This is a genomic window from Pseudomonas sp. NBB, assembly GCF_032701105.1.
GTDB lineage: Bacteria > Pseudomonadota > Gammaproteobacteria > Pseudomonadales > Pseudomonadaceae > Aquipseudomonas > Aquipseudomonas asiatica.
This window is the reverse complement of record NZ_CP103994.1, coordinates 4661606-4717209: the sequence shown is the minus strand read 5'-3', so window position 1 is coordinate 4717209 and position 55604 is coordinate 4661606. Positions and strand designations below refer to the sequence as shown.

The following is a 55604-nucleotide window of genomic DNA, read 5'->3' as shown; positions in this document are numbered from 1 at the left end:
GGTCGGCGAACAGCACCAACGCCAGCCAGAAGCCGCCGCCGGCCAGCAGGCCTTGCAGCAAGGTAGCGAGCCATGTGCTTTCGTCGCTTGCCTGTTGCAGGGTCAAGCCCAGTACTACCGCGTCGCTCAACAGCAGCGCGGGCAGTTGCGTCACCGGCCAGCTCGGGCGCCATCTTGTCAGTAGCCATGGTACGCCCCAGGCAAGCACGGCCAGCCAGGGCAACAACAGGAACAGGGCAAGGTCCTGGGCTTGCAGTGGGGCAAGCACCCCGCGCACCAGTAGTTGTGCGCCGATCACGCCCAAGGCAATGCACAGTGCGCAGGCGAGACCGTGCACGTGGAGGTGCAGCCTTGGGAATGGCTGTTGTTGCAGGCACAGGTGATTGACCAGCGCAGCGCTGATCAGTACCAGGATGTAGTCGCTCATGAGATGACGATAGCCGGGAATCGGGGCGATTGTCCGGGTTTGGCATCGAGGTGCCGGAGTCATTGTGAGAGCGGGCGTGCCCGCGAACACCGGCAACGCCGGTGCCATGCACCGCGTAGTCAGTTTCGCGGGCACGCCCGCTCCCACAAGGTCCAGCAGGTTTTGTTACTTGATGCGCTGGCCTGGCTTGGCACCGCTGTCCGGGCTCAGCAGGTAGATCTCTTCACCGCCAGGCCCGGCCGCCATGACCATCCCTTCGGACACCCCAAAGCGCATCTTCCGTGGCTTGAGGTTGGCCACCATCATGGTCAGCCGGCCTTCCAGCTGGGACGGGTCGGGGTACGCCGACTTGATGCCGGAAAACACGTTGCGGCGCTCGTCACCGATGTCCAGGGTCAGTTGCAGCAGCTTGTCCGCGCCCGGTACGGCTTCGGCCTTGACGATCAGTGCCACGCGCAGATCGACGGCAGCGAAGGTGTCGAACTCGATTTCCGCCGACAGCGGGTCCTTGGCCAGCTCGCCATTGCCGGCCGGGGCCTTGGCTTCGGCGGCCAGCAGGTCTTCCTTGCTGGCGGCGACCATGGCTTCGACCTTGGCCGGTTCGATGCGGCTCATCAGCGCCTTGAACGGGTTCAATTGGTGGTTTTCCAGGCGCGACAGGTGGTCGTTCCAGGTCAGTGGTGTCACGTTGAGGAAGGCCTCGGCGTCGGCAGCCAGTACCGGCAGCACCGGCTTGAGGAAGATCACCAGCTGACGGAAAAGGTTGATGCCTTGGGCGCAGATGGCCTGAACTTCATCCTGCTTGCCTTCCTGTTTGGCCAGCGACCATGGGGCCTTGTCAGCGATCCAGGCGTTGGCGCGATCGGCCAGCGCCATGATTTCGCGCATGGCACGGCCGAAGTCGCGGCCTTCATAGGCGTCGGCGATCGACGGGGCGGCCGCCAGGAAGGCTTCGGTCAGCTCCGGTGCAGCATCGCCAGCTACCATCACGCCTTCATTGCCCTTGTGGATGAAACCGGCGCAGCGGCTGGCGATGTTGACCACCTTGCCGACCAGGTCGGAGTTGACCTTCTGCACGAAGTCTTCCAGGTTCAGGTCCAGGTCATCGACGCCACGGCCCAGCTTGGCAGCGTAGTAGTAACGCAGGTATTCCGGCTGCAGGTGGTCGAGGTAGGTGCGGGCCTTGATGAAGGTACCGCGCGACTTGGACATCTTGGCGCCGTTCACGGTCAGGTAGCCGTGCACGTTGACCGCGCTCGGCTTGCGGAAGCCCGCGCCTTCGAGCATGGCTGGCCAGAACAGGGCGTGGAAGTTGACGATGTCCTTGCCGATGAAGTGGTACAGCTCGGCCTTGGAGCCTTCGTTCCAGAACGCGTCGAAGTCCAGCTCCGGGCGGCGTGCACAAAGGTTCTTGAAGCTGGCCATGTAGCCGATCGGTGCATCCAGCCACACGTAGAAGTACTTGCCTGGCTCGCCCGGGATCTCGAAGCCGAAGTACGGTGCGTCGCGGGAGATGTCCCATTCCTGCAGGCCCGAGTCCAGCCATTCGGCCAGCTTGTTGGCTACCGCGTCCTGCAGCGTGCCGCTACGGGTCCACTGCTGCAGCATGGCCTGGAAGTCCGGCAGCTTGAAGAAGAAGTGCTGGGAATCACGCAATACCGGGGTGGCACCAGAGATGGCCGACTTGGGGTTCTTCAGCTCGGTGGGTGCGTAGGTGGCGCCGCATTTTTCGCAGTTGTCGCCGTACTGGTCTTCGGCCGCGCATTTGGGGCAGGTGCCCTTGATGAAGCGGTCGGCGAGGAACATGCCCTTTTCCGGGTCGAAATACTGGGTTACCGAACGGGTGGCGATGTGCCCGGCGTCTCGCAGGCGCGCGTAGATCAGGCCCGACAGCTCGCGGTTTTCTTCGCTGTGGGTGGAGTGGAAGTTGTCGAAGTCCACCAGGAAGTCGGCGAAGTCGCTGCTGTGTTCGGCCTGGACGTTGGCGATCAGCTGTTCCGGGGTGATGCCTTCTTTCTCGGCGCGCAGCATGATGGCCGAACCGTGGGCGTCGTCGGCGCAAACGTAGATGCACTGGTTGCCGCGCAGCTTCTGGAAGCGGACCCACATGTCTGTCTGAATGTACTCGAGCATATGGCCAAGGTGGATCGATCCGTTGGCATAGGGCAAGGCGCTGGTGACGAGAATCTGACGTGGCTCGGACATGGTGGCTCGGCTACTTATCTGGCGACGGGGTAAAAATGAGGTTGATCGGCCACTATAAAGGGCTGGCGAAGATATTTCACCCCGCATGCGCATCTGCTGACGATTGACGGGTTAGGATAGGCGTCTGTTTTACATTCAGTTTGCCATTGGGAGTCTCCATGAGTGCCGTCACCCGTGCCGCCGTCGAAGGCGTGCTTCGCCAGTACACCGACCCCTACCTGAACCAGGACCCGATCAGCGCCGGCTGTGTGCGCGCAATCGATATCCAGGGCGGCCAGGTCAGCGTGCAATTGCAACTGGGTTATGCCGCAGGGCTGTTCAAGAACGGCTGGGCCCAGGTGCTGCAGACCGCCATCGGCAACCTGGAGGGCGTCAGCAGTGCCCAGGTGTCGATCGACTGCGTGGTGGCTGCGCACAAGGCCCAGGCTCAGGTGCCGGCAATGGCCAACGTCAAGAACATCATCGCCGTGGCCTCGGGCAAGGGCGGTGTGGGCAAGTCGACCACCGCGGCCAACCTGGCCCTGGCGCTGGCTCGCGAGGGCGCGCGGGTGGGTATTCTCGATGCTGATATCTATGGCCCCAGCCAGGGCGTGATGTTCGGCATCGCCGAAGGCACCCGCCCGCAGATTCGCGAGCAGAAGTGGTTTGTGCCGATCAAGGCCCATGGCGTGGAAGTCATGTCCATGGCGTTCCTTACCGACGACAACACGCCGATGGTATGGCGTGGCCCTATGGTTTCCGGCGCGCTGCTGCAGCTGGTGACCCAGACTGCCTGGGACGACCTGGATTACCTGGTGATCGACATGCCGCCGGGCACCGGAGACATCCAGCTGACCCTGGCGCAGAAGGTACCGGTTGCCGGTTCGGTGATCGTCACCACCCCGCAGGACCTGGCCCTGCTGGATGCCAAGAAGGGCGTGGAGATGTTCCGCAAGGTCAACATCCCGGTGCTGGGCGTGGTGGAGAACATGGCCGTGCACATCTGCTCGAACTGCGGCCATGCCGAGCACCTGTTCGGCGAAGGCGGTGGCGAGAAGCTGGCGAGCCAGTATGGCGTCGACCTGTTGGCGTCGTTGCCGCTGTCGATGCTGATTCGCGAGCAGGCCGATAGTGGCAAGCCGACGGCGATCGCCGAGCCGGAAAGCCAGATTGCGATGATCTATCAGGAGCTGGCCCGTCAGGTGGGTGCGCGGATCGTGCTGCAGGAAGCTGCTGCGCCGGCGATGCCTAGCATTACCATCAGCGAAGATTGACTGGCAGACCGAGTCGCCTGCTTCGCGGGTAAACCCGCTCCCACAGGTACAGCGCAGACTTCAAGTACCGCGTTATCCCTGTGGGAGCGGGTTTACCCGCGAAGAGGCTGACTCGGTCTTTCGACCAGGCATAAAAAAACCCGCCGGAAGGCGGGTTTTTTGAAAGCTAGGAAGCTTCGATCGACTTAGGCGATCTGAACTTCTTCAGCCTGCATGCCTTTCTGGCCGCGGGTAGCGACGAAAGTAACAGCCTGGCCTTCTTTCAGGGTTTTGAAGCCGTCAGCTTGGATGGCTTTGAAGTGCACGAACAGGTCGTCGCCCGACTGAGGGGTGATGAAGCCGTAGCCTTTCTCATCGTTGAACCACTTAACAACACCGGATTGACGGTTGGACATTTTTCTGTCTCCTTGGACAATTTGATAACGGTCAGGAAAAACCCTGGCCGGGACTGAGCGCAAAGAGAGCAGAAAATTCAGCGATGGGCCGATCAGGATCGTGCATCAAACTAGAGATTCTCGGTGTCACGTGCAGCACAGTGGCGCCACCTTACCCCACTTTCCGCAACCTGCCAATGGTCAGAAGGCGCTTTACGCAAATTCGGATCGACGGCGGCTGAAGCCCCCGCCCGGCGCGGGATGAGGCATGGAACTTTAACCTGGGCGCCGGGACCGGTAAGATGCGCGTCTCGAATTTTCACCTCGCAACTCTTCAGGACACCCCGCCATGAGCATCAAATCGGACAAGTGGATTCGCCGCATGGCGCAGGAACACGGCATGATCGAACCGTTCGTCGAGCGCCAGGTGCGCGGCGAACAGGACAGCCGGGTGATCTCCTTCGGCGTCTCCAGCTACGGCTACGACGTGCGCTGCGCCGACGAATTCAAGGTGTTTACCAACATCAACTCGGCCACCGTCGACCCGAAGAACTTCGATGCAGGCAGTTTCGTCGACATCAAGAGCGACGTGTGCATCATCCCGCCGAACTCCTTCGCCCTGGCGCGTACCGTCGAGTATTTCCGCATTCCGCGTGATGTGTTGACCATCTGCCTGGGCAAGAGCACCTACGCCCGTTGCGGCATCATCGTCAATGTCACCCCGCTCGAGCCCGAGTGGGAAGGCCATGTGACACTGGAGTTCTCCAATACCACCACGCTGCCGGCGAAGATCTACGCCAACGAAGGTGTGGCCCAGATGCTGTTCCTGCAGTCCGACGAAGAATGCGAAGTGTCGTACAAGGACCGTGGCGGCAAGTACCAAGGCCAGCGCGGCGTCACCCTGCCGCGTACCTGAGCCGACAAGCGCGGGGAATTCCCCGCGCCTTTGGCACTCCAACTGGATAACGCCGGTACGCATGACGCGTAGCGGCCTTGCCAGGAGCAGCCAATGAAACTCCACCCCGCAATCAGTGCCAAGCTGGCAGGCCTGCAGCCCAACCACGTCGGGTTGCTACCATGGTCACTGCTGGCACACCCGCTGCCGATGCAGGCGGGGGGCGTGCCCCACCAGCCTGACCCGGATACCCCGCAACCGCCGGAGCCTGGTGAAACACCACCCATGGAGCCGGGCGAGCCGACCCTGCCGGACGAGCCTCCACCGGCACCTGTAGCTTGAGTGATCCGGGCTAGAGCGGCCAGACGCGGTCTGCACCGGTCAGGAACACCCGGCTGGCGCCCGTGGGGGCGATTTCCCAACCCCCGGTAAATTCACCGAACGCCGGCAGCAGGCTGACCTGTCCATCGATCAGGAAGCAGGGCAATCGCAGGCGTTGCCGAGCCTTGCCGCGCAGGACGAATACCGGGTGTACGTGCCCTGCCAACACCGGTTGGGTCGGGTGGGGGCGGGGTTCGTGTTGTAGCGCAAAGGGTTCCAACAGCCAGGGTTCGCTCACGACTTCGATACCGAGTGAGGCGGGCGGGTCACCGGCGCTTCGATCGTGATTGCCGCGGATCAGCACGATTTTCAGGGTTCTGTGGCGCTCTCGCCAGGCCTGCAGCGTTGCCAAGGTTGCCGGCGCCTGCGCTGCGCGCGCATGCAGAAAATCGCCAAGAATGATCAGTTGCTCGCAATCATGCCTTGCCAGCAATGCATCCAGGCGGGCGAGTGTCGCCTCGGTAGTGCCGCGCGGTACCGGTTGGTGCAAGGCGCGATAGCTTGCTGCCTTGCCGATGTGCAGGTCGGCCACCAGCAGGGCGTGACGGGCTGGCCAGTAAATGGCCTTGTCCGAAAGCAGCCAGAGCACTTGGCCATGGTGTTCGATGGGTAGAAGGTTGGTCATTCCGTAGCGTCCGCCGCACTGTTCAGCTCCGCGACCATCCTCGCAATCCGGTCCGCCAGTCTCTCGGTGCTCAACGTTTCGCGCATGCCTTCCACCAGCAAGGCAAATGCCAACGGTCCGGGCCGCTTGAGTGGTCGCAGTTCCAGCTGTAACTGCCCCATCTTCAGCAATTGCCGGTGCAACCGCTCGATCTCCAGCTCCTCATTCAGCACCTCGTCCCGTGCCTGGGCCAGCAGCAGGTTGCCGGTGTCATGCTTGCGAAATACCTCATAGAACAAGCCGCTGGAGGCCTGGATCTGCCTGAGGCTTTTCTGCGCCGCCGGATACCCGCCAAACACCAACCCGGCAATTTGTGCGATCTCGCGAAAACGACGCAACGCCATTTCTCCTGCGTTGAGGCTGGCCAGTACATCATCCAGCAGGTGTTCGGTACCAAGTGCCTGCGGAAGGTGTGTGGCCCAGTCCACGTTGCCCGGGCTGAGCAGTTCGAACCCGTAGTCATTGACCGCAATCGAAACCGAAAGCGGCTGCACGCGGCTAACCCGCCAGGCGATCAGGTTGGCCAGGCCAAGGTTGGCCATGCGCCCGGCGAACGGATACAGGAACAGGTGCCAACCCTGGCGCGACTTGAAGGTTTCTGCCAGCAGCGTTTCGGGGGTGGGCAGCGCCGACCATTGCGCCTGCAAGGCCAGCAGGGGGCGTACTGCTCGCATCTCCGGGCTTTGAAAGCGCCCTTGGGATGCTGCGCCGAGCTGCTCGACCAGTGCGTCGGCCAGTTCGCTGGAGAGCGGCATGCGGCCACCATTCCAGCGTGCAACCGCTGCCTTGCGCGCGGTACTGCGGCGTACGTAGGCCGTCATGTTTTCCACGCGCACCAGTTCCAGCACTCGCCCGGCGAACACCAAGGTGTCGCCAGGGCGCAAACGGGCAATGAACGCCTCTTCGACGCTGCCCAGCGCCTTGCCCCCACCACCCTTGCTCCAGTACTTGAGCTGCAGGCTGGCGTCGCTGACGATGGTACCGATACTCATGCGGTGGCGACGTGCCAAACGTTCGCTGGCAACCTTGTACGTGCCGTCGGGCTGGCGCTCGACGCGCTGGTAGTCTGGGTAGGCGCTGAGTGAGCTGCCGCCATGGCAGACGAAGTCCAGCGCCCATTGCCACTGGCTGTCACGCAATTCGCTGAAGGCCCAGGTACTGCGCACTTCGGCCAGCAACTGCTGCGGGTGAAAGCCGCTGCCCAAAGCCATGCTTACCAAGTGTTGCACCAGCACGTCCATGCACAAGCGCGGCGAATGCCGGGCTTCGATGTGCCCGGCTGCCAGGGCGTGCCTGGCGGCGGCTGCTTCCACCAGTTCCAGGCTGTGGGTGGGCACCAGAGTAACCCGGGAGCGCCGCCCCGGCGCATGGCCGGAGCGCCCGGCCCGTTGCACGAGACGGGCAATGCCCTTGGCGGAACCGATCTGCAGTACTCGCTCCACGGGCAGGAAGTCCACCCCCAGGTCCAGGCTGGAGGTGCAGATCACTGCCTTCAGGTTGCCTTGCTTGAGGCTGCGCTCGACCCAGTCACGGGTATCGCGGGCCAGTGAGGCATGGTGCAAGGCAATCAGCCCGGCCCACTCGGGGCGTACCTCGAGCAGGGCCTGGTACCAGAGTTCGGCCTGCGCCCGAGTGTTGGTGAAGACAAGGCAACTAGTGCTGGCATCTATCTCCCGGCTGACCTGATCGAGCATCTTCAAACCCATGTGCCCGGCCCAGGGGAAGCGCTCGATGGCCGTTGGCAGCAGGGTATCGACCTGCAACTGCTTGTCCTGTCGGCCTTGTACCAGCAGGCCGCCTTGTGGCAGCAATACGTCCAGCGCATGTTGGAGATTGCCGAGGGTCGCGGACAGGCCCCACGTCGGCAGGCTCGGGTGCCAGTGGCGCAGGCGGGCCAAAGCCAGTTGCAGTTGTACCCCACGCTTGTTGCCCAGTAGTTCGTGCCATTCGTCCACCACTACCAGGCGCAGTGTGGCGAAGTCTTCGCGAGCTTGTGCCCGGGTCAACAGCAGCGTAAGGCTTTCAGGGGTAGTGACCAGTACGCTGGGCAGGCGCCGTGCTTGCCGGGCACGTTCGGCACTGCCGGTGTCGCCGCTGCGAATGCCCACGCTCCAGGGCAGGCCCAGGTCGTCCAGCGGCATTTGCAGTGCGCGGGCGGTGTCGGCGGCCAAGGCTCGCATGGGGGTAACCCACACCACCTGCAAGGGTGCAGCATGACGCCCTTGGGCTTCGGCCTTGAAGGCCCTCAGTGCGGCGAGCCATACCGCGTAGGTCTTGCCGGCACCGGTACTGGCATGCAGCAAGCCGGATTCGCCCCGTTCCACGGCGGCCCAGACACGGCGCTGGAAAGCGAAAGGCTTCCAGCCACGCTTGGCGAACCAGGCCTTGGCGAGGTCGGTGGCGGCGGGCATGGGGCATAGGGTCCTTCGGTGGCTGTGTTTCTACAGACAACCAGCCAGGCGCAATGGTTTTACCGGATCAGTTTGCCAGCAGATAGCCGCTGCGGCACACCTGCTCGCCTGCGACGTGGGCGATGACCATGCCTGCGGTAGCCATGCGCCGTACGTTACGTGCATACAGCAGGCCGGGCTGGCTGTTGCGGATGGCCGTCACCCGGTCGCTGAGCGGGTCGATGACTTCAGCGATCAACTGGCCCGCCTCCAGGTGCTGGCCTGGCCGGGCGTGGTACACCAGCAACCCGCCCAGTGGCGTTATCACCGGTTCTACTGCGGCCAGCGGCGTGGCCGGGCAGCGCAAGGCGGGCAGGGCCGGGCTTGCGCCTTCGATGACCCCCGCATGGGTAAGGAAGTCGAGGATCGCCTGGCAGTCCTTGCTGGCCAGGTCGTGGCTGACATCGGCCTGGCCGCGCAGCTCGACGGTGACCGAGCAGCAGCCCAGCGGAATCGGGAACCGTTTGCCGAAGCGTTGCTGCAACTGCCACCAGACCAGGCTGAAGCATTCATCGAACGACTGCCCGCCAGAGTCGGTGGCAAGCAGGCTGGCTTGGGCACCCAGGTAGCGGGCCAGAGGTTCGATCTGCGGCCAGGCGTCTGGCGTGGTGTACAGGTGCTCGACCGCCTCGAAGTCGCAGTGCAGGTCCAGCACCATGTCGGCATCGCAGGCAAGGCGCTGCAATATCAGGCGTTGAGCCTGCAGCGGTGTGCGCGCCGGGTGTGCGTCCAGCCCCCGCCGCAGGTATTCGCGGATCAGCGCGAGGTTGTGTGCCGGGTCTTCGGTCAGGTGTTCTTCGATCTGGTCGCCGATGCTGTCGGAAAGATCGACGAAGTTACGGTTGAAGTTCTCGCCGCTTTGCAGTTCGAAACGCCCCAGCGGCGCGTCCAGCAGCACCTGTTCCAGGCCGACCGGGTTGGCCACCGGCACCAGGATGATCTCGCGCTGCAGGCGGCCTTGCTGTTCCAGTTCACCCAGGCGGCGCTTGAGGTGCCAGGCCACCAGCATGCCGGGCAGCTCGTCGGCATGCAGCGAGGCCTGGATATAGACTTTGCCGCCACCGCGAGGTCCGAAGTGGAAGCTGTGCAACTGGCGGGTGATGCCCGGAACGGGCGAGAGCAGGTCGTGAGTTGAATGGTGCATGGTGGTCCTGGGTGCGTGGCGAAAACGGTCTGCGACACGGGGCGGCACACAGATAGAAGCACAGTTTTTGGCCTTGCGCCTGCATCGGTGCCCTCCTGGCCACCGCGCTGGCTTCTTCGCGGGTAAACCCGCTCCCACAGGGATCGCACAAAACTCAGCTTTTGTGCATGACCTGTGGGAGCGGGTTTACCCGCGAAGAAGCCAGCACGGTCCAGAAATTGTTTCAGGCCAGCAGCGCCTGCAATGTAGCCAGGTCATCCGCTTCTTCCACTGGCTTGTCCAGCCGCCAGCGCAGCATCCGCGGAAAGCGCACGGCGATGCCGCTCTTGTGCCTCCTGGACAGGGCGATGCCCTCGAAGCCCAACTCGAACACCAGCGTCGGCGTCACGCTGCGCACCGGCCCGAAGGTTTCAACGGTGGTCTTGCGGATGATGGCGTCGACCTTGCGCATTTCTTCGTCACTGAGCCCTGAATAGGCCTTGGCAAAGGGGACCAGTGCCCGACCCGGCGTACCGGCTGGCGCGTCCCACACGGCGAAGGTGTAGTCGCTGTACAAGCTGGCCCGCCGGCCGTGGCCGCGCTGAGCATAGATCAGCACGGCATCGACGCTGAACGGGTCGATCTTCCACTTCCACCAGGTGCCCATGTCCTTGGTGCGCCCCACGCCATACAACGCCTCTCGCTGTTTCAGCATCAGCCCTTCCACCCCCAGGCTGCGGGACTGTTCGCGCTGGCGGGCAAGGTCGGTCCAGTCCTGGCCTTCGAGCAGAGGCGAGAGCAATACCGGGGCCAATGGGTGCTGCTCAAGTACCTGCTCCAGCTGCTGGCGGCGTGCATGCTGCGGCCGGCTGCGCCAGTCCTCGCCTTGCCATTCCAGAAGGTCGTAGGCCTGCAGCACGACCGGTGCGTCGCTCAGCAGCTTCTTGCCCAAGGTCTTGCGTCCCAGGCGCTGCTGCAACAGGGCAAATGGCTGCACAGCCAGCTCAGCCGCTGAGCCACCAGGTTTCCAAACCAGGATCTCGCCATCGAGCACGACACCGTCGGGTAGCGTCTGCGCCAGGCTGTGCAATTCGGGGAAGCGTTCGGTGACCAGTTCCTCACCGCGCGACCAGACCCACAGCTGGCCTTCGCGCTTGACCACCTGGTTACGAATGCCGTCCCATTTCCACTCGATTTGCCATTCGCTCGGCGGCCCGAGCAGTGTATCTAGCTGTTCGGTTGATACCTGCAGGGGGTGGGCCAGGAAAAACGGGTAGGGCTGGCCGCCACGCAAGCTATGTTCATCGTCTGATTCCGGGGCTATCAGCCGTTGATAGCTGGCTGCCGTCGGGCGGTGGCTGATGTCGGTGTAGCCAACCAGGCGCTGGGCCACGCGTTTGGCATCCAGCCCGGCCAGTTGCGCGAGGGCGCGAGTGACCAACAGCTTCGATACGCCCACGCGAAAGCTGCCAGTGATGAGTTTCAGGCAAAGCATCAGGCTGGGGCGGTCCAGCTGGGCCCAAAGAGGCGGCAGGCGTTGCTGGATCTCCTCGACTGGCAGGCCGCGCAATGGCAGCAGATGGGCTTCGACCCAGCGGGCGAGGCCGTCGCCGCCGGGGTGGTGGCTTTCCGGAACCAGCAGGGAAATGGTTTCGGCCAGGTCGCCAACGGCCTGGTAGCACTCCTCGAAAAGCCAGTCAGGCAGCCCCGCCAACCTGCCGGCCAGCTCCCGCAGCACGCGTGTAGGCACCAGTTGGCGAGGGCGGCCACCTGCCAGGAAGTACACCGCCCAGGCGGCATCCCCAGCCGGGGCGGTGCTGAAATATTCGCGTAGCGCCGTGAGCTTTGCAGTGCTGGAGGTAGTCGCATCCAGCCTCAGGTACAGCTCGGCGAATGCTTTCATGCGTCTGGCTCCGCGGCTACCACGTCATCTTCCTCGCCGTACTCGGTCACGAAGGCGCGGGCATCGAGGCCCTGTTCGATGAGGTAGCGCACCAGCACATTGACCGAGCCATGGGTGACCATCACGCGTTCTGCGCCAGTCTGGCCGATGGCCCAGAGCAACCCCGGCCAATCGGCATGGTCCGAGAGCACGAAGCCTCGGTCTACCCCGCGCCGGCGGCGGGTGCCGCGCAACAGCATCCAGCCACTGGCAAAGGCATCGCTGTAGTCACCGAAACGGCGCATCCAGCTGCTGCCACCCGCCGAAGGCGGTGCCAGGACCAGAGCCTGGCGCAGCAGCGGGTCGTTGCGAGGGATATCGCCGACATAGCGCGTTTGCGGAAGGTAGACGCCAGCGTCCCGGTAAACCCGGTTGAGCGGTTCGACAGCGCCATGCACGAGGACTGGGCCAATGTTGGCGTCCAGCCCATGGAGGATTCGCTGGGCCTTGCCGAAGGCATAGCAGAACAGCACGCTGGCTTTGCCCTGTTCGCAATTGGCGCGCCACCAGGTATTGATGCCGGTGAAGATCTCGCCCTGGCTGGGCCAACGGTAGATGGGCAGGCCGAAGGTCGATTCGGTGATGAACGTGTGGCAGCGCACCGGTTCGAACGGCGTGCAGGTGCCGTCGGGCTCCACTTTGTAGTCGCCGGAGGCGACCCAGATCTCGCCCTGGTACTCCAGGCGCACTTGCGCCGAGCCCAGTACATGCCCGGCTGGGTGCAGGCTCAGGGTTACGCCATGGTGCAGCAGGCGTTCGCCGTACGGCAGGGTTTGCAGGTCGATGTCCTGGCCCAGGCGGCTGCGCAGGATGCCGGCGCCTGGGGCGGCGGTGAGGTAATGGCGGTTGCCGACGCGGGCATGGTCGCCGTGGCCGTGGGTGATGACGGCACGCTCCACTGGTCGCCAGGGGTCGATGTAGAAATCACCGGGCGGACAGTACAGGCCTTCGGGGCGGGCGATGACGAGGTCCATGGCATGGGCGCTGGCTTGGAGTTACCAGTTAGGAACCATGGTAGATGCGGGAAGTTCGACTGGAGATGGTTGGGGCTCAAAGTGGCCCCAACAAAGGCGCCATTGTTTATTTCCCAGGCACCAACGTCAAACGCTGGTTGCCATAAGCTCGCCCGAAGTTCTGCTGCTGCAGTGGCAGGCTCATGAAGCGCCCTTGGAACCAGGCATCCAGCCCATCGCTGTAATGCGTGCTGGCCGGGTTGCCGGACTGCCCGCTGCTGGTCAGCACCTGCAACGGCTCGGCCTGGCCGAAGTCGACGATCATCCGTGCCGAGGCCGGCAGGCGGGTGTCGAATTCGCTGCCCCAGGCATATGGCGTCAGGGCCAGGGTAGTGAAGTCGCCACCGGCAGCCAGCGGCGGGCGACCGAGGGCATCGCCCAGGCCATGGTAGGCCGGTGCAGGCCAGCGGTACTGGTGCAGCTTGCCCCACTGCCAGGCGCGGCGGTCGGCGCCCAGTTGCGCGATGCCGGCATCCACCGCGCCCGCCAGGCTGCGGGCGAGAATGGCCGGCTTGTCTTCTTTCTGCGGGGTGCTGCGGTCATCCCAGAACGGGCTGTCGTCGCGGCCCAGCAGGTGGTCAGCCTGCGCCGAGAACGACAACCGCGCATTGCTGACGAAAGCCTGCCAGGCCGGGCCGGATTCCGGGCCCAGGTCGTCGAGGAAGGTTTGCCGGGCCACTTCCTGGAGGAACAGTTCGTACAGTGCGGCATCGGCCGACACCGGGCTCAGGCGGCCATCGAAGGCCTTGAGCCGGGCCAGCGCGTCGCGGGCATTGTCGCGCTGTGCGGCGGGCAGGGCGTCGATCGCCTGCTTGAGCGGCTGGGCCATGCCCGGGGCGTCGAACATCTGCTTGAGCTTGTCGGCCAGCAGGGTGGTCTGGTCGTTCTGCAGGGCCATCAGGCTGCGGCTGTCGTGGCGGCCATTGCCGGCCAGCTGTGCCAGGCGCTCGGCGCGCTCGGGGTAGTACCAGGTGCTGGACAGCTGCATGCCATAGCCACGCGGCAGGCTGCGCTGGTTGGCGTGGCCGATCCAGCCGGCGGGCGGGTCCTGATCGTAAGGGTGCAGCATCGGGTCGGCATAGCCGTCCCAGTCGTAGCGCCCGTCCCAGCCCGGCGAGGGCAGCAGGCCCTGGCCTTCGCGGCGGTTGGGGTAGCGGCCACTGACTTGCCAGCCGATGTGCTCGGGTTCGGCGAAGACGAAGTTGAGGGCGGCGGCGGTCACTTCACGGGTGCTGTCGAAGGCACGCTCCACGCTCTTGGCACGGGTCAGGTCGAACAGCGCATCCAGGCTGCGGTCGCCCTTGAACTGTGGCAGGTTCAGCGCCAGGCCCAGGCTGGCATTGCCTGGCTGGGCCAGCAGGGTGCCGTGGCGGGTGTCGTACAACACCTCGCGCAGCGGGCGCTGGCCGCGGACGAAGAAGGTTTCGCTACGGGCGCGGGCCGGCAGCCATTTGCCGTCGGCCAGGTAGCTCAGCTGGCTGCCCTGGTGGCGCAGTTGCTCCAGGTACAGGTCCTGGTTGTCGGCCATGACCGCGCTGCTGCTCCAGGCCAGCTTGCCGTTGTAGCCGGCCAGCACGATCGGCAGGCCGGGCAACGACAGGCCGGCGACCTGGTACTTGCCGGTGTGGATCTGCACCGGGCTCAGGGCCCAGGCAGCTCGGCTGTCGCTGGCCAGCAGGCTCTTGCCGCTGCGGCTGCGCTGCGGCGCCAGGGCCAGGTTGGCCGAGCCCGGGCTGCCCAGTAGGTCAAGGTCGGCCAGCTTCTGGCTGGCAGCTGCCAGGGCCGGCAGCCCCGGCAACTGGCTGGCCAGGTTCAGGCCCTTGAGCTTGTCCACTTCGGCTTCGGCCAACGGCTCGTCCGGGGCACCGGGCAGCAGCCAGGCAAGCTTGTCGCTGCCGGCTTTCTGCGCCAGGGTCAGGGCGCTCAGTTCTTCCTGCAGGTTCACTGACTGGCTGAAGGCATACAGGCTGAAGATCAGTGCCGAGTCTTCGGGCTTCCAGTATTCGGGGCGGTAGCCACTGCTGGCCAGGCCGGCGGGCAGCTTGTCGCGGTAGCGGAACAGGTAGGCGTTGACCCCGCGTGCATACACTTCGAAGAAGCGCTTGAGCCGTGGCGAGGCGTCGGCGTACTGCTGGGTGGCGCTCTGCTTGAGGTTGGCCGCGCGCATCAAACGGTCGATGTCCAGCGCGTCGCTGCCGGCCAGTTCTGCCAGGCGGCCCTGGGCCAGCAGGCGCATGGCGACCATCTGCTCGATGCGGTCGCCGGCATGCACATAGCCCAGGCTGAACAGGGCGTCATGGAAGCTGCCGCTTTCGATCAGTGGTGCGCCCATTGCGTTGCGCCGTACCGAGACGTTCTGCGCCAGGCCCTTGAGTGGCTGCACACCGCTGGTCGGCGGCACGCTGTCCTGGTAGCCGCCCGTCTGGCAGCCGGCCAGCACGAGCATGCCGAGCAGCGTGGCAGCGGTTGCGAACCGCGGGCGGAATGGAGGAAAGGCGGGGGCGGCCATGACAAGGGCTCCTGCAAGGCGTGGCGGGTTTCGAAAGGCGCTAAGGTAGTGAGCGCGCAGGCGCCGTGCAAGGTCCCAGGGCGCTTTATTTGCCAGTGCCGACTCAAACCTTGAAATGTTCGGCCACGGCGTCGGAAAAGTGCGTGCAATTGATGCGAGCAAGGCGTTGATAGTCACGGCTGACGGCGAAGGCAGAGCCTGGCATCAATAGCACCTTGTGCTGTTCCAGGCGACGCATGAAGGGCTTCAGGTCGGCCAGTTCGGGGTGGTAGACCCACAGGAACATGCCACCTTGGGGCGTTATGTCGAATTGCCAGCCACGCGCCCGCAACAACTGCTGGGTCTGCGCCTGCTGCCGGATCAGGCGCTGCTGCAGGTCTTGCATGTGCCGGGCATAGGTGCCATCGGACAAAATGGTGTTGACGAAGCGCTCGCAAAACGCCGGTACCGCCACGCAGGTCAGCAGCTTCAGGCGTGTCAGCGGCTCCATCAGCTCTGCCGAGCAGGCGATGTAGCCCACGCGCAATGAGGCGGACAGGCATTTCGAGAAGCTGCCGATGTAGATGACCCGCTCAAGGTCGTCCAGTTCGGCAAAGGTCTGGCGCACACCCGGGCTGAAGTCGCCGTAGACATCGTCCTCGACCACGAAGAAGTCGTGTTCCACCGCCAGGCGCAGGACGCTGAAGGCATTGCGCGGGCTGATGTTGCCGCCGGTCGGGTTGTGGAAGGTGCTGTTGCAGAAGAATGCCTTGACCTTGTGCCTGGCCAGGTGCTCCTTCATGTCATCCACGCTCGGTCCGTCCTGGGTTCGGCGCACCCCGACCACATGGCCGCCGGCCAACTGGATCAGTTTGATCAGGTTGCCATTGCCGGGCTCGTCGACGAACACGTGATCGCCTGGCTTGATCAACAACCGCGCCACCAGGTCCAGCGCTTGTGTGGCGCCCAGCGTAGTCAGCAACTGACTTGGCCGGGCATCCACACGGGTCAGGCGTTTCAGGTGCACGCACAACTGCTTGCGCATGGGCAGGTAGCCCTGGATGTCGCCATATTCTGCCAGCGAACTCTGCTCCAGGCGTGCCGTACGCCGAATTGCCCTGGCCAGCAGCTCGGTGTCTCGCCAGGCGGGTGGCAGCCAGCCGCTGCCCAGTTTGGTGTAGTGCTGGCCCCCCTGCAGCAACTTGAACAGCGGGTCGTCGGCCATGCCAGCGGGCGTATCCACTGTGCCGGTTTGCCGTGTGTGGCTGGCGACGAAGTAGCCGCGGCCAGGAATGGCGGTCAACACACCTTCGCTTACCAATCGGGCATAGCTGGAGACGACATCGTGGTAGCTGCAGCCAACCGCCGCCGTCAGCTTGCGGATGGACGGCATGCGCTGGCCAGGCAGCCATTCGCCGGCTTCGAGGCGCTGTTTCAACTGGTCATGAAGGCTGTGCGGGCGCATGGCGGGTCCAGCAGCTGTTAGAAAAATCAGCCTAACAGTTAACCGGAAAGCGCGTCGACTGTTCGAGCTTCAGGGCGCGGCAGGTGCCACCATACACCTGTCGGCATCTTTCCAATGCCGAATTCCACCCGTACACCAACCGTGAGCACACGCCATGTCGAGCCCCCTTCCACGGCGCACGTACCTGTATTTCACCGCGCAATCGATCAACCTGACGACTGCGGTCATGTCCGTGACCATGGCGGCCATTGTCGGGGCGGCGCTGGCGCCTGCCGCCACATGGTCCACTGTGCCCTATGGGTTCCAGTTCCTCTGCCTGATGCTGGCTACCTATCCGGTCTCCAGGCTGATGAGCCGCATTGGCCGCAAGCGCGCCTTCATGTTGGGCTCGGTCCCTTTGGCGGTGTCTGGCATCAGTGGTTACCTGGCGGTGCAGTACCAGCACTTCCCGACGCTGGTGATCAGCCATTCGGCATTGGGCATCTACATTGCGTTTGCCAACTTCAATCGCTTCGCGGCCACCGACAATCTGGCCCAGAACCTGAAGCCCAAGGCGCTTTCCCTGGTGGTGGCCGGTGGGGTGATCGCTGCCGTGGTCGGGCCGGCGCTCACCGAGTGGCTGAGGGACGTTGGTGGGTATCCGCTGTTTTCGCTGTGCTACGCCGCTTTTGTCGGCCTGGCGGTGATGTCGTTGCTGACAGCGGCCTGCCTGCCCGGCGATACCGGCACCGCCAGTAACGACCGTGCAGCGAAACCGGCTGGCACGACCGCCGAGCCGCTGAGCCCGGTGGTTGCCGTGGCCATGGCCGTGGCCGCGCTGGGTTACGGGATCATGAATTTGCTGATGATCCAGGCGTCCATGCACATGAAACACATGCATGAGGACTTTTCCGACGTTCGCCTGGCGATTCAATGGCATGTGATTGCCATGTTTGCGCCGTCGTTCTTCACCGGCGCCATCATCCAGAAGCTCGGCATCAGGGCCACCATCTGTCTCGGCCTGTGCCTGCTGATCGGTTGCACGGCCATGAACATGTGGTCGCACAGCTACGCGATGATGACCTTGTCACTAATAGCCTTGGGCCTGGGTTGGAACCTGACCTACGTGGGCGGTGGGGCGCTGTTGGCGCAGACGCTGCAAAACAGCCCGGCAGCGATGCAGATGCAGGGGAAGAACGATCTGGCCATTGCGGTGTTCGCGACCATTGGCGCATTCAGCCCGTCGCTGTTGCTGGGTACGGTCGGTTGGGATGGCACCAATGCCATTTGCATGGCCCTGTGCATCGTGCTGCTCATGGCCACCGCAGGGTTGCTGCAGCGCAAGGTTTCAGGGCCTGCCAGGGCCAGCTAGGCCCCGGCTACCCACTGCGCGGCCCGCGGCAGGGACGCGCAAGCGCTGTTCAGGTCAGGCGCCGTGGCACTTCTTGAACTTTTTCTGGCTACCGCACGGGCACGGGTCGTTACGGCCAACGTCCTTCAGGGCGTTGCGTACCGGCTCCTGGTGGCCGTGGTTGCAGTGCGGGCCGTGTACATGGCCATGATCGTGGTGGTGATCATGATCGTGGTTGCAGTCAGGGCCATGAACGTGGGGTTGCTGGGACATTGCAGGGTTACTCCGGTTTGTAATCACCGGGGATTATCTCACCACTGCGCGACAAGTGCAGGTCCCGATGGATGAGCAACCCGGTCGCCAGTTCGCCCTGCAGGCTGTAGTGCAGCGGTTGTTCGCTTTTCAGCAGCTTGGCCAGTGGTTTCAGGTGCTGCCACAGGTTGGTCCGCGCGGTGATCTTGAAAGTACGCTGGGCATGCCCGCCGACACTGCGCCACACGCTGGTTTCATCCTGCACCAGCAACAGGTCGTTGAGGCGTATGGCATACGACAGGTTGCGGATGAACAGGCGGCTGTCATTGGGGTTGTCGATTCGCAGATGCAGCACGAACTCCTGCTCCAGCAACCTGGCCTTGACCGTCTCCACCTCGACCAGGTGCACCTCGGGTTCGCGCCAGTCGTCACTGCCCCAACTGGCGCAGCCCGCCAGCAGTGCCAGCCATGCCATCAAGGTGGCGAGCAGCAGCGGGCGGGTGCGGGCGATCATGTTCAGCTACCCACGTAACTGGCGCAGCATTTCTTGAACTTCTGGCCGCTGGCGCAGGGGCAGGGGTCGTTGCGCCCGGCCTTGAGCCCGACCGTGGGGTCGATGAAGTACCAGCGCCCGGCGTGCTGGACGAATGCCGAGCGCTCGCGGTGCTGATGGTCACCCTCCTGGTCGTGCCAGCGTGCAGTGAAGGTGACAAAACCGTGCTCCGGCTGGCCGCCCAGCACCTCTGCGCTTTCCACCTCCAGGCCCAGCCAGGTGCTCTGGGCGCTCCAGGCGGCCATGGCGGCACGGTCCAGGCCGGCTTGCTGGGCCGGCAGGGTGGTGGCCACCAGGTAGTCGACCAGGCCCAGCACGTAGGCACTGTAGCGTGAGCGCATCAGCGCCTGGGCATCGGGCGCCGGGGTGCCGGCGTGGTAATGCCCGCAGCAGGCGTCGAGCAGGTTGCCACTGCCACAAGGGCAGACCGAGACACTCATCATCACCACCAGTACTTGCCGAAGTTTTCAGGGTTGGCCCAGAACTTGGCATTCAGCCAGTCCGGTACCTGCTTGTAGTCATGTAAATCATAGGTGAACAGGCTCAATACCTGCTGGTCACGGCGGAATTTCTCGCTGGCCGACAGGGCAAGGGCAAAGAAATCGGTGTCTTGCCAGCCACAGGCGACCAGGTCGGCCAGCACCGCGACCCGGCTGGCATTGAGGTTGCGAATGCCACCGAGCAATTCCAGGCCGGTGCGTTTGGGCAGGTGCTCCAGGCAGTCCACCAGTACCGCCAGGTCAAAGCGCTGGGCTGCCAGTTCTGCTGGCAGCGGGCCTGGGGCGGCCGTGGCGATGGTTACCTGTGGGTGCGCCTGGGCGAAGGCGTCCAGCGCCGGAAAGCGCGTGCCCACCAGCAGCAGGCGTTGCGGGGTGAAGCGCTCGAGCAGGGCCGCCAGGGCCTGCTGCGGGGTGCGCTGGGAAAAACCGTCGGTCATTGCCAATCCTCGTTGAAGTCGTCCAAGACTAGCGGGCCGCAGCGTGCGGGCAAAGAGGCATGTGACTGTGTCGTGGCTTATTGGTGGCAGGGATCAGATGCTCGGTCTTTACTCCCTGAAATCGGCCTTATGCCGATTCCCCCTAGGAGAAGCAATGAAATGAGCATAGTACGCACAGCGATACCCCTGGTTCTGCTCACCAGTGTGTTGACTGGTTGTGCAGGTTTGCAAAAGACCGACTGGCCGAAATGTGCCGCCGTCGGGGGTGTAAGCGGCGCTGCCCTGGGCGCCATCGAGAGCTCCAGCTGGGCTGGTTGGGGCGCGTTGCTGGGCGGTGGCCTGGCGGCGGGCTATTGCTGGGCCCATGGCGATGGCGACGAGGATGGCGACGGCGTGCCGGACAGCCGTGACAAGTGCCCAGGCACCCCGCGCGGTGTGCAGGTCGATGCCAACGGCTGCCCGCCGGAGCCGGCCGCGGTGGTCGAGGAAGTGGTGGTGCAGAAGGAAGAAGTCATCGTCATCCGCGATGTGCACTTCGAGTTCGACTCTGCGCGCCTGACCGCCAGCGACAAGGAGCGCCTCAACACCATCGCCACGCGCCTGAAACAGGAGGCGCCGTCCGCCCGCCTGAGCGTCAGCGGCCATACCGACAGCGTCGGCTCCGACAGCTACAACCAGAAACTGTCCGAGCGCCGTGCCCACTCGGTGACAGATTACCTGGTCGAGAGCGGTGTGCCGCGCAGCAGCTTCGTGTCGGTGGTCGGTGCTGGTGAAACCCAGCCGGTGGCAGACAACGCCACGGCCGAGGGGCGTGCCATGAACCGCCGTACCGAGATCAAGATCCAGCGGTAGACCGGCGTGCGCCCGTGCCTTGAGCAGTGGCACGGGCGCGTCTTCACGGCGGTGAGCCGCCCGTGGCCAATGACACAGGAGCATTCAGCATGAGTGTGACGTCGAAGGCGGCGCTGCCGTTGTTGGTGGCTGCCAGCCTGCTAGCGGGCTGCGCCACCCACAGCGATGGCAGCGCGCCGCTCAACCAGAGGACCTGGCCCATCTGCAGCCTGCTCGGCGGCCTGGTCGGTGGTGGCCTGGGCGCCATCGAAAGTTCGAGTTGGGCGGCTGGCGGCGGTGCCCTTGGCGCCATCGCCGGGGGCCTGATCTGTTACGCCCAGGATGGCGACGAAGATGGCGACGGCATTTTCGACCGCCGCGATCGTTGCCCCGATACCCCCGCCAACACTGCGGTCGACCACATGGGTTGCCCGTTGAAGGTGTACCCCGCATCGCCGCCTGCCACTGAACCTGAACCCTCGCCGGAGGTGATCATCCTGGATGACAACGGCGCGGTGATGTTCGCCTTCGATTCCGCCGAGCTGACCCCTGCGGCCCAGCAGCGCCTGCAAGGCCTGGTGGCAAAACTCGATTCACCGACGGTGGCCAAGGTAAGCGTGATCGGGCATACCGATAACGTCGGCTCCGACAGCTACAACCAGGCACTTTCCGAACGCCGCGCCAGCAGCGTGGCCGTTTACCTGATCGGCCAGGGGCTGGAGGCGGGCAAGGTCACCAGCCAGGGGCGCGGCGAGAGTGAGCCGCTCACCGACAACGAAAGCGAGGAGGGCCGTGCCCGCAACCGACGGGTGGAACTGCACCTCAACTGAGTGGTGCTGGCGCCTGTCCGGGCATTGCAGTTAATGTTGGTCGCACGGCCCGCTCGAACGGGCCGTCTCGACATAACAACAATCCATGGGGGCGGGATATGAAGTTCATCCTGGGCTTGGGCAAGGTCCTGACTGTCGCTTTCTGGGGGGTGGTGCTGTTCAATCAGTTCATGCCACAACCCTTGCCCTTCAACCTGCTGATCAACGCCGCCGGCATCACCTTGCTGGGCCTGCACCTGCTTGAAGTGCTGTTCTTCAATGGCAGCTTGCGCGGCCGCAGCCACCGCTGGTTCGATCGTTTGCAGATCCTGTTGACGGGTATCTTCCATGTCATGTCCATCCCCCGTGTGCAGGAGGCGCCGCGAAATGCGTAATCTGATGTTATTGGCCATGTTGGCCGCTCCCCTGGCCCAGGCCGAAAGCCTGGAGGTCGCTGCCAATTCCATGCTGCGCCTGCCCGACAAGTCTGCCAGCGTGCACCTGGCACAGTTGCGTGTCGCCGATGCCGCAACCCTGCTGCTGCCTGCCACGCTCGCGGAATTGAAGGTTGACCAGCTGGAGCTGGGGCGCGATGCGCGTATCGCCATTGCACCTTCCGATAGCCCGTTGCTGATCGAGGCGCGCAGTGCGCGGCTGGGTGAGGGTAGCGAATTCAGTGCGCCGGGAGCGGCGGGTACTTACCAGCGGGGAGCCCGGTCAGGCCGCAGCCTGGACCTGAAACTGGCTGAAGTGGATGCCGAGCGCCTGGCCATCGATGCCCGTGGCGGTGCCGGTGCGCCGGGGTACGTGGGGCTGGATGGCGCCAACGGTCAGGCCGGTGGCTGCACCTGGGGCCAGGCCAGCCGCGGTGCCAACGGCGATGACGGCGGCAACGGGCACGATGGCGCGCCGGGTGGGCGCATCCGCCTGAGCGTGCCGCAGGGCTTCCCGCAGGAACGTATCGTGGTGCGCCTGGACGGCGGCGCACCGGGCAAGGCCGGGGCTGCTGGCAAGGCCGGCAAGGGCGGGGCTAGCAAGGGTTGCCTGGTGTACCGCACAGACGCCGGCGCCAACGGCCGGCCGGGGCAGCCGGGCCAACCTGGGTTGGCCGGCGCTGCAGGTGAGCTGATTCTGCAGCGCTTGTGAAAACCTGTACTGGCCCTATCGCCGGCAAGCCAACTCCCACTGCGACCGCATCGGCTGCAAGCCATGTGCAGTACCTTTGGGAGCTGGCTTGCCGGCGATAGGGCCGGTGCAGGCAATATCAGAGCATCAACCGCGAACTGGCCACGGCTACCACCGCCAGACCGAGCAGCAGGTTGATCCCCACCATCCGCCGAATCCGTCCCAGCACTGCCGCACCTGCCGGCCAGTCCTCGGCCTGCACTGCCGCCCTCAACTCCGGCAGCAGCAGCGCCTGGATGCGCATGAACAGGGCAAACATGGCGATGCCCCCACCGATCATCACCTGCACATATTTCGGTGCAGTCTCGAAGCCGCTGAAGCGCATGTGCAACATGCCGATACCACTTATCGCCAAAATCGCCACGGCCAGCCAGACCCAACCGAAGAAGCGTCGGAAAACTTCCACCCACAAGCGCAGCCGGGCAGGCCCTTCAAGGGCTGCAACCGTTGCCGGGCGCAGCACCAGCCAGGCGAAGAACATGCCGCCGACCCACACCAGGGCGGCCAGGACATGCAGTGTGTAGGGCAGGGCAAAGGCAAGCATCCGGATCTCCATGCGGCATAAAGGGCAATAGCGGGGTATGATAGCCGCCCCATGCGAAACACTGAAAATATATCCAGCCCTCCGGGCGCCTGCAGACCATGATCAGCAACGAACTCAAAGCCACCATCCAGGGCGCCTATACGCGTTTTCTCGAAGCCAAGAGCCTCAAGCCGCGCTATGGCCAGCGCCTGATGATCGCCGAAGTGGCCAAGGTGCTCGGCGACATCGCCTGCGACGAAGAAGGCCGCCGTGCCGGCGAGCCTGCCGTGGTGGCAGTGGAGGCGGGCACCGGTACCGGCAAGACGGTGGCCTACAGCCTGGCTGCCATTCCGGCCGCCAAGGCCGCCGGCAAGCGTTTGGTGATCGCCACCGCCACCGTGGCGCTGCAGGAGCAGATCGTCTTCAAGGACCTGCCCGACCTGATGCGCAGCAGCGGGCTGAACTTCAGCTTCGCCCTGGCCAAGGGCCGTGGCCGCTACCTGTGCCTGTCCAAGCTCGACATCCTGCTGCAGGAGGGCCACGCCCAGTCGGCCACCGCCCAGCTGTTCGAGGAAGAAGGCTTCCACATCGAAGTCGACGAGCGCAGCCAGAAGCTGTTCAACAGCATGATCGAGAAGCTTGCCGGCAACCGCTGGGACGGTGACCGCGACAGCTGGCCCGAAGCCTTGGAAGACCAGGACTGGGCGCGCCTGACCACCGACCACAGCCAGTGTACCGGCCGTCATTGCCCGAACTTCCAGCAGTGCGTGTTCTACAAGGCCCGCGAAGGCATGGGCAAGGTCGACGTGATCGTCACCAACCACGATATGGTGCTGGCCGACCTGGCCCTGGGCGGCGGCGCGGTATTGCCCGACCCGCGCGACACCATGTACGTGTTCGACGAAGGCCACCACCTGCCGGACAAGGCCATCGGCCATTTCGCCCACTATTCGCGCCTGCGCTCCACTGCCGACTGGTTGGAGCAGACCGCCAAGAACCTGACCAAGCTGCTGGCCCAGCACCCGCTGCCCGGTGACCTGGGCAAGTACATCGAGCAGGTGCCGGAGCTTGCGCGGGAAGTGCGCACCCAGCAGCAGTTCATGTTCACCCTGTGCGAGCAGGTTGCCGACTTCCGCCCCAGCGAGGACAACGAAGGCCGTGAGCGCCCGCGCTACCGCTTCGAAGGCGGCGTGGTGCCGGAGCAGATTCGCGAAGTGGGCATCGAGCTGAAAAAAGGCTTTGCCCGCCTCAACGACCTGTTCACCCGCTTGGCCGACCTGCTCAAGGAAGGCATGGACGGTGAGGTCAACATCGGCATCGCCAGCCACCAGGCCGAGGAGTGGTATCCGCTGTTCGGTAGCCTGGTCACCCGTGCCCAGGGCAACTGGGAACTGTGGACGGCCTTTACCGCCGAAGATCCGGAAGACAGCCCACCCATGGCCCGTTGGCTGACCCTGGCCGAGAGCGGTGCGCTGTTCGACATCGAAGTCAATGCCAGCCCCATCCTGGCCGCCGAAATGCTTCGCCGCAGCCTGTGGAGCGTGGCACATGGCGCACTGGTGACCTCGGCGACGCTGACTGCGCTGGGCAAGTTCGACCGCTTCCGCATGCGCTCGGGGTTGCCCCGTGACGCGGTCACTTGCGTGGTGCCCAGCCCGTTCGTGCATGGCGATGCCGGCCTGCTGCGGGTCCCCGACCTAAAGGCCGACCCGCGCGATGCGGCGGCGCATACCGCAGCGATCATCCGCGAACTGCCGAACATCGTCGAAGATGCCCGTGGCGCGCTGGTGCTGTTCTCCTCGCGCAAGCAGATGCAGGACGTGTTCGATGGCCTGGACCGTGACTGGCGCAAGCTAGTGCTGATCCAAGGCAACCTGTCCAAGCAGGAAACCCTGAACAAGCACAAGGCACGGGTCGACGACGGCCAGCACAGCGTGTTGTTCGGCCTGGCCAGCTTTGCCGAGGGTGTCGACCTGCCGGGTGCCTACTGCGAGCACGTGGTGATCGCCAAGATTCCCTTTGCCGTGCCTGATGACCCGGTCGAAGCGGCGTTGGCCGAGTGGATCGAAGCTCGCGGCGGCAACCCGTTCATGGAAATTGCCGTGCCCGATGCCTCGCTGCGGCTGATCCAGGCCTGCGGCCGCCTGCTGCGAACCGAACAGGACCGCGGTGTTATCACCTTGCTTGACCGGCGCCTGGTCACCCAGCGCTACGGCAAGGCTATTCTCAATGCGCTGCCGCCGTTCCGGCGGGAGATTTCCTGACCGCCGGAGCACACTTGCTCCGGCGCGTTGTCCATTACTCAGTCGTGGGCCATGAGGGCCCTGAAGGAGAGCCCCAGCCTTATGGTCCGCCGTACCCTGCCCGCCGTTTTTGCCCTGTTGTTCAGCTCGCCGTTGCTGGCTGGGCAGCAGACGCTTTTCAGCTTCGTGCGCCCGGCCTCGGTGGTCAATGTGGCGACCGAGGATGCCGGCATGCCGCAGTACAACGCGGAGCAGACGGCCGAAGGAGAAGTGTTGCGGCGCGTGGTGTTCAACCCGGCCCTGCGGCCGACCCTGCGCCTGAGTCCGCAAAGCGGTGTGTGGGACTGGTCCGGCGGTCAGTTCCTGACCTTGCGCCTGCAAAGCGCGATGGATTGGGCGCTGACCGTGGACGTGGTGGTGCAGGGCAGTGATGGGCGCACGTTGACCAGCCGCATCGACCTTCCGGCCGGTCCTGCACAAACCGTGATGGTACCGCTGACGGCCAGTTCGCCGTTGAGCCAAGGCATGCGCGCCGGCCCGCCCATGCCCTGGAACCATGGCGGCCAGCGCCTGCTGCTGACCAGCAGCGCCGGTGCGGTCGACCTCAAGCAGGTGACGTCGGTCAGCCTGAGTATCCCCAACCCCAAGGTGGCGCAGAACCTGCTGATCGAGCGGGTGGGCATCCAGGATGACGACCAGGCATACAAGGCGGCCTACCAGGAGCTGATCGATGCCTATGGCCAGTCCACCCGCGGCCATTGGCCAGAAAAGGTTACCAATGACGAGCAGCTCAAGGCGGCCGATGTACGCGAGCAGCAACAGCTCAAAGGCTGGCTGGCAGAGCGTGGCAAGCAGCAGCTGGACGCGTACGGCGGCCTGCTGGCCGGGCCGGCGTTCGAGGCCAAAGGCTTCTTCCGCACCGAAAAGCGTGACGGCCGCTGGTACCTGGTAACGCCCGAGGGGCATCCGTTCTATTCCCTGGGGGTGAATGCCGTCGCCGCGGATGGCGGGCGTACCTACGTCGCCGGGCGTGAGGGGATGTTCAAGGGGTTGCCGGGTGAGGAGGATGCACTGGCCGCATTCTATGGTGATGGCAACAACGACGATGGCAACCCCTCGTCGCAAGGGCGCAACTTCAAACAGGGGCGCTGGTTCGATTTCTATGCCGCCAACCTGCAGCGGACCTATGGCAAACCCTGCCCGCCCGCGGTAGAGGGGCAGCCGGCAAGCTGCCCACCATTGGCGCTGGATACCGCCCGCTGGCAGGCGCATGCGCTCGACCGCCTGCAGGCCTGGGGTTTCAATACGCTTGGCAACTGGAGCGAGCCGGCCCTCGGCCAGGCCAGACGCATGCCGTACACCTTGCCATTGTCGATCGTGGGTGATTACGCCAGCATCAGTACCGGCATGGACTGGTGGGGCAGGATGCCCGACCCGTTCGACCCGCGTTTTGCCATGGCCACCGAGCGTGCCGTGGCCATTGCCGCCCGCGATCACCGTGACGACCCTTGGCTGATTGGCTATTTCGCCGACAACGAACTGGCCTGGGCGGCACCCGGTAGCGACCCCAAGGCGCGTTATGGCCTGGCCTACGGCACCTTGCGCCTGACTACCGATGTGCCGGCCAAGCGTGCCTTCCTCAAGCAATTGCGCGACAAGTACCGCAACCAGGAAGGGCTGTCCAAGGCTTGGGGCATCGAGCTGACTGCCTGGGAACTGATGGAAGATCCGGGCTTCGAGGCGCCTTTGCCCGACCCGGAGCACCCGGAAATCGAGCGTGACTACCAGTATTTCCAGCAAGTGTTTGCCGAAACCTACTTCAAGACCATTGCCGACTCGCTGAAATGGCATGCGCCCAATCACCTGCTGCTGGGTGGCCGCTATGCCGTCAGCACGCCAGAGGCGGTCAAGGCCTGCGCCGAGTTCTGCGATGTGCTCAGCTTCAACTTCTATACCCTGAAGCCGCAGGACGGCTACGACTTCGCCCGTCTGGCCGAGCTGGACAAGCCGGTGCTGGTGTCCGAGTTCCAGTTCGGCTCGCGCGATCGCGGGCCATTCTGGCCGGGGCCGGTGGAAGTGGCGCGCGAAGAAGACCGCGGCCCGGCCTATGCCAATTTCCTCAAGGCGGCCCTGGCGCAGCCGATGATCGTTGGCGCGCACTGGTTCCAGTACCTCGACCAGCCGGCCAGCGGCCGCCTGCTCGATGGCGAGAACGGGCACCTTGGGTTGGTGGCGATCACCGATATGCCCTACCCGGGGTTTGTCGATGCCGTGCGTAAGAGCAACTTGCAGGCAATGAGCCAGCTGCGCGTCCAACTGGAAAAACCGGCGCCCTAGCCCAGGACGACGCGGTCTTTTTGTGGGAGCGGCCTTGCGTCGCGAAAGGACTGCGAAGCAGTCCCCTGAATTCAGCGGCGCTGCATAAATTGCCGGGGCTGCTGCGCAGCCCATCGCGACACAAGGCCGCTCCCACAGTGACCACCCAGCCCAAGCCAGTTTGCAAAACGCCAAACTACTGAAACAATGCACACCATTTTCGGAATTGGTCGTACGGAGAACAGCGGGTGCAGATTCAGGGTCACTATGAGCTGAAGTTCGAAGCAGTGCGCGAAGCCTTTGCCGTGCTGTTCGAAGATCCCCAGGAGCGTGGCGCGGCGCTGTGCATCCAGGTTGGTGGCGAAACCGTGGTCGACCTGTGGGCCGGCAGTGCCGACAAGGACGGCCAGCAGGCCTGGCACAGCGATACCATTGCCAACCTGTTCTCCTGCACCAAGACCTTCACCGCTGTCACCGCCCTGCAACTGGTCGGCGAGGGCAAGCTGGCCCTTGATGCGCCTGTGGCCAACTACTGGCCCGAGTTCGCCCAGGCAGGCAAACAGGCGATCACCCTGCGCCAGCTGCTCAGCCACCGCGCCGGCTTGCCGGCCATCCGTGAGCTGCTGCCGGCCGAGGCACTGTATGACTGGCAGGCCATGGTCGATGCGCTGGCTGCCGAAACGCCCTGGTGGACACCCGGCACCGAGCATGGCTATGCCGCCATTACCTACGGCTGGCTGATCGGCGAGCTAATCCGCCGTGCCGACGGCCGTGGCCCCGGCGACTCGATCGTGGCCCGTACCGCTCGGCCGTTGGGGCTGGATTTTCATATCGGCCTGGCGGACGATGAGTTTCATCGCGTAGCGCATATCGCCCGTGGCAAGGGCAACGCCGGCGACGCTGCAGCTCAGCGCCTGCTGCAGGTGACCATGCGCGAGCCCGAGGCCCTGTCGACCCGCGCCTTCACCAACCCGCCGGCGATCCTGACCAGTACCAACAAGCCGGAGTGGCGGCGCATGCAGCAGCCAGCCGCCAACGGCCATGGCAATGCGCGCAGCCTGGCGGGCTTCTATGCCGGGCTGCTGGACGGTAGCCTGCTCGAATCAGAGCTGCTCGACGAACTCACCCGTGAGCACAGCCTCGGCCAGGATCGTACTCTGCTCACCCAGACCCGTTTTGGCCTGGGCTGCATGCTCGACCAGCCAGACGTGGCCAATGCCACGTTCGGCCTCGGGGCCCGCGCCTTCGGCCACCCAGGCGCCGGCGGCTCGGTTGGTTTCGCTGACCCGGAACACGATGTGGCCTTCGGTTTCGTGGTCAATACCCTTGGCCCTTATGTGCTCATGGACCCGCGAGCCCAGAAACTGGTACGCGTCCTTGCCAGTTGCCTTTGATCGGGTAATGCGGGTATTGCCCCAGCCCTTTGACTATCCTCAATGCCAACGCCTGAAGGGCGTAAGCAAAATTTCTTTCTATTTCATGGTGTATCGCTGATGTCTTCACACAAAACCTTAGCACTCGCCCTGTGCCTGACCGCCGTTACCGGCTGCGCCAGTCACCCCCAGGACGGCTCGAAGGACAGCGCCTCGAGCTGGTGGCCCTTCGGTTCGGACAAGGTTGCCGAGCAGGAAGTGAAGCAAGCCGTCACGGAAAATGTGGCCAAGGCCGACGCCAAGTCCGACAACGCCAGCCGTTGGTGGTGGCCGTTCGGCGGTGAAGAGAAGCAGGCCAAGGGGCCGGTGGTGCCGAAGGTCGACCAGAAGGCCACCCAGGCCTGGCTGGACGAGTACGAGCCAAAGCTGCGTGAGGCGATCAAGGGCAGCAAGCTGGAGCTGGAGCGTCGTGACAACGTGCTGGCCGTAACCATCCCGGTGGACAGTTCGTACAACCCCGATCGCCCGAACATGCTGCTGCCGATGACCCTGGGCCCTATCACCCGTGTGGCCAAGACTGTCGAAGGCGATGCCAAGACCGCCGTGCTGGTACTCGGCCATGCCGACAGTAGCGGTGTCGCTGCCGCCAACCAGAAGCTCAGCCTGGAGCGCGCCGCTTCGGTGTCGGCCATCTTCCGCCTCAGCGGCCTGCAGCGTGATCGCCTGAACCTCAAGGGCATGGGCTCGGAAATGCCGCGCGCCGCCAACGACAGCGCCGAGGGCCGTGCCCTGAACCGCCGTGTGGAAATGCTGCTGACCCCGCAGAACACCATGGTCGCCCTGCTGGCCAAGTACCAGCAAGCCGCCCCGGCCCGCGCCCCGATGGTGGCGGTGCAGGACGTCAAGGCGCCTGCTGCCAAGCCTGCCGACAGCAAGCCGGCCACCAAGGCTGCGGCGAAGAAGCCTGTGACCAAAGCCAAGGCCAAGGCGCCAGCCAATACCACGGCCAAGAAAAAAGCTGCGCCGGCCAAGCCGGTTGCCAAGAAAGCTACCACTGAAAAGAAAGTAGCTGCCAACAGCCCTGCGAAGACCAACTGATCGTCAAGGAACGCAGCAATGACCCAATCCCTGGCCGATATGCGCCGCGACTACACCCGTGATGGCCTGGCCGAATCCCAGGCCCCGGGAGAGCCGTTCGCCCTGTTCCACCAGTGGTTCGCCGAAGCGGTGAAAACCGAGCAGGTGCCGGTGGAAGCCAACGCCATGACCTTGGCCACTGTCGACGGTGAAGGCCGCCCGCACTGCCGTATCTTGTTGCTGAAGGGGCTCGATGAGCGTGGCTTCACTTTCTTCACCAACTACGATAGTGCCAAGGGCCAGCAACTGCTGGTCAACCCTTTCGCCGCCATGACCTTCTTCTGGCCAGCGCTGGAGCGCCAGGTGCGCATCGAAGGGCGGGTGGAAAAGGTCACCCCCGAGGAGTCTGACGCCTACTACCAGGTGCGCCCGCTGGGTAGCCGCCTGGGGGCTTGGGCTTCGCCACAGAGCCAGGTGATTGCCGGTCGTGAGGAGCTGGAGGGGCTGGTCAAGGCCACCGAGGCGCGCTTTTCCGACACTCAGCCGCATTGCCCGGAACATTGGGGTGGGTATCGTTTGCTGCCTGAACGCATCGAGTTCTGGCAGGGGCGGGCCAGCCGCCTGCATGACCGACTGAACTACCGGCTGGTAGATGGGCAATGGCTGCGGGAGCGGTTGGCGCCCTGAGATTCCGGGGGCTGCGCAGCAGCCCCGGCACTCCATCAGGCTACCCAGGATACCCCGCAGCTTCCCGCTCCAACCACCCCGCCAACTGCTTGCGCCCCACCTTCTCCACCCGCGCCTGCTCCAGCCTTTGCAGCATATACGCGCGTTTTTCCGGGTCCGACCCTGCCAGCGACAACGCCAGGTCACGGTCCATCCAGCGGCGCATGCGCACATACAGCCACCAGTGGAAATACAGCCCCGCAACGGTGGTGACCACGACGATGAAGTAATCCATGGCTATCCTTGGTCTCACTTGAAAGGCCTCGACACAGCCGTGCAGGCTGTCCCTTGGCTGAATGAAAACAATTTTATTACGTTTGTACCGTGACAGCCGTCAACGTGCAGCGTCTAATGAGCACCTGACTTATGGAGACCTTACCCATGCGTAAATCCGCTTTGCTGGTGGCGACCTTTACCACCATGTCGCTGTTGCTGGGTGGCTGTGCCTCGAGCCTGACCGGTGACAGCTACTCCCGTGATGAGGCCCGCCGCGTGCAAACCGTGCGCATGGGCACTATCGAGTCCCTGCGTCCGGTCAAGATCGAAGGCACCAAGACCCCGATCGGTGGCGGTGCTGGCGCCATCGTGGGTGGCGTGGCCGGGAGCGCCGTGGGTGGTGGCCGTGGCAGCATCGTCGCCGCCGTGATCGGTGCCGTTGCCGGTGGCCTGGCCGGTTCCGCCGCCGAAGAGGGCCTGACCCGTACCCAGGGTGTCGAAATCACCGTGCGTGAGGACGATGGCAGCATGCGTGCCTATGTGCAGGCCGTGCAGCAGAACGAGATCTTCCGCGTTGGCGACCGCGTGCGCATCATGACCGTCGATGGCACCAGCCGCGTCACGCACTGACCGTAGCCCAACAAGACAAGACCCCGACATGGCGCTCGCCAGTCGGGGTTTTTTCATGCTGCGGCCAGGTCAGCCGACGTTGGACTTGCGGCTGGCCATGGCGGTTACCGCATAGCCGATCACGGCGGCGAAGAACGAGCCGGTGAGAATACCCATGCGGTCCATCCCGGCGTAATCACTGCTGCCAGGCACAAAGGCGAGCGAGCCGACGAACAGGCTCATGGTGAAGCCGATACCGCAAAGTATCGCCACACCCAGCAATTGCCCCCAACTGGCGCCTGCAGGCAGCGCGGCCAGGCGCAGCTTGACCGCGACCCAGGTCAGGCCGAAGACACCCACGGTCTTGCCCAGCAGCAGCCCCACGGCGATGCCCAGTGGCACCGGGTGGGTGAAGCTTTCTACGGTCATGCCTGCCAGCGATACACCGGCGTTGGCGAAAGCGAACAGCGGCAGGATGGCGTAGGCAACCCAAGGATGCAGGGCGTGTTCCAGGGCGAGCAGTGGTGAGCGTTCGGCATGGCGCGTGCGCAGCGGGATGCACAGGGCCAGGGCGACGCCGGCCAGGGTGGCATGCACGCCGCTCTTGAGCACGCAGACCCACAGGATCAGGCCAACGACCATGTACGGCCCAAGCTTGACCACGCCAAGCCGATTCATCGACACCAGCAATACCAGGCAGGCGGCAGCCAGCAGCAGCGACATGCTCGACAGGGTGCCCGAATAGAACAGGGCAATGACGATGATCGCACCCAGGTCGTCGATGATCGCCAGGGTCATCAGGAACAGTTTCAGCGACACCGGCACGCGCTTGCCCAGCAGGGCCAGTACGCCGAGGGCGAAGGCGATGTCGGTGGCTGTGGGGATAGCCCAGCCGGCTATGGCGGCAGGGTTGTCACGGTTGATGAACCAGTAGATCAGTGCCGGTATCACCATGCCGCCCACGGCGGCGGTGGCTGGCAGGATCACTTGGGAGGGCTTGGACAGGTGGCCGTCGACCACCTCGCGCTTGACCTCCAGGCCGATCAGCAGGAAGAACAGGGCCATCAGGCCGTCGTTGATCCAAAGCAACAGCGGTTTGGCGATGTGCAGCGCACCGACCTGAACGGCGACGGGAACGTCGAGCAGGCCGCTGTACAGGTAGGACAGCGGCGAGTTATTGATGACCAGGGCCAGGATGGCCGCAGCGATCAGCAACAGGCCACTGGCGGCTTCGAGCTGGAAGAAGCGGGTGAACAGGCTACGCACGGGCTATAGGCTCTCCATGAGCAGTTGGCAATGGAACGGGCGTACACCCTAGCCTTTGGCGATATGCTTTCAAACAAAAACCATATTCGTTTTTGTTATATGGTATTGCCGGCTGGGCTGCGGGAAAGCCTAGACGCAGATGGGGAAGGAGTGGGGAGGGGAAGTCTGATGTTTGTTGTGGATTTTTCTGATGTCTGCAGTGGCCCTTTCGCGGGTAAACCCGCTCCCACAGGTAGTTCACAGTCTTCAATACTGTGCAGTACCTGTGGGAGCGGGTTTACCCGCGAAGAGGCCCTGGCATGTAAAGGGCTCAGAGGCCGAGCATATCCCGCGCCACCGCCTCGGCGATACGAATCCCATCGACACCCGCCGACAGGATCCCGCCCGCATACCCGGCCCCTTCACCCGCCGGGAACAGCCCCTTGAGGTTCAGGCTCTGGAAGTCCTCACCGCGGGTAATGCGCAGCGGCGAGGAGGTGCGGGTCTCGATCCCGGTCAGCACTGCATCATGCAGGTTGTAACCCTTGATCTGCCGGTCGAACGCTGGCAGCGCCTCGCGAATGGCTTCGATGGCGAAGTCCGGCAGGCTCGGCGCCAGGTCGCCCAGGGTCACGCCCGGTTTGTAGGACGGCTCGACACTGCCCAGTGCAGTCGACGGCCGGCCAGCGACGAAGTCACCCACCAGCTGTGCCGGGGCCTGGTAGTTGCTGCCGCCCATCACGTAGGCGTGGGCTTCCAGGCGTTCCTGCAGCTCGATGCCGGCCAGCGGGCCGCCCGGGTAATCGCGCTCGGGGTCGATGCCGACGACGATGCCGGAGTTGGCGTTGCGCTCGTTACGCGAGTACTGGCTCATGCCGTTGGTAACCACCCGGCCTGGCTCGCTGGTTGCTGCGACCACGGTGCCGCCCGGGCACATGCAGAAGCTGTACACCGAGCGGCCATTCTTGGCGTGGTACACCAGTTTGTAGTCGGCGGCACCGAGTTTCGGGTGACCGGCGTACTTGCCCAGGCGCGCCTTGTCGATCAGCGTTTGCGGGTGCTCGATACGGAAGCCCACCGAGAACGGCTTGGCTTCCATGTACACGCCTTTGGCGTGCAGCATGCGGAAGGTGTCGCGGGCACTGTGGCCCAGCGCCAGCACGACATGGCGCGAGTGCAGCTGTTCGCCGCTCTCCAGCACCACGCCGGTCAGTTGCCCATCCTCGATCAGCAGGTCGGTGACCTTCTGCTGGAAGCGCACTTCGGCGCCGAGGGCGATCATGTCCTGACGCATCTGCTCGACCATGCCGGTGAGGCGGAAGGTACCGATGTGCGGCTTGTTGATGTACAGGATCTCGTCCGGCGCACCGGCCTTGACGAACTCCTCCAGCACCTTGCGGCCGTGGTGCTGCGGGTCCTTGATCTGGCTGTACAGCTTGCCGTCGGAGAAGGTACCGGCACCGCCTTCGCCGAACTGCACGTTGGACTCGGGGTTGAGCACGCTCTTGCGCCACAGGCCCCAGGTGTCCTTGGTGCGCTGACGTACTTCCTTGCCGCGCTCGAGGATGATCGGCTTGAAGCCCATCTGTGCCAGCAACAGGCCGGCGAAGATGCCGCACGGGCCGAAGCCGACCACGATCGGGCGCTCCTGCAGATCGGCAGGGGCTTTGCCGACGAACTTGTAGGTTACGTCTGGCGCTGGGCCGATATTGCGATCGTCGGCGAACTTGCTGAGCAGCTCGGCTTCGTTGCTGGCTTCCAGGTCGATGGTGTAGATGAACAGCAGTTCGCTGTTCTTCTTGCGCGCATCGTAGCTGCGCTTGAACAGGTTGAAGCTGAGCAGTTGCTCGTCGCGGATGCCCAGGCGCTGGACGATCGCTTCACGCAGGGCTTCGTCGGGATGGTCCAGGGGCAGCTTCAGTTCGGTGATTCGTAGCATGGCAGGGTCCAGTATCCCGGCCATGGGCGGCCGGCGGCTTTACACAAACCGCCAAGTATAAGCTGTTCGCCGCCCCGACTGGCAGGATAAAAGCGCCCGGCGATCAGTTGTCGCGCGCACCGCCGTAGTAACCGCAGCCCTGCAGGGTCTTGCCGTCGATGCGCAGTTCGGCACGCAAGTGGCGGATGGCACCGGTGGCGGTGTCTACACAGCGTTGTGGCGCGACCCACAGCTCCACGTGCTGGCCGTTGGCTTCGCTGGTCAGGGTCAGGCCGCCGCCGGGCACTTCTTCTTCCAGAAAGGGCAGGGGCAGGGGATCCTGGCCGACGCGGTTGAGCACCATGCCTTTGCCGCTGGCCTTGATGTCCCATTCCGGCTCATGGCCGTTGGCGCGCAGGGTCAGCTGCTTGAAGTTGGGGTCTTCACAGGCGCGGGTGGAAGGTTCCAGGCGGTACAGGCGGCGAACTTCCAGCTGGCCGTCGTTGTTGGCCTGCCTGCTGCCGGTGAGGTGGCCACGGACGTCGGCGAACAGTTTGTCGTTGGCGTCCTTGGCGAGGTTGGCGGCTTCCTGCAGGATGCCGGTTGCGGCGACGTCGCTGATCACGAAAGTGCGGTTTTCGCTGCACGGCTTGAACAGCAGCTGGCCACCGCCGGCACGCAACTCGCCCTGCATGCGCGTAGTGCCGATGTTCGGGTCGCTGGGGGCGTCAGCCATGAGCTGGCAGCCGGCGAACAGGGGCAGCAGGGCAGTGAGCAGCAGGGTGGGGGTGAGGCGCATGGGGCGGGCTCCGGGATCTTCCAAAGAGCTGGCCACGTTACTCAGGCTGGGCGGGGATCTCAAGTTTTTGCTAAACCTGTACCGGCCTCTTCGCGGGCAAGCCCGCGAAGAGGCCAGTGCAGGCGATACAAAATCCGGCAGGCAGAAAAAAGGGCCCGAAGGCCCTTTTCCCATCAACCCCCCAGGTACGCGTCGCGCACCTTCGGGTCGGTCAGCAGTGCTTCCCCAGTACCCTGCATCACCACCCGGCCGTTCTCCAGTACATACGCCCGGTCAGCGATCTTCAGCGCCTGGTTGGCGTTCTGCTCCACCAGGAACACCGTCACGCCATCACGGCGCAGCTGTTCGATGATGTCGAAGATCTGCTGGATGATGATTGGCGCCAGACCCAGCGATGGCTCGTCGAGCAGCAGCAGCTTGGGCTTGCTCATCAGCGCCCGGCCAATGGCGAGCATCTGCTGCTCGCCACCGGACATGGTGCCGCCACGCTGGATATAACGCTCCTTCAGGCGCGGGAACAGCTGCAACACCTTGTCCAGCTGCTCCTGGTAATCGCCCTTGTCGGTGAAGAAACCACCCATTGCCAGATTTTCCTCGACGGTCAGGCGGGAGAACACGCGGCGGCCTTCCGGTACCACCGCGATGCTCTTGCGCATGATGTGCGAAGACGGCTGGCCGACCAGCTCTTCACCCAGGTACTTGATGCTGCCGCTGTGCGCCTGCGGCGAGCCGCACAAGGTCATCAGCAAGGTTGACTTGCCGGCGCCGTTGGCGCCGATCAGGGTGACGATCTCGCCCTGGTTGATCTCCACATTGACGCTGTGCAGCGCCTGGATCTTGCCGTAGAAGGTGGAAACGTTCTCGAACTTCAGCATTTACGCTTCCCCCAGGTAGGCTTTGATCACATCAGGGTTGTCGCGGATCTCTTCCGGTGTGCCGTGGGCCAGGGGTGTGCCCTGGTTGATCACCACGATATGGTCGGAAATGCTCATCACCAGCTTCATGTCGTGCTCGATCAGCAGCACGGTGACGTTGTGCGACTCACGCAGGTAGGCGATCAGCGCCTTGAGGTCTTCGGTTTCCTTCGGGTTCAGGCCCGCAGCCGGTTCGTCGAGCATGATGATGCGCGGCTGGGTCATCATGCAGCGGGCGATTTCCAGGCGGCGCTGCTGCCCGTAGGCGAGGGTGCCGGCGGTACGGTTGGCGAACTCGGTCAGGTTGACCTTCTCCAGCCAGTACTGCGCGCGCTCCATGGCCTCCTTCTCGCTGCGGCGGAAGCTTGGGGTCTTGAACAGGCCGGCGAAGAAGTTGGTGTTGAGGTGGCGGTGCTGGGCGATCAGCAGGTTTTCCAGCGCGGTCATTTCCTTGAACAGGCGCACGTTCTGGAATGTCCGCACTACGCCCTTGCGGGCGATCTGATGCCCGGCCAGGCCCTGGATCGGCTGGCCATCGAGCAGGATGGTGCCGCCGCTGGGCTTGTAGAAGCCGGTCAGGCAGTTGAACACGGTGGTCTTGCCGGCGCCGTTCGGGCCGATCAGTGCCACCACCTGTTTTTCCTTGACGGTCAGGCCCACGCCGTTGACCGCCAACAAGCCGCCGAAGCGCATGCTCAGGCCGCTGACTTGCAGAATTTCGCGGCTCATCGACGCAGCTCCATGTGTGGACGTTGCATAGGCAGCAGGCCTTGCGGACGCCAGATCATCATCAACACCATCAGCGCACCGAACATCAGCATCCGGTATTCGCTGAACTCACGCATCAGCTCGGGCAGCAGGATCATCACGATGGCCGCGAGGATCACGCCCAGTTGTGAGCCCATGCCGCCGAGCACGACGATGGCGAGGATGATCGCCGACTCGATGAAGGTGAACGACTCCGGCGTCACCAGGCCTTGGCGCGCAGCGAAGAAGCTGCCGGCGAAACCGGCGAAGCAGGCGCCCAGGGTGAATGCCGACAGCTTGATCACGGTCGGGTTCAGGCCCAGAGCACGGCAGGCGATCTCGTCTTCGCGCAGGGCTTCCCAGGCGCGGCCGATCGGCATGCGCAGCAGGCGGTTGATCACGAACAGCGCCAGCAGGGCCAGCAGCAGGGCCACCAGATAGAGGAAGATGACCTTGTTGATCGAGTTGTATTCCAGCCCGAAGAACTCATGGAAGGTCTGCATGCCTTCGGCGGCACGGCGTTCGAAGGTCAGGCCGAAGAACTCTGGCTTGGGGATGTTGCTGATGCCGTTGGGGCCGCCGGTCCAGTCGGTGAGGTTACGCAGGAACAGGCGGATGATCTCGCCGAAGCCGAGGGTCACGATCGCCAGGTAGTCACCGCGCAGGCGCAGCACCGGGAAGCCGAGCAGGAAACCGAAGGTAGCGGCCATGAGGCCGGCGATCGGCAGGCATACCCAGAAGCTCCAGCCCAGGTAGTGCGAGAGCATGGCGTAGCTGTAGGCACCGACGGCGTAGAAGCCGACGTAACCGAGGTCGAGCAGGCCTGCCAAACCGACCACGATGTTCAGGCCCAGGCCCAGCAACACGTAGATCAGGATCAGCGTGGCAATGTCGACCGCGCCGCGCGAGCCGAAGAACGGCCACACCAGTGCCGCGACGATCAAGCCCATGATCACGTAGCGCTGGGTTTTCGGCAGGGTCAGGTAGTTGCTGACCGCCGGCGGGATCAGCTTGCGATCCGAACGGCGGCCCATTACCGAGTTCCACTGCTTGTCGAACAGCACGCGCAGGAACATCAGCACCGAACACACGGCGATGATGCCGATGGTGAACGAACCCTGGCTGTGCACTACCAGGCTGATGCCATCGATGCTCAGTTTCAGGCCCAGTACCGGGAAGGCCACGGCCCATACCAGCAAGGCGCTGAAGAACGCCTGTTTGAGATTTCTGTTCATACTTTTTCAACCTCCGGGCGGCCCAGGATGCCGGTCGGCCGGAATAGCAGGACAAGAACCAACAAGCCGAATGCCACAACGTCCTTGTACTGGTCGCCGAAGATATCGGCACCGAACGCTTCGGCCACTCCCAGCACCAGCCCGCCGAGCATGGCGCCCGGAATGCTGCCGATGCCACCCAGCACCGCCGCGGTGAAGGCCTTCAGGCCCACCAGGAAACCGGCGTTGGGGTTGATCACCCCGTACTGCATGCTCAGCAGCACGGCCGCCACCGCCGCCAGGGCGGCACCGATGACGAAAGTGAGGGCGATGATGTTGTTGGTGTTGATGCCCAGCAGGTTGGCCATCTTGATGTCCTCGGCGCAGGCGCGGCAGGCGCGGCCCAGGCGGGAACGGGAGATGAACAGGGTGAGGCAGGTCATGGCCACCAGGGTGACCACGAACACCAGGATCTGCATGTAGCTGATCAGTACTTCCTCCGCGCCGCCCGGCCCGAACGAGAAGCTTCCGGGGATCAGGTTGGGGATGGACTTGTCCTTGGAGTCTTGCGAAAGCAAGACGGTGTTCTGCAGGAAGATCGACATGCCGATGGCGGAAATCAGCGGGATCAGACGGTTGCTGTTGCGCAGGGGGCGGTAGGCAACCCGTTCGATGCTATAGCCATAGGCACTGGTGACGAAGATCGTCGCGACAAAGGCGACGGTCATCAGGACAGGCAGCGAATGGATACCCATCATGGCCAGGCCCGCCAGGGCGATGAAGGCCACGTAGGAACCGATCATGTACACCTCGCCGTGGGCGAAGTTGATCATGCCAATGATGCCGTACACCATCGTGTAGCCGATGGCGATCAAGGCATAGGTGCTGCCGATGGTCAATCCATTAACCAGTTGTTGGAAGAAATGGTAGATCTCAGGCATTACAGCGCTCCTAAAAACCTGATTTGCATTTCGCTGGCGGGGGTAGGCCAGGAAACCGCGGGTGACGGTTTTAAGATTTTCAGGTGAGCCCGCCCCCGGATCGCGGGGATCAGGCCCATGAACCTCGTAAAACAAAGCCCACTGCTCGCACAGTGGGCTTCTACGGTCAGCTATTAGTCACGCAGTTACTGAGGGGAGACTTCGGTCTTCGGCTTGCCGAAGTGCCATTCGTAGACCACGAACTTGAAGTCTTTCAGGTCGCCTTTGTCGTCGAACGACAGGTCACCGGTCGGGGTCTTGAAGGTACCTTTGTGGATGGCGGCTGCCACCTTGTCGGCATCTTCGGACTTGGCTTCCTTGATGCCCTGGGCGATCAGCTCGACAGCCGAGTAGGCCGGGAACACGAACGGGCCGCTTGGGTCCTTGCCGTCAGCCTTGATGGCGTCGACGATCTTCTTGTTCGCAGGGTCCGAGTCGAACGACTTCGGCAGGGTCACCAGCAGGCCTTCGGAGGCGTTCTGGGCGATCTGCGAGATGGAGTCGTTGCCCACGCCTTCCGGGCCCATGAACTTGGCTTTCAGGCCCTTTTCCTGAGCCTGGCGAAGGATCAGGCCCAGCTCTGGGTGGTAGCCGCCGTAGTAGACGAAGTCGACGTTGTTCTGCTTGAGCTTCTGGATGATCGAGGAGAAGTCCTTGTCACCGGCGTTCAGGCCTTCGAACACGGCAACCTTGGTGCCTTTGCCTTCCAGGGTCTGCTTGACCGCGGTGGCGATGCCTTCACCGTACTGCTGCTTGTCGTGCAGGACAGCGACAACCTTCGGCTTGACGTGGTCGGCGATGTAGTTGCCGGCAGCCGGGCCCTGGGCGCTGTCCAGACCGATGGTGCGGAAGATCAGCTTGTAGCCACGTGCGGTGATTTCCGGGGAGGTCGCGGCCGGGGTGATCATGATCACGCCTTCGTCTTCGTAGATGTCGGACGCAGGCTGGGTAGAGCTGGAGCACAGGTGGCCAATGACGAACTTGACGCCGTCGTTGACCACTTTGTTGGCGACTGCCACGGCCTGTTTAGGATCGCAGGCGTCGTCGTATTCCTTGGCTTCGAGCATCTTGCCATCCACGCCGCCCGCGGCGTTGATATCCTTGATGGCTTGCTTTGCGCCGATGAATTGCATGTCGCCGTACTGGGTCACAGGGCCGGTCTTGGGGCCTGCAATCCCGATCTTGATGGTATCGGCGGCAAACGAATGGCTGGCTACCCCTGCCAGGACCATTGCGGCGAACAGCTTGGAAATCTTGATCATAGTGCTCCACTCATTCTGTTGTAATTCTTATAGTCCTGGCGGCCAGGGCTACAGACCGGGCGGGATTTGCGGCGTGGCCATGCCAACGCGCAAGCCCACCTTCCCCCGGAACATGTCCCGGAACTGTACCGGTACAGTGTAGAGCGCTGTTCGAGCGCTTGAAAAGCGGTCGAAAAGTGCCTGCTTCCTGGGTTGTCGCATGGTCGACACAAAGATACAGAAAGGCGCCATCAAACTGCCTGCATCTGCGACCCCGCCCCACAAGTTCGGGATCAATCGACCAAATTACATATTTGAAACCGGGTTTTTCTGCAAAAATGCCGACCTTTTTTAAAGGCCGATTTTTGCGGATACCACCCATGACTGATCAAACAAGCACCCTCTATGCCAAATTGCTTGGCGAGACGGCAATCATCGAGTGGAAAGCGCTGGAGCGTTTCTGGGCCAAGGGTGACCTGATTTGGGTCGACCCGAGCCTCGACCTGATCACCGTTGCCGAGGCGATGGCCGAGAATCGCAGCGAGATCTTCGCCAAGTGGCGTAGTGATGGCACTGTTGGTCCGGTAACCGCCGAGCAGGCCCTGGACCTGCAAAGCCGCGATCCAGAGATCTGGGCGGTGGTGGTTTCGCCGTTCATCGTGATTCAGGCAAAGCGCCCGACAGAGGCATGATCGCTTTTGGTGCGCGAAAATGCGCAGCAGCCTCGTTTTGGTGCTTGAAGGCGCTCAAGGCGGGTAGAGGGAAGTAACAATTCGGCGTGGCGGTAACAGTTTACGGGATGCGTAATGGGGGGCTGCCTTGCAGCCCTTCGCGGGCATGCCCGCTCCCACAGGTCAGATGTTGCTCTTCAGACCAGCGCTGGTTTTGTGGGAGCGGGCGCGCCGCGAAGGCCGCAAAGCGGCCCGGATCGATATCGAATTTGTCCGGAGTCATTGATGAACTCAAAACTACCTTCGCTTGGATTCGCCGGCATCGGCCTGATGGGCCTGCCCATGTGTCGGCGCCTGCTGGCAGCGGGTTACCCGCTGACGGTATGGAACCGCAGCCCGGACAAGTGCGCTGCACTGGTCGCGGCTGGCGCGCGCCTGGCCAGCAGCCCTGCCGAACTGTGCCGCGACAGCGACATAGTGCTGCTGTGCCTGGCCGATACGGCCGTGGTCCGCGAGGTAGTGTTCGGCGAGCAAGGCATTGCCCAGGGCGGAAGCAGCGGCCAGTTACTGGTCGATTTCTCCAGCCTGGAGCCAACCGCCACTCGTGAAATGGCCGCCGAACTGGCAGCGCTGTGCGGCATGGCCTGGCTGGACGCGCCAGTGTCCGGCGGCACCCCCGGGGCCGAAGCCGGCACCCTGGCGATCATGGTCGGTGGCGAGGCAGCCGACCTGGAGCGTGCGCGCCCGGTACTGCAGGTTCTTGGCCAGCGCGTGACGCATATGGGCGCGGTGGGCGCAGGCCAGGTGACCAAGGCCTGCAACCAGATGATCGTGGCCTGCAATGCTCTGGTAATCGCCGAAGTGGTTGCCTTGGCTGAACAGTCCGGTGTCGACGCGACGCTGATCGCCGAAGCGCTGGCGGGCGGTTTTGCCGACTCCAGACCGTTGCAGATCCTCGCTCCGCAAATGGCCGAGAGCCGCTTCGAGCCGATCAAGTGGCATGTGCGCACGCTGCTCAAGGACCTCGATGGCGCGGTCAAGTTCTCCCGCGAGCAAGGCTCGGCGACGCCGCTCAGTGGCCTTGCCGCACAATTGATGCGCCTGCACGCAAGCCAGGGGTACCTGCAAAAGGATCCGGCGACCCTGGTTGAGCTGTATCGCAGCAAGGGCTGAACACGCCGCCCTTGTGCCGAACCCGCTCCAGTAGCGAGCGTAGTTCGGCCAGCGGCTCCGGGGGGGCCAGCAGGTAGCCCTGCAGGTAGTCGCAGCCGTGGGCTTGGAGAAACGCCAGCTGTTCGGCGGTTTCCACGCCCTCGCTGACCACCTGCAGATGCAGGGTATGCGCCATGACGATGATCGCCTGGACAATTTCGCGATCCTTCTGGCTGCCCGGCACATCCTGCAGGAAGCTGCGGTCGACCTTAAGCACGTCCAGCGGCAGGCGCTTGAGGTAGGCCAGCGACGAGTAGCCGGTGCCGAAGTCATCGATCGACAGCGCCACGCCCAGGGCGCGTATGCGCGTGAGCAGGTTTACCGTGCGCTGGATGTCACCCATCAAGGCGTTCTCGGTCACTTCCAGTTCCAGCTGTCGGGGTGCGAGCCCGGCGTGGAACAGCGCCTTTTCCACTTCGTTGGGCAGTTCGTCGTGGCTGAGGGTGACGGCCGAACAATTGACCGTGACCTTGAGGTTTCCATGACCGTGGCGCTGCAGATAGGCCAGGTCGGCGCAGGCGTGGCGCAGCACCCACAGATCGAGGTCGATGATCAGCCCGTTGGCCTCTGCGATGGCGACAAAACGATCAGGCCCGAGCAGGCCGTGTTGCGGGTGTTGCCAGCGCACCAGGGCCTCCAGTTTGGCCACTTGCCTGCTGCGCAGGTCGAAGATCGGCTGGTAGTGCACGCATAGCCCATGCTCCTCGAGCAGCGCCACCCGCAGTTCCTCTTCCAGTTGCAGGGCAATCGAGGCCTGGGTCTTCAGGCTGTCGTTGAAGAAGTTCAGGCTGTTGCGCCCGTTACCCTTGGACTGGTACAGCGCAAGGTCTGCATGCTTGAGCAGCTCTTCGGCGGTGGTGCCGTCGTCGGGGAAGATGCTGATGCCGATGCTGGTGGTCATGACCATGCGCCGGCCGCCCAGGTTTATGGGCTCTTTCATCCTCTGCATGATGCGCTGGGCCAGGTGGCGGGCTTCGTCGCGGTTGGTGAGGCTGGTGACCACGCAGAACTCGTCGCCGCCCAGACGTGCGACCAGGTCGCGGTTTCGGGTGGCGGCCTTGATGTGTCCGGCGATCACTTTGAGCAGCTCGTCGCCGGCGTCGTGACCGAGGCTGTCGTTTATGCGCTTGAAATGGTCGATGTCGAGGAACATCACCGCCAGGTGGCTTTCCGTGGCCTGGTGTTCGGCCAGGCGTTCGGCGAACACCTGGTTGAAACCGCGGCGGTTGACCAGGTTGGTCAGGGCGTCGTAGTGCGCGGCCTGCTGCAGCGAAGCGCGGGCCTGGTCCAGTTGGCTGAGCAGCACGCTGACCCGGCGCAGGTCGTGCTCCTTGCTTTGCAGCTTCTTGTCGGCCAGTGCGGTACTGATGCTGGCAGCACTGATCAGCATGGTGATGAAGCCGATGCCCAGCGCCAGTTGCAGGCTGTTGTCGCCAGAGGGCAGGCGCAGGGCGGTGTCGGCCGGGATGACCAGTGTCATGGCCGACATCGCGGTGAAGTGGGTGGCAACGATACCACCAGCCATCAGCAGGCTGGCGCCGTACTTCATGGCCTGGTGCAAGGTACCGCTGCCCTGCCGGAAGTAGCGGGCCAGGTATAGCGCGGTCAGGCTGGTGAGCAGGGCAATGGTGGCAGAGGCCAGCAGCAGGCCGGTCTGGTAGTACTGGCGGGCACCGGTTTCCAGGGCGGCCATGCCTACGAAGTGCATCAGGATGATGCCCAGGCCGATCAGTACTGCACTTCGCAGGTAATGGATTGCGCGCATCTGGCTGCGGTCGAGGCTGTGCATGGCCAGCCAGGCGACGGCCAGTGCGATGAGCAGCGAAAGGATGGTCAGGGACGCGTCGTAGTGCACTTCCACTGGCGCCTGGAAGGCCAGCATGCTGATGAAATGCATGGCCCAGATACCTCCTGCCAGGCAGCAGGCACCAAGCATGTTCCATTGTCGGTGGGCGGTGGGGTCTTCGCTGTGGGATTGTCGCTCGGCCATGTCCAGCGTGGCGAAGCAGGCCGCACAGGCGACGAGGTAGGCAAGCAGAACCAGGAACGGTTCATGCCGGCAATCGATGACGATGCGCCCGGTTGCCGGCAGGTCGGCGAACAGTTGCAGCCCCAGCCATTCCATGGAATGCCTCATGATCGAGTTTTCACTCGTCTGCGCTAAACCCTGTGCAGACTGTCCAGAGGCAGTATAGGAAGAGGTGTTTAAGCCTTCCTGACTAATGGCACATTGATTCCTACGATTTGGTTATGAACCTGATCGCAGCTTGGAATATGTAAATGGGTTCTGAAAGGTGGTCTCCCCTGTGGGAGCGGCCTTGTGTCGCGAAAGGGCTGCAAAGCAGCCCCAGCAATTTCAACTGTAGCGCGTCAATTCTGGGGCCGCGTTGCGGCCCTTTCGCGACACAAGGCCGCTCCCACAAAGGCGGCGGTGTCTGGCCTGTATTAGCCAGCCACCAGCACGCGAATGGCTTCCAGGCGCAGGGCGGCCTTTTCCAGCATCGCCAGGCCCTCTTCGCGCTGCTTGCGCAGCGCTTCGATCTCGCTGTCGCGCACGCTCGGGTTGACCGCTTGCAGGGCGACCAGACGGGCCAGTTCTTCGTCGGCCTCCGCTTTAAGGCGGCGCTGGGCCTCGGCCACGCGCTCGACGTGGGCCGGCATGACCTTGGCCTCGCCGCTGCCGATGCGCTGGGCCAGCACGTCACGCTGGGCCTGGACGAACTTGTTGGCGCTGGCGCGTGGCACGCTTTCCAGCTGGTCGTTGAGGGTTTCGAAGGCCACGCGGGACGCCAGGTCGTTGCCGTTGGCATCGAGCAGGCAGCGCAATGCCGCCGGTGGCAGGTAACGCCCCAGTTGCAGGCTGCGCGGTGCCACCACCTCGCTGACGAACAGCAGTTCAAGCAGCACGGTCCCGGGTTTGAGCGCCTTGTTCTTGATCAGCGCCACGGCGGTGTTGCCCATCGAGCCGGACAGCACCAGATCCATGCCGCCTTGTACCATCGGGTGTTCCCAGGTGAGGAACTGCATGTCCTCGCGCGACAGCGCCTGGCCACGGTCGTAGGTGATGGTCACGCCTTCGTCGTCACCCAGCGGGAAGCTGGCGTCGAGCATCTTTTCGCTCGGCTTGAGGATCAGGGCGTTCTCGGAATGGTCTTCGCTGTCGATGCCGAAGGCGTCGAACAGGGTTTCCATGTAGATCGGCAGGGCGAACTGGTCGTCCTGTTCGAGAATGTCCTCGACCAGCGCCTGGCCTTCGCCGGCACCGCCGGAGTTGAGCTCCAGCAGACGGTCACGGCCGGTATGCAGTTCGGCTTCCAGGCGTTCGCGTTCGCTGCGGGCGTCGGCCACCAGGGCTTCCCAGGCCTTGCTTTCGCCACCTTCAAGCAGTGGCAGCAGGCGCGGGCCGAACTGGTGCTGCAGGGCGTTGCCGGTAGGGCAGGTGTTGAGGAAGGCGTTGAGGCCTTCGTGGTACCACTGGAACAGGCGCTCTTGCGGGCTGTCCTGCAGGTACGGGATATGCAGCTGGATGGTGTGCTTCTGGCCGATACGGTCGAGGCGGCCGATGCGCTGTTCGAGCAGGTCGGGGTGCGCCGGCAGGTCGAACATCACCAGATGGTGGGCAAACTGGAAGTTGCGGCCTTCACTGCCGATCTCGGAGCAGATCAGCACCTGCGCGCCGAACTCTTCGTCAGCGAAGTAGGCGGCGGCGCGGTCACGTTCTAGGATGCTCATGCCCTCATGGAACACCGAGGCCGGGATGCCGGAGCGCACGCGCAGGGCGTCCTCCAGGTCCATCGCGGTTTCGGCATGGGCGCAGATCACCAGCACCTTGGTACGCTTTAGCATCTTCAGGGTGTCGATCAGCCAGTCGACGCGCGGGTCGAAACGCCACCAGCGCTCGTCATCGGCCACCTCGCCCTGGGCCTGGAAGGCGACTTCCGGGTACAGCTCGGCATGTTCGCCGGCTGGCAGGTCGCGGTACTGCTCGGGCGTCGCCAGTGGGTAAGGGTGCAGCTGGCGCTCAGGGAAGCCCTGGATCGCCGCGCGGGTGTTACGGAACAGCACGCGGCCGGTGCCGTGGCGGTCGAGCAGCTCACGGATCAGGCGCGCGCTGGCCTGGGTATCGCCGTCGCTGACCGCGGCCAGCAGGGCTTCGCCTTCGGCACCCAGGAAGCCCTGGATGGTGGCGTGGGCCTTGGGCGACAGGCGGCCTTCGTCGAGCAGTTCCTGTACGGCTTCAGCCACCGGGCGATAGTGCTCGCTCTCGGCGCGGAAGGCGGCCAGGTCGTGGAAACGGTTGGGGTCGAGCAGGCGCAGGCGGGCGAAGTGGCTGTCCTGGCCGAGCTGCTCGGGGGTGGCCGTGAGCAGCAGCACGCCCGGGATCACTTGGGCCAGCTGTTCGACCAGGCCGTATTCGGCGCTGACCTGGTCTTCGTGCCAGACCAGGTGGTGGGCTTCGTCCACCACCATCAGGTCCCAGCCAGCGGCGAACAGCGCGTCCTGGGCCTTTTCGTCTTCTACCAGCCACTCCAGTGCCACCAGCGCCAGCTGGGCATCCTCGAACGGGTTGCTGGCGTCGCTTTCGATGAAACGCTCGGCGTCGAACAGGGCCACCTGCAGGTTGAAGCGGCGGCGCATTTCCACCAGCCACTGGTGCTGGAGGTTTTCCGGTACCAGGATCAGAACGCGGCTGGCGCGGCCAGACAGCAGCTGGCGATGGATCACCAGGCCGGCTTCGATGGTTTTGCCCAGGCCTACTTCGTCGGCCAACAAGACGCGTGGCGCGCTGCGGTCGGCGACTTCGCGGGCGATGTGCAACTGGTGGGCGATGGGTTGGGCACGGCAGCCGCCCAGGCCCCACAGCGCCGACTGCATCTGCTTGCTGGTGTGCTGCAGGGTGTTGTAGCGCAGGCTGAACCACGAGAGCGGGTCGATCTGCCCGGCGAACAGGCGGTCGCTGGCCAGGCGGAACTGGATGAAGTTCGACAACTGGGTTTCTGGCAGGGTGCGCGGCTGGTTCTGCCCGTCCAGGCCGTGGTAGACCATCAGCCCGTCGATGTCCTCGACCTCGCGCACGGTCAACTTCCAGCCTTCGAAGTGGGTGATCTGGTCACCTGGCGAGAAGCGCACGCGGGTCAGCGGCGCATTGCGCAGGGAATACTGGCGGGTGTCGCCAGTGGCCGGGTAGAGCACGGTCAACAGGCGGCCATCCTGCGCCAGGATGGTACCCAGGCCGAGCTCGGCTTCGCTGTCGCTGATCCAGCGTTGCCCCGGTTGATACTGCTGCGCCATACTGCCTGAACTCCCGCGATGAAAAAGCCGGTTATGTTAACGGATCGGCCGGTCAGACCAAAGTGCCGAGCGCATCGAAAGGTGCCGAAGTGCGATAGGTAGCAACAGTCTAGCCGCTTCATCGTCCCCCACCGTGCTGCCGACGAGGGCTCCGGATCAACATGTCTGCCAAGCACCGCTGGATCAGCGCTTCGATGGCCGTGGGCAGCCTGTTGCTGCTGGCCGCCTGCGAGCAGAAAAACTTCGAGACCTTGCCCGCCATCCCGATCGAACAGCTCGAGGTGCTGGGCGTGCAGACGCCGATCAAGAGCGTGCACTTTCGTGACCGCGACGGTGAAGGCCTGCTGGTGTTGAGCCGCAGCGATGGCCAGGCCAGCGACCCGGAAAGCGAGCAGGAAGTCGACAAGGTGGTACTCAAGGCCACGCTGTACGGGCGCAAGGCCGAAAACGACGCTTTCAAGGCGCGCTGGCAGATCGAACAGGAAACCACCTGCCCGGGCCTGGACCTGGATGTGGACTTCTATAACGACGTCAGCGATGTCGGCGACCTGAACAAGGACGGCATCGCCGAGGTGACGGTTGCCAGCCACGCATTCTGTGGCGGTGGCATCGACCCGCACGACATCGCCATCGAGATGCGCGAAGGGCAGGCCAGCTACAGCATCACCGGCCAGTCGCTGATCACCCCGGCGGGTGAAGAGCCGATCGGCGGTGAGCGTGAGGACAGCGCCTCGCTAAAATCCGCGCCGCAGGTGCTGCGCGAGCACATGGACGGGGTCTGGCAGCAGGTGTACAAGCGGCCCTGGAGCGAGGCCAGCCCACCTAGCGACGATAACCCTGACGACGAAGCCGAATAAGTGTTGTGCCTGCCATCAAGGTAAACCCGCGCCTGCCGATACAGGGGGCATAGGAGAACGTCCATGCTGCCACCGATCATTCCGCTCAGTGCCGCCCCGGTGACCTCGCAACAGGACCCGGTCAAGCCGACACCCGACATCAAGCCGGTGGTGCCGACCCAGCCTGCATCCGGTGAAAGTGCCATCGACCTCAAGCAGCAGCGTGACCCGCAGGAGCAGGCGCTGCTGCTGCGCGACGAGCAGCGCCGCCAGCAGCAACGTCGGCAGAAGGGCGACGACGAACGCTACAGTGCAATGCCGGGTGACGAGGTCAACGCCGACAACACCGTGCCGGTAGCGCCATTGATGGGCGAGCATGTACGCCAGGGGCTGCTGGTGGACATCGAAGTCTGACATGGGGCTGGTCAGCGCCAGCGCCTGGCTTCATCATGCAAGTCTCAGTTGATCGTCGAGCCCACCCATGAGCCAAGACAACCTCATCGATTTCGATGCCGAACGCGCCAAGCGCGTCCACGACCTCAAGGAAAAGCGCCTGAACGAAATGCGCAATGCGTTCGAGCAGGCCCTGCCGTTGAACAGTGCCAAGAAAAAGAAGCCCAAGGGCAAGCCGAAGAAGCGCTGAAACTTGACGCAGGTCAACCCTGCACCCGCCTCGCGTGCCCGGCCCCGGGCACCATTGACCCCGATCAATTTTCCCCGCCTCCACATTGGTTAACTTGCACCCATCGGACAACGGCAAACGAATGGGGAGGCCAGCATGTTCTTCGACAACGTGGTTATCGCCGGAGTGGTGACGGTCGGGTTGATGGTCGCATTCTTTGCCGGTCTGGGCATTTTCATCTGGAAGGACTCGAACAAGCGCAAACCGCGCTGACCTTCCGGGTACACGAGCACGCAAGGCATTTAGGGCGACTTCGGTCGCCCATTTTTTTTGCCTGCAATTTTTGTGTTGCCTGTACCGGCCTCTTCGCGGGCACTCCCGCTCCCACAATGACTTCACAGGATTCGGACTGTGCGCGGTCCCATGTGGGAGCGGGCGTGCCCGCGAAGAGGGCAGCACAGGAGAGCTGTCCATAACAAAGATGATTAGCTAGCTAATTAATCGTTTCCGCTTTATCCTTCCCACCATTGTCTATCTTTCTACAAGACCATCCCTTCAAGGTCCGTCTCGTGCCCATCACCTTCCAGGCCCTGTTCGCTCCCAGCAGCCTCGCCCTCAAGTTCGCCATCAAGACCCTGCTCGGTGGCGGCCTCGCCCTGTGGTTGGCGATGCGCTGGGGCCTGGAGCAACCGTCCTGGGCCCTGATGACCGCTTTCATCGTCGCCCAGCCGTTGTCAGGCATGGTGGTGCAGAAGGGCCTGGCGCGGCTGGCCGGCACCCTGGTCGGCACGTTTATGTCGGTGCTGTTCATCGGTCTGTTTGCCCAGACCCCCGGTCTGTTCCTGCTCACCCTGGCCCTGTGGCTGGCCCTGTGCACTGCCGCCTCCACCCAGTTGCGTAGCGCCTGGGCCTATGCCTTCGTGTTGGCAGGCTACACGGCGGCGATCATTGCCCTGCCGGCCATCGATCACCCGTTGCAGGTGTTCGACCAGGCCGTGGCGCGCTGTACCGAGATCTGCCTGGGTATCTTCTGTGCCACCGCCAGCAGCGCCTTGCTCTGGCCCATGCGGGTAGAGCAGCAACTGGGCGGGCAGGCCCGTCAGGCCTGGCAGAACGGCCTGCAGGCCGCCAGTGCCATGCTGGGCGGTGAAGACGAGGCGCGCAAAGGCCTGCTGGAGAGCCTGGGGCGTATCGTTGCCATCGACAGCCAACGCGAACACGCCTGGTTCGAAGGCAACCGCGGGCGCCAGCGCGCTCGTGCCATTCGCGGCCTGAGCCAGAAACTGATGGTGCTGCTGCGCATTTCCCGTTCGGTGCGCCGCCAGTGGCGGCAACTTGATGAGGGCGAGGCCGAACGCCTGGCGCCCTGGCTGGAGGAGGTGCGCGCACTGTTGGGCAAGCCCGATCAGCCGAGCCTTTTGCTTCTGCGCCAACGCATCTGGGATGCTGCCCACGATGATCAGATCAGCCCGGCGGAGCACTTTTGCCTGGCACGCATGGCACTGCTGCTGGATTACGCCATGGCTGCCAGCCAGGCGCTGGAGGATGTGGAGGCGGGCAGGGCGCCCAAGGATGTGTCTCAGGGCCTGGCTGCGCACCGCGACTGGTCGCTGGCCTTGCTGTTCGGCTCACGCAGTGCGCTGGCCTTTCTGGTGATGAGTGGTTTCTGGCTGGCCACCGCCTGGCCTTCGGCACCGGGTGGCCTGGTGCTGACCTGTGTGGTCTGCAGCCTGTTCGCCAGCCGCGAGAATGGTGCGCAGATCGGCCTGAGCTTTTTACGAGGGATCCTCCTGGCAATACCGGCGGCTTTTCTGGTCGGGCAGATTCTGCTGCCGCAATGGAGCAGCTTCGCCATGCTCTGCCTGGGCATGGGGGTGCCGCTGTTTCTTGGTGCGCTGGGCATGGCTCACCCGCGGACCGGGGCCACGGCTACTTCTTATTGCCTACATTTCATCGTGCTGGTGTCGCCGCTCAACGCCATGCAGTTCGGCGTGGCCACCATGCTCAACAGTGCCTTGGCCATGCTGGTGGGTGTGTCGGCGGCGGTGATGGCCTTCCGCTTGTTGGTGTTTCGCCACCCGGCCTGGCTGGGCCAGCGCCTGCGCGCGGCGACCCAGAATGACCTGGTGCGCCTGACCCGGCGCGACCTGCGCGGGGCCGACAGCTGGTTTGGCGGGCGCATGGCCGACCGCCTGATGCAACTGGCGCGGCATGCCGGCGACCTGCCCGAGAGCGAACGCAAGCGCTGGGACGACGGCCTGCACGGCCTGGATATCGGCGACGAACTGGTGCATTTGCGCATGTGCCTGGCGGTCGCCAAGGCCCCGTTGGGACGGGCCGAGCGCGAATACCTGCAGCAGGTAGAGGCAGTGCTGGCCAAAGGGCCGGCGCCAGGGCGTGGGCAGAGCCTGGATGCCGCAAGCGAACAGTTCATTGGCGCCTTGCGCCGTCTACCCTCCAGCGATCCGCTGCGGTTGGCCGAAGGGGCGGTGCTGCAACTGCAAAAAAGCTGGGGCAAGTGGTGCCGTTGGCAGGAGGAATCCCATGGGGTTGCGTGAGTGGGAATTGGGCGGCGTGCTGTTCAGCCCTTTCCTGGTTTATGTGTTGATGGCGCTGGTGCTTACCGGCGTGTTGCGTCTGGTGGTGCAGGCCACGCCGTTGGGGCGCTGGATCTGGCATGAAGCGCTGTTCGATGCGGCGTTGTTCGTTTGTGTGTTGTTCCTGGTAGTGCGACTGCTGGGAGCGTTATAAAGGAGTGTTTCGATGCGTGCGGCCGTACGTACCCTGGTCACCTTGTGTGTGGTGGCCCTTGCCGTCTTCGCCGGCTATCAGCTGTGGCAGTACTACATGCTCACCCCCTGGACCCGCGATGCCCGTGTGCGCGCCGATGTGGTGGTGATCGCCCCCGATGTGTCCGGCTGGGTGCGCGAACTGAAGGCCCGTGACAATCAGCAGGTCAAGGCCGGCGACCTGCTGATGAGCATCGACCGGGAACGCTTCCAGGCTGCTTTCGACCAAGCCAGCGCGGTGACCGAAACCCGCAGCCAGCAACTGCGCCTGCGCGAGCGTGAAGCGGCCCGGCGTACCGCACTTGGGCCGGAGGCTATCAGTGCCGAATTGCGGGAAAACGCCCAGATCAATGCGGCCATCGCCCGCGGTGAGCTGCATGAGGCCGAGGCACAATTGCAGGTCGCCAAAATCAACCTGGCGCGCAGTGAAGTGCGGGCGCCGCGCAGCGGGCATATCACCAACCTGCGCCTGGCCGAGGGCAACTATGTGAATACCGGGGAGGCGGTGATGGCCCTGGTGGACGATTCAACCTTCTATATCCAGGCCTATTTCGAGGAAACCAAGCTGCCACGCATTCGTGTGGGGGATGCGGTGAAGGTCTGGCTGATGGGCGCGGGCGAACCGATGCAAGGGCATATAGAAAGCATCAGCCGTGGTATCACCGACCGCAACAGCAACCCCGACAGCCAGTTGCTGCCGGAGGTCGAGCCGACCTTCAACTGGGTGCGACTGGCGCAGCGGATACCGGTAAGGATTCGCCTGGACCAGGTGCCGGAGGGGGTGACCCTGAGTGCGGGGATGACAGCCAGTGTGCAGGTGCATGAGGAGCAGAGTCGGCCGTGAGGGCCAAAGGGGCTGCTAAGCAGCCCCAGATCCTCGATTTCAGAGGAACATCCCGCCCGAAACCTCCAGCCGTTGCCCGTTGATCCAGCCGTTGCCATCTTCCAGCAACAGCGCAATCGCTGCCCCGATATCATCCGGCAAGCCCACCCGCCCCAGCGCCGTGTTGCCGGCAATGTATTCATTAACCTGTCGGTTATCCCGCACCACGCCGCCGCCAAAATCGGTCTCGATCGCCCCCGGCGCCAGAATGTTCACACGAATCCCACGTGCTCCCAGTTCCTTGGCCTGATAGCGGGTCAGCACCTCCATCGCCCCCTTCATCGCGGCATAGGCGGCATACCCCGGTAGCGCAAAGCGCGCCAGGCCAGTGGAAATGTTGACGATGCGGCCATTGTCGACCAGCAACGGCAGCAGGCGCTGGGTAAGGAAGAACGGACCCTTCAGCTGGATGTTCAGCAACTGGTCGAACTGTGCCTCGCTGGTTTCGGTGTATGGCACGTTCAATCCGATCCCGGCATTGTTCACCAGAAAGTCGAAGCGCTCGCGGCCGAAGTGTTGCTGCAGGGTTGCGCCGAGGCATTCGGCGAAACCGGCAAAGCTGGCGCTGTCGCTGACGTCCAGTTGCAGCATGATGGCCTTGACCCCGGCCTGCTCCAGCCGGGCGGCGACGGCATGGGCTTCCTCCGCCTTGCTGTGGTAAGTGCCGATGACATCGATGCCGCGTGCGGCCAGGTGTTCTGCGGTGTTGCGGCCCAGGCCGCGGCTGGCGCCAGTGATCAGGGCAATCTTGCGGGTCATGGTGAAAACCTCATGGTGGGCTGATGAGCACAGGTTATTGGTCGGTGTGGTGCTGTTAAATCCAGCGAATATGGAAATACTGTTCGGTAAAACCGGATAGACGAGGGCTGAATTGAACAAGCTGGAATTGTTGCGCACCTTTGTTCGGGTCTGCGAGGTCAGCAGTTTCACCTTGGCTGCCGAGAGCTTGGGGCTGCCCCGTTCGACTGTGTCGGAGCAGGTCAGGGCGCTCGAGCGTTTGCTGGGTACGCAGCTGTTCAACCGCACCACCCGCCGGGTACAGGCGACCCAGGATGGCGTCTTGCTGTACGAGCGCAGCAAGGACCTGCTGTCGGGCATGGACGAAATCGAGGGCTTGTTCCGCGCCGACGATGCCGAGCTGGCCGGGCGCCTGCGCGTCGATTTGCCGACAATGATGGCCCGCCGGGTCATCATCCCGGCGTTGCCGCAGTTTCTGCAGCGCTTCCCGCGCCTGGAGGTGGAGCTCAGTTGTACCGACCGCCAGGTCGACCTGCTGCGTGAAGGCTTCGATTGCGTGATGCGCATTGGTGCCCTGCATGACCTGGATGTGGTGGCGCGCCCGGTCGGCCAACTGAGCATGCGCAACTGTGCCAGCCCTGCCTACCTTGCACGCTACGGCGTGCCGCGCACGCTGCAGGACCTGGCCGAGCATCACTTGGTGCATTACGTGCGCACTCTGGGGGGGCGTAGTGCCGGTTTCGAATTTCTGCAGGACGGTGAACTGCATTTCCAGGCCATGGCCGGCGTGGTCACAGTGAACAATGCCGAGGCCTACTCGGCGGCCTGCCTGGCCGGGTTGGGGCTGATCCAGGTGCCGGCGGTGGGCGTGGCCGAGCACCTGCAGCGCGGTGAGCTGGTTTCGGTACTGGAAAGCTGGCAGGCCCCGGCCATGCCCGTGTCACTGTTGTATGCCCGGCAGCGGCATGTGCCACGCCGGGTGCAGGCCTTCATGCAATGGTTGGGCGAGGTGCTGCATTCACAGGTTGACGGTGGTTGCTGATCGATGAAAACCGTGGCGCCTGTGTGATGGCTTGCGTTAGGCTGCCAGTCACGAGTTGTCCGGTAGAGGCAACCCTTTCCCGCCTGGCGTGCGTATCTTCCGATTTCATTGCGAGGTTACGTCATGGCCATCACTTCACAGGACATCTGCAACGCTGCCGACCAGCTCAAGGGCTTCGTCGGTTTTCATGGCAAGCGCGGCGTGCATATCGTGCGTTTTTCCGAAGACTCTTTCGGCATGGACGTGGCCGATGCCAGCATCACGCCCTGCAGCGAGTTTGTCTGGCGGCCCGAGCAAGGGCAGCGCATGGCTCTTTGCCGCGAACGGCTGGCGCTGTTGCTGGAGCAGCATGTGGATGACCGTTTGAACATCGGTGAACCGCTGCGCACCTACCTGCGCCGGCGCGACCTGCCGGAAATCGTGGCTGAACGCAGCTTGCAGCGGGACTCCGCTCTGTAATAGCGGAGTAACTGCCTCGCTCGAATACCGAAAACCTGCACCATCACTGTGGGAGCGGGTTCACCCGCGAACACCGGCGAAGCCGGTGCCATATACCGCGTTGCATTCTTCGCGGGTGAACCCGCTCCCACAGGGGGTGTGCAAGTATCAAACCTGCACTAGACAGTTACCTCCACGCGCTACAGGTAGGGCGCCGAGCGCTGGGATGCCTGCTGCATCAACGCCTCGAGCCCCGCACTGTCCAGCGGTCGGCTCAAGTAATAGCCCTGCACTTCATGGCAACGGTCCTTCTGCAGTGCCCTGAGCTGCTGCTCGCTTTCCACTCCTTCGGCCGTCACCGTC

The 55604-nt window shown here is 63.8% G+C and carries 53 protein-coding genes (2 of these 53 running past the window's edge); 25 read left to right on the top strand and 28 right to left on the bottom strand.

Translation table 11 applies throughout. The features are described from left to right. Positions 1-427: the 5' portion of an Rnf-Nqr domain containing protein gene (locus tag NY023_RS21860; RefSeq protein WP_013973949.1), read on the bottom strand. It extends 122 nt beyond the left edge of the window; 427 of the gene's 549 nt are visible here — the first part of the coding sequence; the start codon lies at positions 425-427; its stop codon lies beyond the left edge, outside the window. A gap of 165 nt (positions 428-592) precedes the next feature. Continuing rightward, a complete protein-coding gene (gene metG, locus NY023_RS21855) occupies positions 593-2632 on the bottom strand; it encodes a methionine--tRNA ligase (protein WP_013973948.1) in 2040 nt (679 codons plus the stop codon). 158 nt (positions 2633-2790) lie between these two features. On the opposite strand from metG, the gene apbC reads away from it, so the two are divergent. After that, on the top strand, positions 2791-3885 hold the full coding sequence (apbC, locus tag NY023_RS21850) for an iron-sulfur cluster carrier protein ApbC (RefSeq protein WP_013973947.1): 1095 nt from the start codon (positions 2791-2793) through the stop codon (positions 3883-3885). A 185-nt stretch (positions 3886-4070) separates the two neighbouring features. Here apbC and NY023_RS21845 read toward each other — a convergent pair whose 3' ends face one another. Further along, entirely contained in the window at positions 4071-4280 is a 210-nt protein-coding gene (locus NY023_RS21845; protein ID WP_003254922.1) for a cold-shock protein, read from the bottom strand. Between the two features lie 328 nt (positions 4281-4608). Here NY023_RS21845 and dcd point away from each other — a divergent pair, with 328 nt between their 5' ends. Together dcd and NY023_RS21835 are read left to right on the top strand one after the other, a co-directional pair. Continuing rightward, positions 4609-5175, top strand: a complete 567-nt coding sequence (dcd, locus tag NY023_RS21840) for a dCTP deaminase (RefSeq protein WP_003258001.1) — start codon at positions 4609-4611, stop codon at positions 5173-5175. Between the two features lie 93 nt (positions 5176-5268). Further along, a complete protein-coding gene (locus tag NY023_RS21835) occupies positions 5269-5496 on the top strand; it encodes a hypothetical protein (protein WP_003254918.1) in 228 nt (75 codons plus the stop codon). Positions 5497-5506: 10 nt separating this feature from the next. Here NY023_RS21835 and pdeM read toward each other — a convergent pair whose 3' ends face one another. From pdeM to NY023_RS21800, 7 genes are all read right to left on the bottom strand, one after another. Next, positions 5507-6160, bottom strand: coding sequence for a ligase-associated DNA damage response endonuclease PdeM (gene pdeM / locus NY023_RS21830; RefSeq protein ID WP_013973946.1), 654 nt, complete (start codon positions 6158-6160; stop codon positions 5507-5509). Further along, positions 6157-8610 carry a ligase-associated DNA damage response DEXH box helicase gene (locus NY023_RS21825; protein WP_013973945.1) on the bottom strand — a complete coding sequence of 818 codons (2454 nt, stop codon included), beginning with the start codon at positions 8608-8610 and terminating at the stop codon, positions 6157-6159. Before NY023_RS21825 ends, pdeM begins: the two co-directional genes overlap by 4 nt. A gap of 67 nt (positions 8611-8677) precedes the next feature. After that, entirely contained in the window at positions 8678-9793 is a 1116-nt protein-coding gene (locus NY023_RS21820) for a succinylglutamate desuccinylase/aspartoacylase family protein (protein ID WP_013973944.1), read from the bottom strand. A gap of 223 nt (positions 9794-10016) precedes the next feature. Next, on the bottom strand, positions 10017-11675 hold the full coding sequence (locus NY023_RS21815) for an ATP-dependent DNA ligase (RefSeq protein WP_013973943.1): 1659 nt from the start codon (positions 11673-11675) through the stop codon (positions 10017-10019). After that, entirely contained in the window at positions 11672-12688 is a 1017-nt protein-coding gene (locus NY023_RS21810; protein ID WP_013973942.1) for a ligase-associated DNA damage response exonuclease, read from the bottom strand. The genes NY023_RS21815 and NY023_RS21810 overlap by 4 nt, the downstream gene beginning before the upstream one ends. A 106-nt stretch (positions 12689-12794) precedes the next feature. Then, entirely contained in the window at positions 12795-15236 is a 2442-nt protein-coding gene (locus tag NY023_RS21805; protein ID WP_041505637.1) for a penicillin acylase family protein, read from the bottom strand. Positions 15237-15339: 103 nt separating this feature from the next. Beyond that, positions 15340-16680: a PLP-dependent aminotransferase family protein gene (locus NY023_RS21800; RefSeq protein WP_013973940.1), complete on the bottom strand. Its 1341-nt coding sequence runs from the start codon at positions 16678-16680 to the stop codon at positions 15340-15342. A gap of 154 nt (positions 16681-16834) precedes the next feature. Between NY023_RS21800 and NY023_RS21795 the strand changes: the two genes are divergently transcribed. Then, a complete protein-coding gene (locus NY023_RS21795) occupies positions 16835-18031 on the top strand; it encodes an MFS transporter (protein ID WP_013973939.1) in 1197 nt (398 codons plus the stop codon). 54 nt (positions 18032-18085) lie between these two features. Here the strand turns inward: NY023_RS21795 and NY023_RS21790 are convergent, their stop codons facing one another. The 4 genes from NY023_RS21790 to NY023_RS21775 are packed head-to-tail and all read right to left on the bottom strand — an operon-like array spanning position 18086 to position 19752. Further along, a complete protein-coding gene (locus tag NY023_RS21790; protein WP_003258907.1) occupies positions 18086-18283 on the bottom strand; it encodes an SEC-C metal-binding domain-containing protein in 198 nt (65 codons plus the stop codon). Positions 18284-18290: 7 nt separating this feature from the next. Continuing rightward, on the bottom strand, positions 18291-18776 hold the full coding sequence (locus NY023_RS21785) for an LEA type 2 family protein (RefSeq protein ID WP_013973937.1): 486 nt from the start codon (positions 18774-18776) through the stop codon (positions 18291-18293). Between the two features lie 2 nt (positions 18777-18778). Continuing rightward, on the bottom strand, positions 18779-19255 hold the full coding sequence (locus tag NY023_RS21780) for a YchJ family protein (protein ID WP_015271542.1): 477 nt from the start codon (positions 19253-19255) through the stop codon (positions 18779-18781). Between the two features lie 2 nt (positions 19256-19257). Next, entirely contained in the window at positions 19258-19752 is a 495-nt protein-coding gene (locus NY023_RS21775) for a DUF6231 family protein (protein ID WP_003258904.1), read from the bottom strand. A gap of 159 nt (positions 19753-19911) precedes the next feature. Here NY023_RS21775 and NY023_RS21770 point away from each other — a divergent pair, with 159 nt between their 5' ends. The 4 genes from NY023_RS21770 (at position 19912) to NY023_RS21755 (ending at position 22538) form a co-directional block, all read left to right on the top strand. Then, positions 19912-20604, top strand: coding sequence for an OmpA family protein (locus tag NY023_RS21770; RefSeq protein WP_003258902.1), 693 nt, complete (start codon positions 19912-19914; stop codon positions 20602-20604). An 89-nt stretch (positions 20605-20693) separates the two neighbouring features. Beyond that, entirely contained in the window at positions 20694-21413 is a 720-nt protein-coding gene (locus NY023_RS21765) for an OmpA family protein (protein ID WP_024087647.1), read from the top strand. A gap of 98 nt (positions 21414-21511) precedes the next feature. Beyond that, a complete protein-coding gene (locus NY023_RS21760) occupies positions 21512-21787 on the top strand; it encodes a DUF1145 domain-containing protein (RefSeq protein ID WP_013973933.1) in 276 nt (91 codons plus the stop codon). Next, positions 21780-22538, top strand: coding sequence for a hypothetical protein (locus NY023_RS21755; protein ID WP_024087646.1), 759 nt, complete (start codon positions 21780-21782; stop codon positions 22536-22538). Before NY023_RS21760 ends, NY023_RS21755 begins: the two co-directional genes overlap by 8 nt. Before the next feature lie 118 nt (positions 22539-22656). Here NY023_RS21755 and NY023_RS21750 read toward each other — a convergent pair whose 3' ends face one another. Beyond that, a complete protein-coding gene (locus tag NY023_RS21750) occupies positions 22657-23121 on the bottom strand; it encodes a CopD family protein (RefSeq protein WP_003258897.1) in 465 nt (154 codons plus the stop codon). 98 nt (positions 23122-23219) lie between these two features. On the opposite strand from NY023_RS21750, the gene dinG reads away from it, so the two are divergent. From dinG to pdxH, 5 genes are all read left to right on the top strand, one after another. Next, positions 23220-25364, top strand: coding sequence for an ATP-dependent DNA helicase DinG (gene dinG / locus NY023_RS21745; protein ID WP_013973931.1), 2145 nt, complete (start codon positions 23220-23222; stop codon positions 25362-25364). An 81-nt stretch (positions 25365-25445) separates the two neighbouring features. Further along, on the top strand, positions 25446-27680 hold the full coding sequence (locus NY023_RS21740; RefSeq protein ID WP_013973930.1) for a beta-galactosidase: 2235 nt from the start codon (positions 25446-25448) through the stop codon (positions 27678-27680). Positions 27681-27907: 227 nt separating this feature from the next. Further along, a complete protein-coding gene (locus NY023_RS21735) occupies positions 27908-29053 on the top strand; it encodes an EstA family serine hydrolase (protein ID WP_013973929.1) in 1146 nt (381 codons plus the stop codon). Positions 29054-29152: 99 nt separating this feature from the next. Then, a complete protein-coding gene (locus NY023_RS21730) occupies positions 29153-30130 on the top strand; it encodes an OmpA family protein (RefSeq protein WP_044047145.1) in 978 nt (325 codons plus the stop codon). An 18-nt stretch (positions 30131-30148) separates the two neighbouring features. Further along, on the top strand, positions 30149-30796 hold the full coding sequence (pdxH, locus tag NY023_RS21725) for a pyridoxamine 5'-phosphate oxidase (RefSeq protein ID WP_013973927.1): 648 nt from the start codon (positions 30149-30151) through the stop codon (positions 30794-30796). Between the two features lie 40 nt (positions 30797-30836). Here the strand turns inward: pdxH and NY023_RS21720 are convergent, their stop codons facing one another. Continuing rightward, positions 30837-31070, bottom strand: coding sequence for a hypothetical protein (locus NY023_RS21720; protein ID WP_013973926.1), 234 nt, complete (start codon positions 31068-31070; stop codon positions 30837-30839). A gap of 146 nt (positions 31071-31216) precedes the next feature. Between NY023_RS21720 and NY023_RS21715 the strand changes: the two genes are divergently transcribed. Next, on the top strand, positions 31217-31681 hold the full coding sequence (locus NY023_RS21715; RefSeq protein WP_013973925.1) for a glycine zipper 2TM domain-containing protein: 465 nt from the start codon (positions 31217-31219) through the stop codon (positions 31679-31681). A gap of 69 nt (positions 31682-31750) precedes the next feature. Here NY023_RS21715 and nhaA read toward each other — a convergent pair whose 3' ends face one another. The 8 genes from nhaA to NY023_RS21675 form a co-directional block, all read right to left on the bottom strand. Continuing rightward, complete coding sequence (nhaA, locus tag NY023_RS21710; protein WP_013973924.1) at positions 31751-32926, bottom strand: Na+/H+ antiporter NhaA; 1176 nt, start codon at positions 32924-32926, stop codon at positions 31751-31753. 310 nt (positions 32927-33236) lie between these two features. Continuing rightward, positions 33237-34844, bottom strand: coding sequence for an NAD(P)/FAD-dependent oxidoreductase (locus NY023_RS21705; protein WP_015271531.1), 1608 nt, complete (start codon positions 34842-34844; stop codon positions 33237-33239). A gap of 103 nt (positions 34845-34947) precedes the next feature. Beyond that, positions 34948-35622 (bottom strand): COG3650 family protein, encoded by a 675-nt coding sequence (locus NY023_RS21700; RefSeq protein WP_013973922.1) that lies wholly within the window; start codon positions 35620-35622, stop codon positions 34948-34950. A gap of 173 nt (positions 35623-35795) precedes the next feature. Then, positions 35796-36497 (bottom strand): ABC transporter ATP-binding protein, encoded by a 702-nt coding sequence (locus NY023_RS21695; protein ID WP_013973921.1) that lies wholly within the window; start codon positions 36495-36497, stop codon positions 35796-35798. Continuing rightward, entirely contained in the window at positions 36498-37265 is a 768-nt protein-coding gene (livG, locus tag NY023_RS21690) for a high-affinity branched-chain amino acid ABC transporter ATP-binding protein LivG (protein ID WP_013973920.1), read from the bottom strand. Continuing rightward, positions 37262-38518: a high-affinity branched-chain amino acid ABC transporter permease LivM gene (locus NY023_RS21685; protein WP_013973919.1), complete on the bottom strand. Its 1257-nt coding sequence runs from the start codon at positions 38516-38518 to the stop codon at positions 37262-37264. Before NY023_RS21685 ends, livG begins: the two co-directional genes overlap by 4 nt. After that, on the bottom strand, positions 38515-39438 hold the full coding sequence (gene livH / locus NY023_RS21680; RefSeq protein WP_013973918.1) for a high-affinity branched-chain amino acid ABC transporter permease LivH: 924 nt from the start codon (positions 39436-39438) through the stop codon (positions 38515-38517). The genes NY023_RS21685 and livH overlap by 4 nt, the downstream gene beginning before the upstream one ends. A gap of 185 nt (positions 39439-39623) precedes the next feature. After that, on the bottom strand, positions 39624-40739 hold the full coding sequence (locus tag NY023_RS21675) for a branched-chain amino acid ABC transporter substrate-binding protein (RefSeq protein WP_013973917.1): 1116 nt from the start codon (positions 40737-40739) through the stop codon (positions 39624-39626). A 359-nt stretch (positions 40740-41098) separates the two neighbouring features. On the opposite strand from NY023_RS21675, the gene NY023_RS21670 reads away from it, so the two are divergent. Next, on the top strand, positions 41099-41410 hold the full coding sequence (locus NY023_RS21670) for a DUF2288 domain-containing protein (protein WP_023660958.1): 312 nt from the start codon (positions 41099-41101) through the stop codon (positions 41408-41410). A gap of 264 nt (positions 41411-41674) precedes the next feature. Then, positions 41675-42562: an NAD(P)-dependent oxidoreductase gene (locus tag NY023_RS21665; protein WP_013973915.1), complete on the top strand. Its 888-nt coding sequence runs from the start codon at positions 41675-41677 to the stop codon at positions 42560-42562. Here the strand turns inward: NY023_RS21665 and NY023_RS21660 are convergent. Both NY023_RS21660 and rapA read right to left on the bottom strand, forming a co-directional pair. After that, positions 42462-44726, bottom strand: coding sequence for a putative bifunctional diguanylate cyclase/phosphodiesterase (locus NY023_RS21660; RefSeq protein WP_013973914.1), 2265 nt, complete (start codon positions 44724-44726; stop codon positions 42462-42464). The genes NY023_RS21665 and NY023_RS21660 overlap by 101 nt on opposite strands. 320 nt (positions 44727-45046) lie before the next feature. After that, positions 45047-47893, bottom strand: a complete 2847-nt coding sequence (rapA, locus tag NY023_RS21655) for an RNA polymerase-associated protein RapA (protein ID WP_041505639.1) — start codon at positions 47891-47893, stop codon at positions 45047-45049. 161 nt (positions 47894-48054) lie between these two features. On the opposite strand from rapA, the gene NY023_RS21650 reads away from it, so the two are divergent. The 7 genes from NY023_RS21650 to NY023_RS21620 all read left to right on the top strand — a co-directional run bounded on the left by NY023_RS21650 (position 48055) and on the right by NY023_RS21620 (position 52984). After that, the gene (locus tag NY023_RS21650) at positions 48055-48750 is read left to right on the top strand and encodes a M949_RS01915 family surface polysaccharide biosynthesis protein (protein WP_013973912.1); all 696 of its coding nucleotides are present in this window, start codon (positions 48055-48057) and stop codon (positions 48748-48750) included. Positions 48751-48813: 63 nt separating this feature from the next. Beyond that, positions 48814-49143 carry a hypothetical protein gene (locus tag NY023_RS21645; protein ID WP_003258942.1) on the top strand — a complete coding sequence of 110 codons (330 nt, stop codon included), beginning with the start codon at positions 48814-48816 and terminating at the stop codon, positions 49141-49143. 67 nt (positions 49144-49210) lie between these two features. Continuing rightward, a complete protein-coding gene (locus tag NY023_RS21640) occupies positions 49211-49372 on the top strand; it encodes a hypothetical protein (RefSeq protein WP_003258944.1) in 162 nt (53 codons plus the stop codon). A 135-nt stretch (positions 49373-49507) separates the two neighbouring features. Next, complete coding sequence (gene ccoM / locus NY023_RS21635) at positions 49508-49624, top strand: cytochrome c oxidase subunit CcoM (protein WP_003254862.1); 117 nt, start codon at positions 49508-49510, stop codon at positions 49622-49624. 296 nt (positions 49625-49920) lie between these two features. Beyond that, entirely contained in the window at positions 49921-51909 is a 1989-nt protein-coding gene (locus NY023_RS21630; RefSeq protein WP_013973911.1) for an FUSC family protein, read from the top strand. Next, positions 51896-52102 carry a DUF1656 domain-containing protein gene (locus NY023_RS21625; protein ID WP_013973910.1) on the top strand — a complete coding sequence of 69 codons (207 nt, stop codon included), beginning with the start codon at positions 51896-51898 and terminating at the stop codon, positions 52100-52102. The genes NY023_RS21630 and NY023_RS21625 overlap by 14 nt, the downstream gene beginning before the upstream one ends. A gap of 12 nt (positions 52103-52114) precedes the next feature. Next, positions 52115-52984, top strand: a complete 870-nt coding sequence (locus NY023_RS21620; RefSeq protein WP_013973909.1) for an HlyD family secretion protein — start codon at positions 52115-52117, stop codon at positions 52982-52984. 39 nt (positions 52985-53023) lie between these two features. Here NY023_RS21620 and NY023_RS21615 read toward each other — a convergent pair whose 3' ends face one another. Further along, positions 53024-53782, bottom strand: a complete 759-nt coding sequence (locus tag NY023_RS21615; protein ID WP_013973908.1) for an SDR family NAD(P)-dependent oxidoreductase — start codon at positions 53780-53782, stop codon at positions 53024-53026. 112 nt (positions 53783-53894) lie between these two features. Here NY023_RS21615 and NY023_RS21610 point away from each other — a divergent pair, with 112 nt between their 5' ends. Next, on the top strand, positions 53895-54803 hold the full coding sequence (locus NY023_RS21610; RefSeq protein WP_013973907.1) for a LysR family transcriptional regulator: 909 nt from the start codon (positions 53895-53897) through the stop codon (positions 54801-54803). A gap of 123 nt (positions 54804-54926) precedes the next feature. Beyond that, a complete protein-coding gene (locus NY023_RS21605; RefSeq protein ID WP_013973906.1) occupies positions 54927-55262 on the top strand; it encodes a DUF2025 family protein in 336 nt (111 codons plus the stop codon). A gap of 179 nt (positions 55263-55441) precedes the next feature. Here NY023_RS21605 and NY023_RS21600 read toward each other — a convergent pair whose 3' ends face one another. Then, on the bottom strand, positions 55442-55604 hold the 3' end of the coding sequence (locus NY023_RS21600; RefSeq protein ID WP_013973905.1) for an EAL domain-containing protein. The gene runs 2423 nt beyond the window's last position; only the last 163 of its 2586 coding nucleotides appear in the window; its start codon lies off the right edge, out of view — the gene reads right to left on this strand; its stop codon occupies positions 55442-55444.

Excerpts from the sequence above, each read along its gene's own strand:
- NY023_RS21835 (WP_003254918.1), top strand. The coding sequence starts at position 5,269 with ATGAAACTCCACCCCGCAATCAGTGCCAAGCTGGCAGGCCTGCAGCCC.
- livG (WP_013973920.1), bottom strand. The coding sequence starts at position 37,265 with ATGAGCCGCGAAATTCTGCAAGTCAGCGGCCTGAGCATGCGCTTCGGC.
- NY023_RS21785 (WP_013973937.1), bottom strand. The coding sequence starts at position 18,776 with ATGATCGCCCGCACCCGCCCGCTGCTGCTCGCCACCTTGATGGCATGG.
- NY023_RS21795 (WP_013973939.1), top strand. The coding sequence starts at position 16,835 with ATGTCGAGCCCCCTTCCACGGCGCACGTACCTGTATTTCACCGCGCAA.
- NY023_RS21810 (WP_013973942.1), bottom strand. The coding sequence starts at position 12,688 with ATGGACCTCGTCATCGCCCGCCCCGAAGGCCTGTACTGTCCGCCCGGT.
- NY023_RS21780 (WP_015271542.1), bottom strand. The coding sequence starts at position 19,255 with ATGAGTGTCTCGGTCTGCCCTTGTGGCAGTGGCAACCTGCTCGACGCC.
- dcd (WP_003258001.1), top strand. The coding sequence starts at position 4,609 with ATGAGCATCAAATCGGACAAGTGGATTCGCCGCATGGCGCAGGAACAC.
- NY023_RS21815 (WP_013973943.1), bottom strand. The coding sequence starts at position 11,675 with ATGAAAGCATTCGCCGAGCTGTACCTGAGGCTGGATGCGACTACCTCC.
- NY023_RS21645 (WP_003258942.1), top strand. The coding sequence starts at position 48,814 with ATGCTGCCACCGATCATTCCGCTCAGTGCCGCCCCGGTGACCTCGCAA.
- NY023_RS21640 (WP_003258944.1), top strand. The coding sequence starts at position 49,211 with ATGAGCCAAGACAACCTCATCGATTTCGATGCCGAACGCGCCAAGCGC.
- NY023_RS21700 (WP_013973922.1), bottom strand. The coding sequence starts at position 35,622 with ATGCGCCTCACCCCCACCCTGCTGCTCACTGCCCTGCTGCCCCTGTTC.
- NY023_RS21775 (WP_003258904.1), bottom strand. The coding sequence starts at position 19,752 with ATGACCGACGGTTTTTCCCAGCGCACCCCGCAGCAGGCCCTGGCGGCC.
- NY023_RS21625 (WP_013973910.1), top strand. The coding sequence starts at position 51,896 with ATGGGGTTGCGTGAGTGGGAATTGGGCGGCGTGCTGTTCAGCCCTTTC.
- NY023_RS21675 (WP_013973917.1), bottom strand. The coding sequence starts at position 40,739 with ATGATCAAGATTTCCAAGCTGTTCGCCGCAATGGTCCTGGCAGGGGTA.
- NY023_RS21740 (WP_013973930.1), top strand. The coding sequence starts at position 25,446 with ATGGTCCGCCGTACCCTGCCCGCCGTTTTTGCCCTGTTGTTCAGCTCG.
- NY023_RS21845 (WP_003254922.1), bottom strand. The coding sequence starts at position 4,280 with ATGTCCAACCGTCAATCCGGTGTTGTTAAGTGGTTCAACGATGAGAAA.
- NY023_RS21695 (WP_013973921.1), bottom strand. The coding sequence starts at position 36,497 with ATGCTGAAGTTCGAGAACGTTTCCACCTTCTACGGCAAGATCCAGGCG.
- apbC (WP_013973947.1), top strand. The coding sequence starts at position 2,791 with ATGAGTGCCGTCACCCGTGCCGCCGTCGAAGGCGTGCTTCGCCAGTAC.
- NY023_RS21605 (WP_013973906.1), top strand. The coding sequence starts at position 54,927 with ATGGCCATCACTTCACAGGACATCTGCAACGCTGCCGACCAGCTCAAG.
- NY023_RS21765 (WP_024087647.1), top strand. The coding sequence starts at position 20,694 with ATGAGTGTGACGTCGAAGGCGGCGCTGCCGTTGTTGGTGGCTGCCAGC.
- NY023_RS21620 (WP_013973909.1), top strand. The coding sequence starts at position 52,115 with ATGCGTGCGGCCGTACGTACCCTGGTCACCTTGTGTGTGGTGGCCCTT.
- NY023_RS21790 (WP_003258907.1), bottom strand. The coding sequence starts at position 18,283 with ATGTCCCAGCAACCCCACGTTCATGGCCCTGACTGCAACCACGATCAT.
- pdxH (WP_013973927.1), top strand. The coding sequence starts at position 30,149 with ATGACCCAATCCCTGGCCGATATGCGCCGCGACTACACCCGTGATGGC.
- metG (WP_013973948.1), bottom strand. The coding sequence starts at position 2,632 with ATGTCCGAGCCACGTCAGATTCTCGTCACCAGCGCCTTGCCCTATGCC.
- ccoM (WP_003254862.1), top strand. The coding sequence starts at position 49,508 with ATGTTCTTCGACAACGTGGTTATCGCCGGAGTGGTGACGGTCGGGTTG.
- NY023_RS21660 (WP_013973914.1), bottom strand. The coding sequence starts at position 44,726 with ATGGAATGGCTGGGGCTGCAACTGTTCGCCGACCTGCCGGCAACCGGG.
- NY023_RS21670 (WP_023660958.1), top strand. The coding sequence starts at position 41,099 with ATGACTGATCAAACAAGCACCCTCTATGCCAAATTGCTTGGCGAGACG.
- NY023_RS21750 (WP_003258897.1), bottom strand. The coding sequence starts at position 23,121 with ATGCTTGCCTTTGCCCTGCCCTACACACTGCATGTCCTGGCCGCCCTG.
- NY023_RS21825 (WP_013973945.1), bottom strand. The coding sequence starts at position 8,610 with ATGCCCGCCGCCACCGACCTCGCCAAGGCCTGGTTCGCCAAGCGTGGC.
- NY023_RS21715 (WP_013973925.1), top strand. The coding sequence starts at position 31,217 with ATGCGTAAATCCGCTTTGCTGGTGGCGACCTTTACCACCATGTCGCTG.
- NY023_RS21720 (WP_013973926.1), bottom strand. The coding sequence starts at position 31,070 with ATGGATTACTTCATCGTCGTGGTCACCACCGTTGCGGGGCTGTATTTC.
- rapA (WP_041505639.1), bottom strand. The coding sequence starts at position 47,893 with ATGGCGCAGCAGTATCAACCGGGGCAACGCTGGATCAGCGACAGCGAA.
- NY023_RS21800 (WP_013973940.1), bottom strand. The coding sequence starts at position 16,680 with ATGCGCCCGCACAGCCTTCATGACCAGTTGAAACAGCGCCTCGAAGCC.
- dinG (WP_013973931.1), top strand. The coding sequence starts at position 23,220 with ATGATCAGCAACGAACTCAAAGCCACCATCCAGGGCGCCTATACGCGT.
- NY023_RS21760 (WP_013973933.1), top strand. The coding sequence starts at position 21,512 with ATGAAGTTCATCCTGGGCTTGGGCAAGGTCCTGACTGTCGCTTTCTGG.
- NY023_RS21770 (WP_003258902.1), top strand. The coding sequence starts at position 19,912 with ATGAGCATAGTACGCACAGCGATACCCCTGGTTCTGCTCACCAGTGTG.
- NY023_RS21650 (WP_013973912.1), top strand. The coding sequence starts at position 48,055 with ATGTCTGCCAAGCACCGCTGGATCAGCGCTTCGATGGCCGTGGGCAGC.
- pdeM (WP_013973946.1), bottom strand. The coding sequence starts at position 6,160 with ATGACCAACCTTCTACCCATCGAACACCATGGCCAAGTGCTCTGGCTG.
- NY023_RS21705 (WP_015271531.1), bottom strand. The coding sequence starts at position 34,844 with ATGCTACGAATCACCGAACTGAAGCTGCCCCTGGACCATCCCGACGAA.
- NY023_RS21665 (WP_013973915.1), top strand. The coding sequence starts at position 41,675 with ATGAACTCAAAACTACCTTCGCTTGGATTCGCCGGCATCGGCCTGATG.
- livH (WP_013973918.1), bottom strand. The coding sequence starts at position 39,438 with ATGCCTGAGATCTACCATTTCTTCCAACAACTGGTTAATGGATTGACC.
- NY023_RS21820 (WP_013973944.1), bottom strand. The coding sequence starts at position 9,793 with ATGCACCATTCAACTCACGACCTGCTCTCGCCCGTTCCGGGCATCACC.
- NY023_RS21685 (WP_013973919.1), bottom strand. The coding sequence starts at position 38,518 with ATGAACAGAAATCTCAAACAGGCGTTCTTCAGCGCCTTGCTGGTATGG.
- NY023_RS21730 (WP_044047145.1), top strand. The coding sequence starts at position 29,153 with ATGTCTTCACACAAAACCTTAGCACTCGCCCTGTGCCTGACCGCCGTT.
- NY023_RS21755 (WP_024087646.1), top strand. The coding sequence starts at position 21,780 with ATGCGTAATCTGATGTTATTGGCCATGTTGGCCGCTCCCCTGGCCCAG.
- NY023_RS21615 (WP_013973908.1), bottom strand. The coding sequence starts at position 53,782 with ATGACCCGCAAGATTGCCCTGATCACTGGCGCCAGCCGCGGCCTGGGC.
- NY023_RS21805 (WP_041505637.1), bottom strand. The coding sequence starts at position 15,236 with ATGGCCGCCCCCGCCTTTCCTCCATTCCGCCCGCGGTTCGCAACCGCT.